Below are 57671 nucleotides of genomic sequence, written 5' to 3' on the forward strand. Positions count from 1 at the left end.
AGCTAATGGCCGGCCAGAGGAACTAGCCAACGCAACAGCATCAGCCTTGAACTCATCAGAATAGGTGGGTCGAGAAGACATGAGAACAATCCTTTCAAAGACTGTCTCAGATCAGTAGTACACCTCAGTGCTCACCCCTTCGCCTTCGGACCAACTGCTGATCGGTGTCGTCGAGATAGAAGAACCGCTCCAGATGGTTCTGCGAAGGTTCTCCCACGAACCGCCCGAACGCGGCGGCCTGCGCATCACTCAAGAATGCAACTGGCACAACCTACAGACTACCGACAGCCACGTAGCAGAGGGCTAAACACGCAATCCTGTTCCACTACTACTCAGACCCAGTGTTGGAATCTAGTGCGGCTCAGCGTCAAAGCTGCGGAACATTGTCCTCTGGGGCCCGCTGGCACCGCCAAGGTATTGACCGTGGTCACCATAGCCAGCTTTGCGGTAGGCACGGAGCCCCGGTACGTTACGTTCGTTGACGGAAAGTACGACGCCGGACTGCTTGCTTTGGTGCCTAACGTTTAGGCGCCTGGCGGCCAGCACAGCAGCTTCCGCGGCCTTGGTGCCAAGACCTTGTCCTTGGAATCGTTTGTCGATCAGAAGCCCACGCAAAAGCCACACAGATTCATCATCAGGCCACCCAGCTAGGGTGGCTGCTCCGTATTGAAGCGTCAGTACGCCTACTACTTCACCATTGGCTTCAATCGCGAAGGGGAAGCGAGAAATGACCTCGAGCCCGATCAAAGACATTTTGAGAGCGTCTCTCACAAAGTCATTTTGATCGGGCTCAACGGCCAGTTCAGCAATGTCGCCAAGTTTGATAGCAAGCGCGTCCGCACTCAAATCCTTGAGGGGAACAAGCCACACTATTGCCTCAGCGTTTTGCACTCTTTAGAGCACTTTAGACAGGAAGTCTTTAGTGCGCTGTTCTTGAGGGTTACCAAAGAGTTGTTCGGGAGTCCCTGACTCACACACGTAACCATCAGCCATAAACAACACACGGTCTGCGACTTCGCGCGCGAAACCCATTTCGTGAGTTACTAGCACCATGGTCATGCCCTCTTTTGCGAGGTCCTTAATAACTTGCAGAACCTCCCCCACCATTTCGGGGTCCAAAGCCGAGGTGGCTTCGTCAAAGAGCATAATGTCCGGGCTCATCGCCAGAGCTCGTGCAATAGCCACACGCTGCTTCTGACCGCCGGAAAGCGAAGCTGGGCGGGCATGTGCCTTCTCGGAGAGTCCCACGCGATCCAGGAGCCTCGTAGCGTTCGCCTGGGCCTCTTGCCGGGTCTGCTTTTTTAGCTCTACCGGCGCCAGCATGATGTTTTCAATCACGCTCATGTGAGGGAAGAGGTTAAAGTGCTGGAACACCATCCCAATATGCCGGCGGACCTCGTTGATGTCACACTTTGGATCTGTCAGGTCAAAGCCATCAACATTCACCTGGCCAGCAGTAATTTCTTCTAGCTTGTTCAAGCAGCGCAAAAAGGTGGACTTGCCTGAGCCTGAGGGGCCAATAACGCATACCACCTCGCCTTCAGCAACGCTCGCGTCGATTCCCTTGAGAACCTCGTTGGTGCCAAAGGACTTCCGTAGACCCTTAACTGTGATTTTCATCGACTCTTTCGCGGCAGTCTCCTGCTCAACGGTGGTGCTCATTTGTTGAACCTCTTATCAACGAAGTTAGCGAGTTTGGTGAGCAGCATAATGACCACAAAGTACATTGCGGCAACAATTAGCAGCGTCTCGGTAATACGGAAGTTGCCTGCGTAGATCTGCTGACCTTGGTAGAGCAGTTCCGCGAAGCCAATGGCCAAAAGCAATGACGAGTCCTTGAGCATAATGATCAACTGGTTGATCAATGAAGGAGTCATGATCTTAAAGGCCTGTGGCACAACAACCTTTTGCATGGACTTGCCGTAGCCCATACCTAGGCTTCGGCTGGCCTCGAGCTGGCCCGGGTCAACTGTCTGAATAGCACCACGGACAATCTCAGTGATGTAAGCACCCGAGTTCAAGCTCAAGGTCAGTACGGCGGCTACCCAGATGTCTATCGGCTTTCCGGTGAGCTGCGGGATACCAAAGTAGAAGAAGAATGCCCAAACCAGCAATGGTGTGCCACGGAAGATGTTAACGAAGGTGGTGGCAATGCCGCGCAGCACGATGTTGCGGGAAATCTTCATAAAGCCCATCACCAGACCAATTATCATGGCCACGATAAAGGAATAGATGGTTACCAGTACCGTATTGCCAAGACCCTTAAGCAGACTGGGGAAGCTCTTGACCACCAAGTCCCAGAAGGTGCTGGGGGCTGCGGCCGCAGGATCCTTGAGGTATTTGTCTAGGGTCTTGTTGTACTCGCCGTTAGCTTTCATCTCCGCAAGGCCCGTGTTAAAGGCGGCGAGCAGCTCGGGGTTTTGGCCCTTGTTGACCGCGAAGCCGTAAGAGCCGCCCTTTTCCTTGTCCGTGACGGACTTCAGGCCGTTGTTCTGGCTAATGCCATAAGCCAGAACTGGGTAGTCATCAAAGACTGCAACAGCGTTGCCGGACTTCACCAATTCATACATTGTGGCGGACTGGTCGAGTGCTTTAACAGTGAATCCGTATTTCGCCTTGATGGAGTTAGCAAAGGTCTCGCCTTCGCTACCAGTCTTAGCGGTTACGGTTTTCCCACGCAGGTCTTCGTAGCTCTTGATGTCGTTGTTCGACTTGGCCACAGCCATCTGAACGCCGGACTCAAAGTAAGGATCGGAGAAATCGTAAACTTTCTTGCGCTCGTCGGTAATCGACATACCGGCAATAACACCGTCCACCTGATTCGAGGACAACGCTTGGAGGGCCGCGCTAAAGCCCAAGGACTTGACTTCTACTTCGAAGCCTTGGCTCTTGGCAATGGACCGGATGAGGTCCATGTCAATACCTGTCAGTTCGCCGCTGTCGTCGCGAAACTCAAATGGCGCAAACGTGGTGTCGGTGCCAATAACGAACTTTTTACCCGATACCGCGACTGGCTGGTTACCATGATCGGCCGCCAAAGCAGCTGGCGCCGCGACACCAACAACCATCGCTGCCGCTGCCAGAGCCGCACCGATCAGCACGAAGGTTCGGCGGATGATTCCACCGGACCGCTGAACTGTTTGCAAAATAAACAACCCCTCAATAGGTCTTGGCATCGCAAAGTAATACGACGCAATATCCAAAGAGACTACCGGCAATCAGTCCTGGATCGGGATTAGTGACCGTAGAACAATCTCTCAAATGCCGCGCGTGACCGTCGGGTCAGGCGCAAGTAGTCCTCTTCAAAATCTGCTGCATGGCCAGCCGTGTAGCCGCACCATCGCGAGACTGCTTCTAGATCACGGCGAGCAGTGGGCAGGACGTCCGAGGCTTTTCCTGACCAGATGACGTTTGCCGAACGCACCTGGCTGGCCAGTTCCCACGCAGCGCGCAAAAGCTCGGCGTCTTCGCGTTGGACAAGCCCGGCGGCGGCGGCCGCTTCGAGAGCGTCCAACGTTGAAGTGGTCTGAAGTTCCGTGATGGTGTGCGCATGTTGGAGCTGCAGCAATTGCACCAGCCACTCAACATCACTGAGCCCGCCCCTGCCTAATTTCACGTGCCGTGCTGGGTCTGCGCCACGGGGCAGACGCTCTGCCTCAACGCGTGCTTTAACGCGGCGGATTTCACGAATTTCTTGATCTTGCAGCGTTGCTGGATAGCGGATAGGCCTGATGAGTTCAAGAAACTCCTCAGCAAGCTCGTCATTGCCTGCCATGGGGCGTGCCCGTAGCAGCGCTTGGGCTTCCCAAATCAGTGACCACCGCTGGTAGTACGCGCGGTAAGAATCAATGCTGCGGACCATTGGCCCGTTTTTACCCTCGGGACGCAAGTCCGCATCCATGAGCAAGGCGCGTTCGGCTCGGATGGCGGGCTTGAGCGGTTGAGTCAGATAGGCGTTGACATTAGAGACAATCGCCTTCGCTTGGCTTTGAGCCTCATCGTCACTAAAGCCTGGCCGAGCGCGGTGAACAAACAATACGTCAGCATCAGATCCGTAGCCGATCTCGCGGCCGCCTTGGCGCCCCATAGCCACCACTAATACATCCGTCATCAAAGGCTGTGACTCGGTGGCTGTGCGTTCAGCAACGTGGAGGGCACCAAGCACAGCGGCCCGGTCGGCGTCTGAGAGCGCTTTGGCTACCGTGCTGTGATCGATCAATTCTGCGGCATTGGCAATAGCGATTCGGAGAGTTTCCCGGCGCCGGATCATCCGGACTTGGCGCATGGCGCTTTCAGCATCGGTATGCCGCGACATTTTGGATTGAATCTCTTGCCATTGGGCTTCAAAGCTCAACGGAACCAGTTCTTTATCTGAACCCAGCCAGGCCACCGACTCGGGCGAGACTTCCAGTAAGTCGGCGATCAGCCGAGAATTGGAAAGCACGTGGCACAAACGTTCCGCTGCAGCTTTAGAGTCCCGAAGCAAGCCGAGATACCAATGTGTGGTGCCTAGTTCTTCGCTAATCCTGCGAAAGGCGAGCAATCCGGCGTCGGGATCAATGCCCTCGGCGAGCCAATTCAGCAAAACTGGCAACAATTGCCGCTGCAACGCGGCACGCCGGCTCACACCGGTGGTGAGAGCAGTGATGTGTTGCATAGCCCCCAGCGGATTGTTGTAACCCAGCGCGGCCAGACGTGCCTGTGCAGCTTCCGGACTCAACCGTGCTTCGTCGGAACTCAAGGACGCTGCCGTGTTCAAGAGCGGACGGTAGAAAATCCGCTCGTGCATTTCGCGGACAGCACGTTTGGTTTTAACCCATTTAGCGTTGAGTGCTTCCGGTGTAGCGCGTTCGGTGTGAATAGCGCCCTGCACGGATCGCGCCAAAGCGCGAAGCGCGGGTTCGCTCGTGGGCATCAAGTGAGTGCGCCGCAGCCCAAAAAGCTGTATGCGGTGTTCCAAAAGCCTCAAAAAACGGTACGCAGCGTCAAACTCAGCAGCATCTGCGCGGCCAATATAGCCGCCGGCAGAGAGGGCTGCGATGGCCGAAGTGGTGTCCCTGCAGCGCAGAGTTTCATCGACTTTTCCGTGCACTAATTGCAAAAGTTGAACAGTGAATTCAACATCGCGTAGTCCCCCGGCACCCAGTTTGATTTGGCGTTCTTCCTCGTGCGCCGGGATGTTGTCAGTGACCCGCCGTCGCATCGCTTGGGCAGATTCAACAAAGCCGTCTCGAGTTGCCGCGTTCCACACAAAGGGAGCCATAGCCTCTTCGTAACGCTGGCCTAGTGCCTGGCTTCCCGCAATACACCGAGCCTTAAGTAGAGCTTGGAATTCCCAACTCTCAGCCCAGCGTTTGTAATACTCCACGTGAGATTCAAGGGTGCGAACCAGTGGACCGTCTTTGCCCTCAGGCCGCAGATTCGGGTCCACTTCCCACAGCCCAGGCTCGCGAGCGTTACCTGAAATGGCCCGTGATATTCCTGAAGCAAGAGCCGTGCCCACGCTGTTGGCGCTTGCTGAATCAACACCGGGGGCATCAACGACATAAATAACGTCGACGTCGGAAACATAGTTCAGTTCCCGCGCGCCACATTTGCCCATACCGATCACTGAAAATTCGACGGCGGCGACCTGATCGGCGTCGAACTTTTGTTGCGCCTCGGCGCGAGAAACGGCCAAGGCCGCATCTATTGCGGCGCCAGCGAGGTCAGCCAGCTCAGCGGCAACTACCGGAAGGTAGTCCGCCGGCGAGGCGGCGCAGAGATCCCTGATTGCCAGTTCGGTCAAAAGCCGCCGGTAACGGATCCTCAGCGCAGTGTAGGCCTCTTGCCCCGTCAACGCCGCGACGGGTGCAAGGTCCTTGGGGTTTGCCTTGACGGAACGCAAAAGCTCACTTCGGGCAACCCCCGGGCTGATTGCCTGAGGCTCCGGGCTGGTCCGAACGTCCAAAACATCCAGATGTTCCGGATGCCGGATCAAAAACTCTCCTAGGGCTTCCGAAGCACCTAGAAGACGGAACATCGCCTCAAAATCTTTGCCCTCTTGGGATAATTTCTTGGCAAGGGCCGGATGACGTTCGATCAAACGCACCAGCGATTGCAAAGCCGTATCCGGGTTCGCTGATTGCGCCAAGGCCTCAAATAGCCAGTCTTGGCTAATTCCGTCAAGTTCCGGTGCGCCCAGAAATCTTGTGCCCTTGTCTAGATCACTGAATCCGGCTGTGATCAACTGGCGGGCAACGCTCATGGCCAAAACTTAGAGGATTCCCAAATTGCGGCTCAGCTCGTAAGGAGTGACTTGAAGCCGGTAGTCCTGCCATTCCGCGCGCTTGTTCCGCAGGAAGTTCTCGAACACCTGCTCCCCCAGGATCTCAGCCATAAACTCTGATTCCTCCATCTGGCGGAAGGCGTCATGCAGGCTCGAGGGCAAGGGGTCGTGTCCTAGTGCGCGGCGCTCAGCAGTGGACAAGGACCACACGTCGTCTTCAGCTGCAGCCGGGAGTTCCATCTCGTTTTCAATGCCTTTGAGCCCTGCGCCCAACAGCACTGCATACGCAAGGTACGGGTTAGCAGCGGAATCGATTCCACGGTATTCAATCCGGGCAGACTGCCCCTTACCCGGTTTGTACAACGGAACACGCACCAACGCAGAGCGGTTGTTGTGACCCCAGCTCAGGTAGCTCGGGGCCTCCCCGCCGCCCCACAATCGCTTGTACGAGTTTACGAATTGGTTGGTTACAGCTGTGAACTCTGGCGCATAGCGTAGGACACCAGCTATAAAGTGGCGCGCCGTTTTGGAGAGCTGGAATTCGGATCCGGCTTCATAGAACGCGTTGGTATCACCCTCAAACAAGGAGAAGTGGGTGTGCATACCGGAGCCGGGGTGATTAGTAAACGGCTTTGGCATAAACGTGGCATAGCTACCCTGTTGAAGCGCTACTTCCTTGATGACCGTGCGGAACGTCATAATGTTGTCCGCAGTCTGGAGCGCATCGGCGTAGCGCAGGTCGATTTCGTTCTGGCCCGGGCCAGCCTCGTGGTGGCTGAACTCCACCGAGATGCCCACGGATTCGAGCATGGTCACTGCCGTACGGCGGAAGTCTTGTGCCACGCCTCCGGGGACGTGATCAAAATAGCCGCCCTCATCCACCGGCACTGGTGCACCGTCCGGGCCAGGCTCTTGAGACTTCAAAAGGTAGAACTCAATCTCCGGGTGGGTGTAACAGGTGAATCCCATGTCCGCGGCTTTGGCCAAGGTTCGCTTGAGAACAGTGCGCGGATCAGCGTTGGAGGGTTCGCCGTCGGGCGTCAGAATGTCGCAGAACATACGGGAGGTCTGCTCGGTGTCGCCGCGCCACGGCAAAATCTGGAATGTGGCCGGATCTGGCTGTGCCAGCAAGTCCGACTCGTAAATTCGAGCCAATCCCTCAATTGAGGAACCGTCAAAACCTAGGCCTTCTTCAAAAGCGCCTTCAACTTCGGCAGGTGCAAGGGCCACTGATTTCAGTGAACCCACAACGTCCGTAAACCACAGACGCACAAAACGCACGTCGCGCTCTTCAATAGTGCGAAGAACGAATTCCTGCTGACGGTCCATGTGCGGCCTCATCTCCCACTCGGTTTCGGTGCCGGTCTCCCGTGATGGGATGGCAGCAACTTCTGACTCACTCTACTAATCATTGGGCCCCTACGTGCAGCCCAAGTCATTGTTTGAGACGCGCCGGATACTTGCGCCGCGTCACAGACTCAGTGGCAAGTACGGCAACTATCGCAATAAGCTCTACCTATGGTCCCCAGCGAAAGCCCCCTTGCCCCAGCGCCCACTGAAGTAAACGCCCCGTACGGCACAGGCCCTGCAGCGTCCGCGGTGGCGCCTGCTGTCACTTCATCGATCGCACCTACACAACGCCCCCGAGTGCGAATCCATCACTTGCAGCAGGCTAAAGACCAGGGCACACGGTTTTCCATGCTGACCGCATATGAGCAATATTCTGCTGAGATCTTTGACGAAGCCGGGATCGATATTTTGCTGATTGGCGATTCGGCGTCCAACAACGTCTACGGTAACCAATCGAGCCTACCGGTCACCGTTGATGAGCTTTTGCCGCTCAGCCGTGCCGTTGCTCGCTCCGCTAAAAGCGCATTGATCCTCGCTGATTTGCCCTTCGGTAGCTATGAAGCTTCTCCTGCCCAAGCCATCGGCACCGGAGTTCGCTTTATGAAGGAAGGTCTTGCCCACGCTGTAAAGATGGAGGGTGGCGCCTACTACGCCGACACCGTGCGCGCCATGGTGCAAGCTGGCATTCCCGTGATGGCTCACATCGGCTTCACTCCCCAAAGCGAGCACGCCTTGGGCGGATACCGGGTTCAGGGCCGCGGGGACGACGCACAACGGCTCATTGACGACGCCCTTGCCCTACAAGATGCCGGTGCTTTTGCCGTACTGATGGAAATGGTGCCGGCGGATACTGCCGCGAAGGTAGATCAAGCCCTCCGCGTTCCAACCGTGGGAATTGGTGCCGGTTCTTCCACCACCGGACAAGTTCTAGTCTGGCAGGATGCCATGGGACTTCGCTCAGGCAAAATGGCGAAGTTTGTGAAGCAGTACGCACATCTCCGCGATACAATGCTCGAGGCCGCGCGAAGCTTTAACACCGAAGTTCGTGACGGCAGCTTCCCTGGCCCCGAGCATTCTTTCTAGGGAACTACTCTTCGTCGCCCTTGTCCCACGCTTCATTGCGGGCCTTCACTTTTTCAAGGGCGTGCTCGGCTTCTGCCCGAGTACCGTAGGGCCCAATCAACTGGGACCAATCGGATTGTGCGTCTTCTTCCACTTCGTGGGTGTTCACGTTGTACCAAAACTCGGCCATGACTACTCCAATCGATCGGTTACTGCGGTTCTGCCCGCTAGACTCAATCTATGCCTTCTCTGACTTCCTTTGCACCTATCGGCACGCTCAGCAAAGGGCAAGTTGCGCCCATACTGCCCGTCCCTGGGTCCATTGCGCGCCCGGAATATGTTGGCAAATCTAGTCCTGCGCCGTTCACCGGTTCTGAGATTAAATCCGCAGAGACCATCGAAAAAATTCGAATTGCGTCCAAGATCGCGGCCCAGGCAATTGTTGCCGTGGGGGAAGCGATCAAGCCCGGCGTCACCACCGATTCACTGGACCGCGTGGGCCACGAGTTCCTACTCGATCACCAGGCCTACCCCTCCACTCTGGGCTACCGCGGGTTCCCGAAATCTGTGTGCACTTCTGTCAACGAGGTGATCTGCCACGGCATCCCTGACACCACGGTGCTCCAGGATGGCGACATCATCAATATCGACATCACAGCTTTCATTGGCGGCGTGCACGGCGACACCAATTACACCTTCTTGGTAGGCGACGTTGATGAAGAATCCAGATTGCTTGTGGAACGGACTCAAGAGTCCCTCAACCGTGCCATCAAAGCGGTGGCTCCTGGCCGGGAGATCAACGTGATCGGCCGGGCGATCGAATCTTATGCAAAGCGTTTTGGTTACGGAGTGGTCCGCGATTTCACCGGCCATGGTGTGGGCGAAGCGTTCCACAGCGGCCTGATCATTCCTCATTATGACGCAGCGCCCGCCTACAACACTGTGATGGAACCGGGAATGACGTTTACTATTGAGCCGATGCTGACCCTGGGTACCATCCAGTGGGACATGTGGTCCGATGATTGGACAGTCCTTACCAAGGATCGCAAACGTACCGCACAGTTTGAGCACACCCTTGTTGTTACCCAGGATGGCGCGGAAGTTCTTACGCTCCCCTAATCCGCACCATCGCACACCGTTTGCCCATGGCGAAGTCCGCCTGCAGAGAAGGAACTGACGTGTCTAAGAAGGACGAGAAGAGCAAGAACCACGCCCAGGTGATCGGTATCGACATCGGAGGTACCGGAATCAAGGGTGGCATCGTCAACCTGAAGGACGGCGAGTTGGTGGGCGAACGTTTCCGCATCCCCACTCCTCAGCCTGCCACCCCTGAAGCTGTTGCTGAGGTTGTTGCTCAGATTGTTGAAGAGTTGTCTTCTCGCAAAGGTGCGCCGGCCAAAGACACCCCAGTGGGCGTGACATTCCCGGGTATCATTCAGCACGGTGTGTGCTGGTCTGCTGCCAACGTGGATAAGTCCTGGATTGGCACCGACATTGATGCCCTCTTCACCGAACATTTGGGACGTCCAGTCGAGGTAGTGAACGACGCCGATGCGGCCGGAATCGCGGAGGCTCGCTATGGCGCGGGCAAAGGCGTAGATGGCACGGTTTTGGTGATCACTTTGGGCACCGGTATTGGTTCGGCCTTTATTTTCAACGGTCGCTTAGTTCCGAACGCTGAGTTGGGACACTTGGAAATCGACGGGCACGACGCCGAGTCCAAGGCTTCCGCTGTGGCTCGCGAACGCGACGGGCTGAGCTGGGAAGAATACAGTGTTCTGTTGCAGCGCTACTTCTCCCACGTTGAGTTCTTGTTCTCCCCTGAACTCTTTATTGTGGGTGGCGGCATTTCCAAGCGCGCTGACGAGTACTTGCCGCACATGAAGTTGCGCACCAAGATTGTCCCTGCCGAGCTGAAGAATGAGGCAGGCATTGTGGGCGCAGCACTTCAGATTGCTTTGCAGCACAAACTAACCAAGTAGATTTTGGTGCCGGTGGTGGCGGCGGCTTCCCCTCCGCGGCCACCACCGGAGTCTAGAGTTACTCGATTTTCTGAGCAGCAGCGCTGGAAGTTGCTGATGATGGCACAGCTTCCCGCCGCAATTTTGCGATGGCTTTTTCGAAGTCCTCGAGCGAATCAAAAGCTTGATACACACTCGCGAAGCGCAAGTAGGCCACTTCGTCGAGTTTCTGCAGCGGCCCAAGGATCTCCAGGCCTACCTCATGCGCTTCGATCTCAGCAGCACCACTAGCACGAATGTTTTCTTCAACTTCCTGCGCCAGCATAGCCAGATCATCTTCAGTCACCGGCCGGCCTTGGCAAGCCTTGCGGACACCGTTGATGACCTTGATGCGACTAAAGGGTTCGCCCACGCCTGAGCGTTTGATCACTGACAGGCTGGTGGTTTCCACCGTGCTGAAGCGCCGTCCACATTCAGGGCATTGCCGGCGCCTGCGGATCGCTGAGCCGTCATCGGCAATACGGCTGTCCACCACTCGAGAATCGGGGTTACGGCAGTAAGGACAATACATCCGGGGCTCCCCTCATCATGCGATTCCTCGTGGGTTCGACTGCAGGAAAACTAGCAGCTAGATCGTGATTCCGACCCAGTCTACGACTACATGTGGTCAAATTACAAGGATGTTATTACTACATGTAGTGGTTACGAAGGCTGCAGGTCAGTGAAGCGAATGGCCACCGCATCGCCATGGGCTGGCAGGTTCTCAGCGCGCGACAAATTCACAATGTGCTCGCTAACGGTCTGAAGCGAGGAGCGTTCGTAATTAATCAATTGAACCGAACGCATAAACGTTGTGACATTCAATCCCGAGGAAAACGCCGCCGTGCCGCTAGTTGGCAAAACGTGGTTGGAACCGGCGCAGTAATCACCCAGGCTGACAGGGCTGTACTCCCCCACAAAGATGGCCCCAGCGTTGACAATTCGAGTGGCAACGTGTGGTGCGTCCGCTGTCATAATCTCCAAGTGCTCTGCGGCGTAAGCGTTGCACACAGCAATGCCTTGCTCGATGGAATCCACTAAGACCACTCCGGATTGAACCCCGTTCAGGGCAATAACTACACGTTCCCGGTGAGTGGTGGCAGCCACTTGAGCGCGAAGTTCCTCAGAGACTGCTTGCGCCAACAAAGGCGAGTCAGTAATCAGAACAGCCGCTGCTTTGGGATCGTGTTCTGCCTGACTGACCAAATCTGCCGCAACAAACGCTGGGGTTGCGGTTGAATCAGCCAAGATCGCAATCTCAGTGGGCCCGGCCTCAGAATCAATCCCCACGGCCCCCTTCACCAGCCGTTTGGCAGTGGCAACAAAAATGTTTCCCGGGCCGGTAATAACGTTCACCGGTTCAATCCCATCCCCAGAATCATCGCCGGGCACACCGTACGCAAAAGTGGCGATAGCCTGCGCGCCGCCAATCGCATACACCTCGGTAATACCCAAGAGTTGCGCAGCCGCCAAAATGGTTGGGTGCGGAAGACCATTGTGATCTTTCTGAGGTGGCGATGCCAAAGCGATCGACTCTACCCCGGCGGCAAGCGCCGGGACCACGTTCATAATGACTGACGACGGGTAAACAGCCAGGCCACCTGGCACATACAGACCCACACGGCGAACAGGAATCCAGCGATTAGACACCACAGCGCCATTGTCCAGCCGGACGCTGCTGTCTTCTGGCCGCTGCTCGTCCGACACCAGAGTTGCCCGGCGAATGGACTCTTCCAAGGCTGACCGGACAGCGGGGTCAAGATTTTCCAGTGCACGGTTGAGTTCCTCAACCGGAATGCGCGGGTGACATTGTTCAACTCCATCAAAGGTTTGGGCGTATCCTCGCAGAGCGCCGAGACCATCACGCTGAACTGAAGCGATAACGTCCCGGACAATCTCTTCCGCCGAGGAAGAATCGTTGCCGTGGGTCCGCGGTAGGGCTGCCTTGAGCTCAGCAGTGGAGAGAGTCTTCCCCCTCAGATCCAGCATTCGTAGCACCACGTTAGATTCCGGGGTGCCCTGTGCAGGGTTGGCATCGGTCGCTTTGAAGGGCTGTGTAGTCACCGCACCATTTTAGCTGGATTCTTCTAGCTCACCGGCGCTCGGCGTACTAGGCTCACCAAGGACATACCACAGAGCATCACCGCTAGTGCACCCGGCCACGCGGTCAACAACGCCCACGAGCGCAGTGTGAAGTTCACCCCTGAGCCGGCAGGTGCACTCGTCAGCGGAACCCAAAAATAACCCAGCAACTGGCCTAGCTGCCACGCGATCAGCGAAGCCAAACAAGCGCCAACAATCAACGCCAAGAAAAGCGGCGAAGAGGCCCGTCCTGGGGTCCTGAAAAACACAACTAGAGCCACAATAATGCCCGCACCTACACCCACCGCCCCAAAAACAAGGTCTCTCGGGAACCACTGCATGGGATCCGCCGCGTCGCCCAGTATGCGGCCGCCCGGGGCCAAAAGCCACCACAACACGGCAGCCGGCAAGCCCAAAACCGAGGTGAGGGCCACGCTCTTGGCAAGTACCGTCGTCGAACGTTGCTCCCCTATAGGTGAGTTGCCAGCCAGCTTGCGCGCCGCCCATCGGGAAGTAGTCTGCGTGTTCTCGGGGCTCCATCCGGGCTGTTGACTCATGAAGTAAACATTAACAACAACTTCACCCTAGGCAACAAAAACTCTTGCTTTCTTGCCCTCGGCATTACTGTGAAAGCGTTCAGTGAAAGCAGACCGTATGGCTGCACGAACCTAGGAGTAGGACCACCATGACTGCCGAAGAACCAGCCTTCGAAGAAACGTTTAAGGAAATGTTTCGCCGCCATGCCGCTGGGGTGGCCATCATCACGGCAATGCATCAGGATCTCCCTTACGGGTTCACTGCAACATCGGTAGCATCGCTCTCCGCAAAACCACCACGCTTCACCTTCAACATGGCTCGGACCTCAAGCTCGTGGCCGGCCGTGGCCAACTCTGACTACATCGGATTGCACATGCTGGGCCTGGACAATCAAGCATTGGCTGACAGGTTTGCACGCACCAAGGATCGCTTCGGCGGTGATCATTGGGAGCTTGGGCCACACAATGTGCCGGTGCTCAAAGACGTCTCCGGGTGGCTGATCGGAAAAATCCAAACCCGCTTGTCCTTTGAGAACAACGCAGTGATTGTTGTCGAGGTTGTTGGTGGAACAGTGGGGCAGGCCGGGACTCCGCTGTTGTATCACGGCGGAAAATACTCTCAACCCACCCCTTTGGACTACGAGATCTAGGCGTCCAAGCAGGCTGGCCCCAAAAGAACTTTGAGATCCCCAAAAAGAGATGGGGAAGGTTCAACACGCAAATGTGCACCAAGCTTCATCACCTCCACCATCCGGGTACCACTGAGCCGAAGCTGAACCTCGCTGGTACCGGGGTGGTTTCGAAGAACGTCGCCCAGCTCCGTAACAACAGCCTCGGTGGCCTTGTGCGTGGGCATAGAAATCACCACCGGACCATTCAATCCCTCGCTCAGATCCGGGACGGAAAGCTCCATACAGTTCAGCGTGATTGCACCGTCATCCCGGCGCTGCAGGCGGCCCTTAATCACCACAATGAGGTCCTCAGCCAGTACCGATGCAATTGGCCCGTAGACCTGGCCAAAGAACATCACCTCAATGGAGGCGCCCAAGTCCTCAACCTCAGCGCGGGCATAGGCGTTACCGCTAGCCTTAGCGATTCTGCGGCTGAGTGAGGTGATCATCCCGGCAATGGTGACAATGGCGCCGTCGTGCGGTCCATCCTCGCTCAAAAGCGAGGCAACGCTGTGCTCTGAATGCTGGGTAAGAATTCCTTCAAGGCCCTGCAAGGGGTGATCCGAGACGTAAAGCCCCAGCATGTCCCGTTCAAACGCGAGCTTGTCTTTTTTCTCCCACTCGGGCAAGTCCGGGATTTCGGTGGTCAATGAGGACTCAGATTCTTGGTCCTCGATCCCGGCAAAGAGATCAAACTGCCCAATAGCTTCGTTGCGTTTGAGCGTAATGACTGCATCAATCGCTTCTTCGTGAATCATGGCCAGCGGGCGGCGTTTGTGACCCAATGAATCAAAGGCTCCAGCCTTGATCAGGGATTCAATGGTGCGCTTGTTACACACCACAGCCGGGACCTTCATCAAAAAGTCCTTGAAGTTTTGGTACGGCTCTTTCTCTTCGCGAGTGGAGACAATGGCATCCACCGCGTTGGCGCCCACGTTACGAATTGCACCCATCCCAAAACGGATATCTTCGCCTACAGGGGTGAAGTTCAAGGACGAATCGTTGACGTCCGGCGGCAACACAGTGATGCCCATACGCCGGCACTCGTTCAAGTACATGGCTGACTTATCTTTGTCATCGCCCACAGAGGTGAGCAGCGCTGCCATGTATTCCGGCGCAAAGTGTGCCTTGAGGTAAGCCGTCCAGTAAGACACCAGCCCGTAGGCGGCAGAGTGAGCTTTGTTAAAGGCGTAGTCGGAGAACGGGAGCAGGATGTCCCACAGCGACTTGATAGCGGCCTCAGAGAAGCCGTTAGCGATCATGCCTCCGTGGAAGCCCTCGTACTGTTTGTCCAGCTCTGACTTCTTCTTTTTACCCATGGCGCGGCGCAAAATATCTGCTTGCCCAAGGGTGAAGCCTGCAACCTTTTGAGCAATGGCCATAACCTGCTCTTGGTAGACAATCAGGCCATATGTGGTGCCCAAAATCTCCGCCAGTGGCTCTTCAAGCTGCGGGTGGATCGGAGTGACCTCTTGGAGCCCGTTTTTGCGCAAGGCGTAGTTGTTGTGCGAGTTGGCACCCATGGGCCCAGGACGGTACAACGCAATAACAGCAGAAATATCTTCGAAGTTGTCGGGGCGCATCAGCTTCAATAGCGAACGCATTGGCCCGCCATCGAGCTGGAACACGCCCAATGTGTCACCACGGGCCAATAGCTTGTACGCCTCGGCATCATCAATGTTGAGCCGTTCCAGGTCCAGCTCAATGCCGCGGTTGGCTTTGATGTTCTCTAGGGCATCGGAAATGATCGTCAGGTTCCGAAGACCCAAGAAGTCCATCTTGATCAGGCCGAGGCCCTCACTGGTGGGGTAATCAAACTGGGTGATGACCTGGCCGTCTTGGAAACGGCGCATGATCGGCACTACGTCGATGATGGGGTCCGAGGACATAATCACACCGGCGGCGTGCACACCCCACTGGCGTTTCAGGCCCTCAATGCCTAGAGCCGTTTCAAAGACCTTGGCAGCTTCCGGATCATTGGCTACGAGTTCGCGGAACTCTCCCGCCTCGCCATAACGCTTGGACTCTGGATTCTGGATGTCGCCCAGCGGGATGTCCTTGGCCATCACTGCAGGCGGCAAGGCTTTGGTGAGCTGCTCACCCATGCTGAAGGGGTAACCCAGAACACGTGAGGAGTCCTTGAGTGCCTGTTTGGTCTTGATGGTTCCGTACGTAACGATCATTGCGACACGCTCATCACCATATTTTTTGGTGACGTAGTCAATTACTTCTGAACGACGACGATCATCGAAGTCCACGTCAAAGTCAGGCATGGACACGCGCTCCGGGTTCAAAAAGCGCTCAAAGATTAGGCCATGACGCAGCGGGTCTAGATCGGTAATACGCAGGGCGTAAGCCACCATGGAACCGGCACCTGAACCACGGCCCGGACCTACACGAATACCGTTTTCCTTAGACCAGTTAATGAAGTCGGCCACCACCAGGAAGTAACCCGGAAAGCCCATTTTGGTAATAACGTCTAGCTCGTAGTCGGCCTGCTTTCGCACCGCCTCGGAGACACCGTCTGGGTACCGATAGGCGAGCCCCTTGTCCACCTCTTTGACCAGCCATGAGGTTTCGTCCTCACCTGGCGGGCACGGGAACTTGGGCATGTAGTTGGCGTTGGTGTTAAACGAGACTTCACACCGCTCGGCAATAAGCAAGGTGTTGTCGCACGCGTCCGGGTGGTCCCGGAACAGCTCCCGCATTTCGCGTGGAGACTTCAAGTAATAGCCGCTGCCACTGAAAGCGAAGCGGGATCCACCATTGTCATACGTAGGTTCAAGCAGAGTGGAACCAGATTGGATCGCCAGCAAAGCCTCGTGGGCCTTAGCATCATGCTCGTGTGTGTAGTGGAGGTCATTGGTGGCCACCAAAGGTATGTCTAGTTCCTTAGCGAGTTTGAGCAGATCTCCCGTCACACGGCGTTCAATGTCCAGACCGTGGTCCATCAGCTCACAGAAATAGTTCTCTTTGCCAAAGATGTCTTGAAACTCTGCAGCGGCCTCTAGAGCTTCCCGGTATTGCCCCAAGCGCAACCGTGTTTGGACCTCGCCTGAAGGGCATCCAGTGGTGGCGATGAGGCCTTCGGAGTAGGTGCTGAGCAATTCGCGGTCCAGCCGTGGCCACTTACCGAAAACAGAATCCAGCGACGCAATGGAAGATGCCCGGAACAGGTTGCGCATACCGGTGTTGTTGTAGCTGAGCAACGTCATGTGGGTGTACGCACCACCACCAGAGACGTCGTCGCGGCGCTGGTTCTCTTCACCCCAGCGCACGCGCCCCTTGTCAGTGCGCGCTGTGCCGGGGGTTACGTACGCTTCAACACCAATGATGGGCCGGATGCCTTTGTCCGTAGCCCGCTTCCAAAAGTCGTAGGCTCCAAAGAGATACCCGTGATCGGTGGTTGCCAGGGCCGGCATTCCAAGGCGCTCGGTCTCGTCGAACAACTCCGACAATCGCGCGGCACCGTCCAACATGGAGTACTCGGTGTGGTTGTGGAGATGAACAAACGAGTCATTGCTGGAAGTCACCCAGCTATTCTAGGCGCTGCCTTCAGCGAGCAGATCCAAGGCGTGCTGCAAGTCCTGCGGATAGTTGCTTGATACGGTGAATCGCTCCCCCGTGCGCGGGTGATCGAAACTCAATTCCCGGGCGTGCAACCACTGGCGTGTGAGCCCCAGCCGAGCGGCGAGTTTCGGGTCGGCGCCGTAGGTGAGGTCCCCTGCGCAGGGATGACGCAAAGCGGAAAAGTGCACACGGATTTGGTGGGTACGCCCGGTCTCGAGGTGAACTTCCACTAGGCTCGCTTTGCCGAAGGCCTCCAGTACCTCGTAATGGGTCACTGAGGGGCGGCCATCCTCGATCACGGCGAACCGCCAGTCATGGCCAGGATGACGGCCAATGGGGGCGTCAATGGTTCCCTTAAGCGGGTCCGGAAGGCCTTGAACTACTGCGTGATAGACCTTGTCAACAGTGCGTTCCTTAAAGGCACGCTTGAGAGCCGTGTAGGCCATCTCAGTTTTGGCCACCACCATCAAACCGGAGGTGCCGACATCAAGGCGGTGGACAATGCCGGCTCGTTCGGGGGCACCAGAGGTAGAGATGCGGTAGCCCGCGCCAGCTAGGCCTCCCACCACCGTGGGACCAACCCAGCCCGGCGAGGGGTGAGCTGCCACGCCCACTGGTTTGTCGATGACCACAAAGTCCTCGTCATCGGCAAGAATCTTTAGGCCTTCCACTTTCTCCTCCACAACTGCAAGCGGATCGCGCCGCTCCGGGGTGATGACGCTGATATTGTCCCCAGCACGGAACTTTGCCGATTTGCTGAGCGTCGCTGCCCCACCGGTGACGTTGCCTTCTGAGAGCAAAGTAGCTGCAGCAGAACGAGAGATGCCCATTAACGCTGCCAGTCCGGCGTCGGCCCTAACGCCGTTTAGTTCCTCGGGAACCGTAAATATTTGAGCCACCGTTACGCCTCAGATTCTGGTTCTGAAGGGGAAGCTGCCGCCGGCGTTTTGCCATCGATACTGATACCACGCAGCGTCAGCAAACAAATGATGACCACAGAGGACACCACTGCGGAGTCTGCAATGTTGAAGATGGCAAAGTTGGGCAACTGAATGAAGTCCACCACGTGACCCATTCCAAAGCTAGGGTCCCGGAACAGCCGGTCAGTGAGATTCCCTAGGGCTCCGCCTAAAAGAAGGCCTAGGGCCACCGCCCACCATCGCGACCCAATACGGCGCACCTGAGTAAGGATGGCAATGCAAACCACTGCCATCACGATCGTAAAAATCCAGGTTACGTTCTCGCCGATTGAAAAAGCCGCACCGGAATTTCGAATGTAATACCAATGCAGCAGAGGCGGCAGCACCGGAGTCCGTTCACCTTCAACCATGGTGGAAGTCACCCACAACTTCGTGAGCTGGTCGAAGGCGTAAGCAAAAATCGCCATCCCGGCAAAAAGTGACATAAGCAGCGCTCGGCGAGGTCGCTTGGCAGCTGGGCTGGCGTGGACGTTATCCATATGTGGCTCGGTGCTCATGTTTCTTTTCTGCGCAATGTGCGTTGATACTGGCGTTCGTTAGATCGTAGGCACGCTGGTCCGGATCCGCTGATTGTTAATGGAAAAAGCCGGTGACCGAGGAGTCCTCAGCCACCGGCTTTTAAGAATACTTCTTAGGCGTCAGCGTTGCTGTCCGAAGTGTCCGGGGAAGCAACCGAACCGCGGGATTCGAGATCGCGCAACTGGCCTTCGATGTAGGACTTCAGACGGCTACGGTAGTCACGCTCAAAGCCGCGCAACTGCTCGACCTTGCGCTCCAGCACGGAGCGCTGCTGCTCAAGAGCACCGAGAGTCTTGCGTGACTTCTCCTGTGCGTCGTTGACCAGGCTGCTGGCTTCGATCTGAGCCTCTGCGATGATCTTGTCACGCTGTGAGGCGCCGTCTGCAACGTGCTTGTCGTGCATCTGCTGTGCCATGGCCAAAAGGCCTGCTGCGGACTCTGCTGAAACAGAGTTGGGAGCAGCAGCAGCCGCCGGTGCTGCGACCGGGGCAGCAGCCTGAACGGGCTTGTCAGCCTCAGGAGCGGCAACAGGTGCAGCTTCCTTAGCGTCTGCAGGCGCCTTGGTCTCTTCCTTAGCGGCTTCAACCTTGGCGGCCGGAACTGCAGGCTTTGCCTCGGGAATCTTCTCAACCACCGGAGCGGCAGTCGTTGCCGCGGCGGGGGCGGAGCCGGAGGTCTCGGAGAGCTTCTTGCGAAGGTCTTCGTTTTCCTGCGTCAAGCGGCGGAGTTCGACGACGATCTCGTCCAGGAAGTCATCAACTTCATCCTGGTCATAGCCCTCGCGGAACTTGGTCGGCTGAAAGCGCTTGTTGACAACGTCTTCTGGCGTCAAAGCCATCTGGTCACCTCGTTGGTCTAGTTAGTCAGTAGGCCTTCCGGCCGATGAAACTACGGTACCTAATTATGGACTCGTAACTGTAATCCCGTGCCCATGCACGGGAAAATAGTTCCACAGGGAACACTAGACGAGAATTCGACTTCGTGCGCCGCATTCTCGTTTACTTCAGTAATTTTATGCGAGGCCGCTGAAAACACCCATCAGTACGCTCGTCGCAATAAAAAGAACAATGATGCTGAGATCAAGGGAAATTCCGCCCAATCGCAACGGTGGAATCCAACGACGCAAGAGCTTTACCACCGGATCAGTGACGGTATAGACCGCACTCGCTGTGATCAACGCCACCCCGCGCGGACGCCATTGACGCGCGAACATTTGCGTCCATTCGATGACGAGCCGGATGATCAAAGCTACAAAAAACAGCAGCAATGCCACGTAAATCAGGGCAAAAATGATCCCCACGGATGAATCTCGTTCCTCGATGGCTGCGACGGTTTACTACCGCGAACGCTAGCTCTGGTTGAAAAAGCTTGCCTGGTTTTCGCTGGACTTCTTGTCATCGCCAAGAACTTCAACGTAGGAGGGCGAGAGCAAAAATACCTTGCTCGTCACGCGCTCAATGCTACCGTGCAGACCAAAGACCAAACCGGCGGAGAAATCAACCAGACGCTTGGCATCGGCTTCACCCATGTCGGTGACATTCATAATGACCGGAATGCCGTCCCGGAAGCTTTCACCGATGACTTTGGCATCGTTGTATGAACGGGGGTGAATTGTGGTGATCTGACGCAATCCAGTGCTTTCTTCGCGGGCAGCAGCTGCTCGTTTAATAGGGGTTACCGGGGCCCGGTATTCGGTGTCAACAGCAACGGGGGCTGATTCACGCACGGGTGCACTCGAGCGCACTTCTTCACGGTCATAGTCCACGGAGTGGTCCTCGGTCTTCGGTGCGATCTGGTGGGTCTCAGCCTCGTAGTGTTCGTCGCCATCAGCGAGCCCAAGATAGATCATTGTCTTGCGCAGCGCGCCAGCCATGGTCGACTCCAATCGTGTCTGTTCTGGGCCGCCCTAGAAGTTTCTTCGAGGTTGGATTCCGGCCCACTGATCCCAACAATCATGACGCTACCGTATGGGCGGACGCGGTCCCAGAACATCCGAACCTATCCTTAGGTGTGTCGCGCCGTAACGAATGGCATGTTCTAGATCTCCGCTCATTCCCGCCGAAATGTAGCGTGCATGAGGGAATTGTTGCCTAAGTTCACGTGAATGTTCCGCGAGCTGCGCAAAGGCTGCGTCCGGATCGCTTCCCAGTGGCGCCACCGCCATCACACCATAGAGTTCAAGTCCGACGGCGGCATCTACTGCCGCACCCAACTCTAAGAGCTGCTCGGGGCTGGCTCCTCCCCTGCCGGCTTCGGCGGACGGGTCCAGATTGAGCTGGATAAAGCACTGAAGATCCGGACGGTTATTTTGTTCTTGTTCGGCCACGACGCCTTTAGAGAGCGCTGTCACCAAAGAGAGACGGTCTACCGAGTGCACAGCATGGGCGTAGCGCGCCACGGACTTTGCCTTGTTGGTTTGGATTTGGCCCACGAAGTGCCACTTCAACGCCAATTCGCCGAGTTCCTGGCTCTTCGGCGCGGCCTCTTGGTCCCGGCTTTCACCCACGTCCTGGACACCCATTGCAGCGAGTCTGCGAATGTCTTGAGTCGTGTGAAACTTGGTCACAACAACAAGTTCGCAAGCGCCGTCTTCGCGCCCGGCAGCTGCCGCCGCTGCACTGATGCGCTTCTGGACCGCCGTGAGGTTGCCGCGAAGCTCCACACTTCGTTGGTCTGGCTCGTGAGTGTTATCCAGTGAATCAATCGACTGTGAGTCATTCATGCGTACTCCAAATGAGTCCGGCGAACCGGCCTGATCGTTGATCTCGCCGGTGCGAGTACAACCCCTGATTTTCGAGGGTGCATTCGCCGCGGTATTTGATTTCTACACCCGCGCGTTCCAATTGTGCGGCTGCGGCTGCGGGGAGATCTAGGGCCGGGGTCCCCCAGCTGGTTTCTTGCCATGCGGCTGGTTCGAGCGCGCTCACGTCTTCACGCATTGAGGTGGGAACCTCGTAGCACTCGCCACAGACGGATGGTCCCATCCAAGCGCTGATGGCCGTGGCGCCAGCTGCTCGCAATTCGTCAACGGTTTTACCGATCACGTTGGCTACCACGCCCGGCCTGCCGGCATGAGCCACTGCAAAAATGGGTGCCGCATTGCTGTCCCGCGCGAAGAACACCACGGGAACACAATCCGCCACCATCACAGCCAGCGGAGTTCCTCGCGAAATCATGGCATCAGCTGTTGGCGCTTGCCCCGCGCGCTCAATCATCGCAACATCGTTGCCGTGGACTTGGCTCATGTACTGAAAAGCAGGAATCCCGGCCGCGGTCGCCAAGGTAGCTCGCCGTTGATGTACTGCGTCTGGATCGTCATTGACGTGTAGAGCTAGGTTCCCGGCATCAGTGCTTGTAAAAGCCACGTGTATTCCGGGTTCTACTTCGCCTCGCCACCAAAACATGGAAGCTACCACCTTTGCCGTTACAGAAAACAGCCCGGCAGCCGTGTGGCCGCCGGGCTGTTCGCCACAAAATCTCTAGAACCAACTGTTCTAGAAAAACTGTTGAGTTTGAAGACAGACCGTTACTTCAAGAAGTCCGGAACATCTAGGTCATCCGAGTGGCTACCGGAAAGATCCGGTTCCACAACGGCGGGCAGGTCAGCGTCGAATCCGCTGTCGGAAGGAACCGCTGCGGGACGCTGCTGACCCCAAGCACCCAATCCAGCCGAGGCAACGGGAGCTGCCTGCTGAGGTGCCGAAGACTGCTGGTATCCACCGGACTGGTAGGAGCCCTGCTGCGGTGCTGAATGCTGCGGAGCTGAAGCAGGGGCCTGCGGGGCTGCGGGGCGCTGCTGAGCGGCGGGCGGCTGTTCCATGGACGGCGAGGTGGCCTTTACGTCGTCGAACCCAGCAGCAATCACCGTAACGCGCGCTTCGTCGCCCAGCGCGTCATCAATAACCGCACCGAAGATGATGTTGGCTTCCGGGTGGGCCACTTCCTGAACCAGGCGAGCAGCCTCGTTGATCTCAAAGAGACCCAAGTCTGAGCCACCCTGGATCGAGAGCAGCACACCGTGTGCACCGTCGATGGAAGCTTCGAGCAACGGCGAGGCGATTGCCAGTTCAGCCGCCTTGACTGCGCGGTCTTCACCTCGTGCCGAACCAATACCCATCAAAGCCGATCCTGCACCCTGCATCACAGACTTAACATCTGCGAAGTCAAGGTTGATCAGACCCGGAGTGGTGATGAGGTCGGTGATGCCCTGAACACCGGAAAGGAGTACCTGGTCCGCAGAGCGGAAGGCGTCCAGAACGGAAACGTTGCGGTCGCTGATCGAGAGCAAGCGGTCGTTCGGGATGACAATGAGTGTGTCCACCTCGTCACGCAAAGCGTCGATGCCGTTCTCAGCCGAGGTGGCGCGTCGGCGTCCTTCGAAGGTGAACGGGCGAGTCACAACACCAATGGTCAGTGCACCGAGCGAGCGAGCAATACGGGCGACGACGGGAGCACCACCGGTACCGGTTCCGCCACCTTCACCGGCAGTCACGAAGACCATGTCCGCACCGCGCAGAACTTCCTCGATCTCATCCTGGTGGTCCTCGGCTGCCTGACGTCCAACATCTGGGTTGGCGCCCGCGCCCAGGCCTCGGGTGAGTTCGCGTCCAACGTCGAGTTTGACGTCAGCATCGGACATCAACAGCGCCTGAGCGTCCGTGTTGATGGCAATGAACTCCACCCCGCGAAGACCAACGTCGATCATGCGGTTGACTGCGTTCACGCCACCGCCGCCGATGCCGACGACCTTGATGACGGCCAAGTAATTCTGCGGTGCTGCCACGTTACGTGTCCCTTGTTCGTGTCTAACTGAGAAAAATCTTATGCAAAGCTTGAAGCTATAAACCTTAACCCTCTAGTTGAGGCTTATAGTTATGTCAAGTAACTCTTGTCTGTGACGCTATTTCCAATGCCACGCACATGCAATGACCGGCTCCGCGTGTCGTGCGAATCAACAGCAAATTCAACAAAAGTTAGCGTGTCACTGGGTGCCGAGGGGTGCTGACGTCATAAACGTTTACTGGAACCTTAGGGTCTTCGGGCTTCTTCAACAGCGCTTCCAAAACCTTAGCCTTCAGTTCACGGTCCTCCGCGTTCCCCCAGACAACTGACTTGCCGTTGGCAAGGTTTAACTTCACCGAGTCGGCGCTTGAAGCCGAAGCTGATGCCAGTTGTTGACGAACCGAATCCGGCAAGGCACCCAGAACAGCCGTCACCGCCTTAAAAAGGTCAGTGCGCAAGCCCTTGGCACCGCCGTCGATATTTGGCAGCTTAACCTTGGCTGGATCCGAGACCGGGCCCAAGCTCACTCCGTCAGCGTCAACCAAGGAGTACTTGCCCGCTACTTGCAGGACAGCGACCGGTACCCGCTCTTGGATTTGCACCACCAGAGTGGACGGCGGCCGGGACTGCATGGTGCTTGACTTGATCTGAACAAAGCCTTTGAGCAAACCGTCCACGTCACTTTGTGAAATCCGCGGCAGCGTTTTACCTTCTAAGGGCTGCAAGGCTTTTTGCACCGTGGCGGTGGGCACCAGTTTGTTGCCCTGTACAGCCACTGTGCGCACGGCCAGCAGCGGAGAGTACATAGTGGCCAAGGCAACCAGCACTATCAACACCACGACGGCGGCCAGGGCAGTCAGCGCGTACCGTTTCCGGCGTCGTGCCTTCGGCTCTGGAAACGCTAAAACCCCCGGGTTCCGAGCAGCGCGGTCTGATGAATTAGGCACGCAGTGCCTCCACGATGGCTGGACCGTAGGCCGTAACATCGCCAGCACCAACGGTGAGAATAATGTCTCCGTCTTGGGCGTTCGCAGCCAAAAGGCGCACAGCCTCAGAAGGATTGGCAACCGGGTGGGCAGCAGTTCGCAACTTGGCGGTAATCAGTTCGCTAGTAACCCCTTCGATGGGGTCTTCGCGTGCCGGGTAGATGTCCAATACATAAACGCTATCGGCAAGATCTAGGCTCGAGGCGAATTCCGCCGCGAACTCACGAGTCCGGGAAAACAAATGCGGCTGGAACAACACGTGGACTCGGTGCTCCCCCGCCACTGAGCGCGCCGCGCGAAGAGCTGCTGCCACCTCAGTGGGATGGTGGGCGTAATCGTCATATACTCGGACACCCCGCTTCAATCCCTTGAGTTCAAATCGGCGCGAGGTACCAGTGAACGCCTCTAGGCCAGCAATTGCGGCACTTGGATCCACGCCAAGCTCTAGCGCCACGGCAAACGCGGCTGCCGCGTTCAGAGCATTGTGCACACCAGGTACGTGCAAGTGCGCCGTATAGTGGCGGTCCCCAATCTCCAAGGCAAGCGCTCCGGCACTGGTATCCAAAACCTTAATCTGTGCCTCAGGATGTGTACCGTACAAAATTACTCGGGTGTTTCCGCGTTCTTGTGTGCGGTGAGCCAGCGCGAGAGCTCCCGCATCATCCGCGCAAGCGATCAGTACACCCTCGGCCGGAAGCAACGCAGTAAATGCATCGAAAGATGCGTCCACTGCCTCGGCTGTGCCGTAATGGTCCAAGTGATCAGCTTCAACATTTGTTACTACCGAGATCAGTGGGCGGTAGTTCAAAAAGGATCCGTCGGATTCATCGGCTTCGGCCACAAACACATCCGATTCACCACTAGCAGCATTGACCCCCAGCGCCGGTACGTTGGCGCCGATAGCGAAAGAGGGATCTAGACCGGCGGATCGCAGCAACACGGTAATCATTGACGTTGTAGTGGATTTTCCGTGTGTGCCGGCAACAGCAACGGTGCGATCGCTGCCCATTACATTCGCCAGCGCCTCAGAGCGGTGCAATACCGGAAGCCCGGCGGCCTTGGCTGCTAGCAGTTCTGGATTATCTGCTCGAATTGCCGAGCCGGCCACAACCACCGTGGCATCTCCAAGATTTTCTCGCGCGTATCCCACTGCGATCCGCGCCCCCGCCGCGCTCAGTTCCTGCATGACCGGTAAGTCTTTAGCATCCGAGCCGCTCACAGCCTGATTCCTCGCCACCATAATCCGGGCAACCGCGGACATTCCAACCCCACCAACACCAATAAAGTGCGTCCGGGTTCCATGGTTCTGGGTGGCTGCGCCGTTTTGCTCAATCATTTAGCTGCTGCTTTCAGTACAAGATCAGCCATTCGCTGATCCGCGTCTCGGATGCCGTGCCGCACCGAGGCTTGGTGCATCGTTTTTAGTGCCACTGGGTCCAACAAAAGTTTCACAATCGTGGAAGCAATAAAATCCGCGCTCAAATCTTTGTCCGCTATCAGGAGCGCTCCCCCGGCCTCCACTAACTCTTCAGCGTTGCGCGCTTGTTCGCCATTACCAATTGGCAAGGGGACAAAAACGGCCGGCAGCCCTACAGCAGCAACCTCGCAGACAGTGCCAGCACCAGCGCGAGCCAGGAGCAAATCCGCTGCCGCATAAACAGTCTCCATGGCATCAACATATTCAAGCTGTGTATAGCCTGCTGCTGCGAGTGCAACGTCACCGTCCATAACTTGTTTCCCGCGGCCCGTGATGTGGACTGTCTGAATACCTGCAGCAGCAAGATCCGGCAACGCTGCTTTGAGAGCCGTGTTGATGCTCAATGCTCCCGAGGATCCGCCGGTTACTACCAGGACCGGGCGAGCCGGGTTGAGCCCCAGCTTTTCGAGTGCTGCGGCTCGGGCAGTTTCGCGGTCAAGCCTAGAGATACCCTTTCGCATTGGCATTCCCACGTGGACGGACTTGCCGAGTCTAGTGCGAGCAAATGCTGTGGCAACGCTGGCTCCCAGAGCCACACCTACCCGGTTGGCTAATCCCGGACGGACGTTGGCCTCGTGAATCACCGTGGGGATTTTCCGGAATTTAGCGGCTAGATACATCGGCGTGCAGACGTAACCGCCGACGCCGACCAGAACATCCGCATGGGACTCGTCCAAGATTCGCCCCGCGCTACGTACGGCGGCCACCATACGAAAAGGCAATTTGAGCAAATCCGGAGACGGTTTGCGCGGCAACGGAACCCTAGCAATAGTGGCTAATTCGTAGCCAGCTTGCGGCACAATACGTGTCTCCATTCCTTCGGCCGTCCCAACCGTTAGGAACGTGGCATCGGGGACACGGGCACGCAGGGCATCGGCAATGGCAAGCATGGGGCTGATGTGGCCTGCAGTCCCGCCGCCTGCTAAAACAACGGACAAGGATGGTGAGCTCATAGAGTTCTAACTGCGCTTTCGTGGCGAGGGACGGGAAACCATATTGGGCTTGTTCGAGCCAATGCCCACCCTCTTGGTGGTGCCTGGTCGAGCATTCTTTGAACCGGTCTGAGCTGATTTGAGGAACTTTGGACTTTTGAGCTTATTGCTCGCACCCATTTGTTCCCGGGCCAAGGAAAGTACCACCCCAATGGCTGCCAGGGACATCAACAAGGCTGAACCGCCATAGGAAATGAAAGGAAGCGGAACACCGATGACGGGAATCAACGAGGTCACAACTGCCATGTTGATGGTCCCTTGGCCCAAGATCCAAACCATGATGGTTCCGGCCAAAACCCGGTGAAATAAGTCTTCCTGACGAATGACCACTCGGTAGATGGAGATGCCCAAGATCGCGAACAAGGCCACCACTACTAGAGCCCCGATCAGGCCAAGCTCTTCACCAATAATGGCGAAGATGAAGTCATTGTGGGCTTCCGGAATCCAGCTATATTTTTGCCGGCTTTGGCCCAGACCCACGCCAAACCATCCGCCAGATGCCAAACCACCTAGGCCGTTCGTGGACTGATAGTTGGTGTCAGATCCATCCCCGCACGCAGCGCCTGTCCACCACGAGGTGATGCGGCACATACGGTTGGAGCTGGTGAGTGCCATGGCCAAGGTGCCGATGATCAGGACAACGCCAGCTAAGGCGAACATTCGCATAGGTACTCCAGCAAAGAACAACGCTGCGGCCATGATCATCATAATGATCATGCCGGTACCTAGGTCATTGCCAATGAGGACTAAGCCAATGATGCCGCCTGCTACGGGAATTACCGGGATCACCACGTGCATCCAACGGTCCAAAAGCTTTGCCTTTGTTGCCAACACGGTGGCCATCCACAATGCCAAGGCCAGCTTTGCAGCCTCCGAGGGTTGCAGTGAGAACCCAGCGATGTCGATCCAGTTGCGGTTACCGTTGACCGAGTTTCCGATCACCAACACCAGAGCCAAAAGGACATAGCTGCCAATGATGCCGGGCCATGCCAAGCGCTTGAGCCACATAACGTTGACACGCGAGAGGATAAACATCACCGCAAAACCAGCGATGGCAATAACACCTTGCTTCATCGCAGCAGCAAAAGGTGATTGCCCCTGCGCAATAGCTTCAACACTTGAGGCGGACAGCACCATCATGATGCCGATTGCGGTCAAGGCAATGGTCGAACCCAAAATCAGGTAGTACGTGGAGCCATTTTTCGCTGCATCGTGACCTTCTACTCCCTCCCAAAAAGAGGAAAACCATGTGCGTACGCGTCCCAAAGGTGTTAGGGGGTGTGCTGTTGGTTTTGAAGGCGTCCGTTTGGTGGGCCGTGTGGGCGTGCTGACCATTGCCTACTCCTCGCTGGTCTGAGCCTGCCCTTCCACGAGCTCCCGAACGGCCTGGATAAAGGCTTCGCCACGGTGAGCATAGGAAGAGAACTGATCCATGGAAGCAGAGGCCGGTGCCATCAAGACCGTGTCACCGTCAACGGCCACTTGTGCGGCCGCATTGACGGCCATAGACATTACGCGCTCACCCGACTTGCTGGTGATGTGCGTTTCAGAGACTGGCCGTTCACTCTGCGCATCTTCAGTTTCCCCGGTTCCGGGCTCAATCACCGGGACGTTGGGAGCGTGTCGTTCAAGGGCCGAGCGCAAAGTGCTGCTGTCTTCACCGATCAGAACAACTGCTTTGAGCCGGCTCACATGATCAATAACCAGCTGATCGTAACTGACACCCTTTGGCAAACCGCCAGCGATCCACACTACTGAGCTAAAAGCGGCTAGGGAGGCAGCTGCTGCATGCGGGTTGGTGGCTTTGGAGTCGTTGACCCACAAAATACCCTTGGACTTTGCTACCGCCTGAATTCGGTGGTCCCCTGGCACATAGTTTTTGATGCCCTCACGAACGGCTGTTGCATCAACGCCATAGGCGCGAACCAGCGCTGCGGCCGCGAGAGCGTTTGCCACCATGTGGCGCGGGGCAATGGCACCCAAATCGGCAATGGCGGCTAGTTCCTTTGCGGAGTCTTTGCGCTCAGCAATAAAGGCTCGGTCTACCAGTAGGTCCTCAACCACGCCCACCATACTGATGGCGGGAGTGTTGGTGGTGAACGCTACAGCACGGCAACCTTCCTGAACGTCAGCTTCCATCACCATGTGTTCAGTCTCAGGCGACTCTGCGTTGTAGATGCAGGCAACCTTGGTATTGGCATAGACACTGGCTTTATCCTGCAGATACGCTTCATAGCTTCCGTGCCAATCCACGTGGTCTTCAGCTACGTTCAGGCACACACTGGCCAACGGGGCCAAAGAATGACTCCAGTGGAGTTGGAAGCTCGAAAGCTCCACAGCGAACGCGTCGTACTCCACCGGATCGCGTAGCGCGTCGAGAATGGGGGTTCCCACGTTCCCCACGGCGATGGCCTTCAACCCGGCTGCTTGAAGCATTGACTCTGTGAGGCCAACCGTTGTGGTTTTGCCGTTGGTACCAGTGATCGTGAGCCATTCGGCCGTTTTGCGCCCCTCGCGAATACGCAAACGCCAGGCCAACTCAACATCGCCCCAAACAGCAATGTGACGCCTGGCAGCTTCTGCAAGGAGCGCTTGATCAGGGTGCCAGCCTGGTGAGGTGACCACAAGGTCCGGTGCTTGGGAATCCACCTCTGGCAAGGAAGCCACGGCTTCTTCGCCAAGCAGAACGTCTTGCGCGCCCACAATGCGGAGAGTGTCAGCGTGAGCCATTGCCTTTTCTGTGGTGGCAGAGTCCACCACAACAACATGGGCACCAAGCTCAATCAGGGTGTCCGCTGCGGCAAACCCGGAAATACCGATGCCCGTTACAACTACTCGTAGCCCTGCCCAATCAGCGTCCCAAGACGTCAATGAGGCTAGGCGCGTATCGAGCGCTTCTTGGGCTTCCAAATCTCTCTGTGTCACAGTCCAACAACCCATTCGGCGTAGAAGATTCCCAAACCAACGGCAACAAAGAGCCCACACAGGATCCAGAATCGGACCACAACCGTAACCTCAGCCCAGCCTTTGAGCTCAAAGTGGTGCTGTAGTGGCGCCATCTTGAACACTCGCTTGCCGCCGGAGATCTTGAACCAACCGACTTGGATGATGACCGAGAGAGTGATGAGAACAAAAAGGCCACCGATAACAAACAACAAGATTTCGGTACGGCTCAGGATGGCGAAACCAGCCACAGCGGCCCCAATTGCGAGCGATCCCGTATCCCCCATAAAGATTTTCGCGGGAGAGGTGTTCCACCAAAGGAAACCCACCAGAGCTGCACTCATAATTGCTGCGAGCAAGGCCAGATCCAAGGGGTCACGAACTGCGTAGCATGCGCCGCCCGCTTGCCGGGGGGATCCACATGCTTGGTTGTTCTGCCAGATTCCCATGATCGTGTAGGCGGCAAAAACCATGATGGCAGCACCGGCAGCCAAGCCGTCCAAACCGTCAGTGAGGTTCACTCCATTAGAGGCCGCTGTAATGATCAAGTTGGACCAGATCACAAAGAGCACTGCTCCAAGCACGGATCCGCCGAAGGCCAAATCCAGCCAAGGGATGTCGCGCACTAATGAAACGTGTGTTGAAGCCGGTGTGATTCCACGGTCGTCCGGGAATCCCAAGGCTAAGAGGGCAAAAATGATTCCGACTGCTGCCTGCAAAATAAGCTTGGCTTTGGCGTTGAGCCCAAGTGAGCGCTGCTTGGAAATCTTGATGAAGTCATCGAGGAAACCAACCAGCCCCATCCCCACCATCAGGAACAACAAGAGCCCTGCAGAGGCCGTGGGACCTTCAAGCCGGGGGTTAATGAGCCACATAATCAAGTGGGTCAGGAAGTATGCCGCCACCACCGAGAGTACCCATACGGCCCCACCCATGGTGGGAGTTCCGCGTTTGGTGTGGTGTGACGTCGGTCCGTCATCACGAATGAACTGCCCATAGCCCTTGCGGACCAGAAGCTTGATAAAAAGTGGTGTCCCCACCAACCCAAATAGCAGTGCCAGCGCTGCGCCGGTCAAGAGTGCAATCACAGTTGATCATTCCCTTCGTTGGCGGGTGCTTCAACACCGGGTTGCTGGTCGATGCTCTGTCCTGACAGAGCCTGTTTTGGTAATGCTATCTGATCACCTAGGAACCGCACCCCAACACCGTTGGAGGACTTAAAAAGAACCAAATCTCCGCTTTCGAGTTGTTCGTCGAGGATTTCTTTAGCCTCTTCAACCGTGGCGGCGAAAAGCGCTTCGCTGCCCCACGATCCTTCTTGAATAGCGGAAATGTACAGGGGTCTTGCCGCCTGCCCGACCACCAAAAGTTTTGAGATGTTGAGCCTGACAACCTGGGTACCCACTGCGGCGTGTTCGCGGATTGACTCTTCGCCCAGTTCCAGCATGGCGCCCAGAACAGCCCAAGTGCGCCGTCCTCTACCTAGATCAGCCAAAGTCCGTAGCGCCGCCCGCATAGACTCAGGGTTGGCGTTGTACGCGTCGTTGATGATCGTCACGCCGTCGCCACGTTCAGTTCTCTCCATCCGCCAGCGGCTCGCAGCGCTTTGAGTGTTCAACGCAGCCACAATAACGCTGTGCTCCACCCCAGCTGCACTTGCGGCACTAGCAGCGGCCAACAAGTTGGTGACGTGATGGGCACCAATAAGTCTGGCGGAAACCGGGAATCGTTCTCCCATGGCGAACTGCAGCTCAAACTCGGGATAACCCTCAGCATTCGTCGCCGGATCAATGGCCCGCACGGTGTCTGCAGTAGCTTCCGGACTCCCAAGTGCAGTAAACCCAAGCACGCGCCCAACAGCACGTGATCGCATGGCCGCTACCCGCGCGTCGTCCAGGTTCAGGACCACAGTTCCTTCTGGAGCAATCGCTTCTGCGAGCTCGCCTTTAGCTTTGGCAATGTTTTCCACGCCGCCAAATTCTCCAGCGTGAGCTGTGCCAACGCCCAGCACAACACCAATATCGGGCTTGACCATGGCGGCTAGATAAGAAATATGACCAATGGAGGTGGCGCCCATCTCGATGACCAAGAATCGTGTGGATTCATCAGCCATAAAAACTGTGAGGGGTACACCCACCTCGCCGTTGTATGAGCCCTGCGGTGCCACCGTCTTGGCTACTGAACCAAAAATGCCAGCTAGTAAATCCTTCGTGGTGGTCTTACCGGCTGATCCGGTAATTCCCACCACCGTAAAATCATGCCCCTGAGCAGAACGAGCGGTGCGGATCCGTTGGACCGATGCACTGGCGAGGGCGCCCATCGCCAACACAGCATCCGGAACAATAACAGTCGGATACGGAGCACCTGAGGGATCGAGAACTTGGCGTTCGCCCAGGACCAGAGTGGCACCGTTGGTCATCGCTGCGCCAATAAAGTCGTGTCCGTCAGCGTGTTCGCCCGGCTTAGCAACGTAGAGGCTGCCATTGGTAGCTTCGCGTGAGTCTGTGACCACGTTTTGGGGCGTGAGGAGCTCGATACCCTCAACAGGGCTGAGCGTTCCACCGGTAATGTGGGCGATTTCTTGCGCTGTAAATTGAATCATCTCGGTTTAGGAGCCTAACGTCTCGGCGGAGGAAGCGTTGAATCCAAATGCTGTCAAGGCATTACGAAGTTCGGCGCGGTCATCAAGGGGAAGGTTCACACCTTTGACCTCTTGCCACACCTCATGGCCACGTCCGGCAACCAAAATGGTGTCCTTGGCGGTGGCAAGTTCAACGGCACGGCGGATGGCATCCTTACGTGGTGAAACTTCCTCCACAACGCGGGGCACAGTCAGCTTTTCATTCGCCGCAATGGCGCCGGCCATCACATCTGCACGGATACTGGCCTCGTCTTCCTCGTGCGGGTCATCATCGGTGATGATGACCACGTCTGCGAGTTCGACGGCGATTGCACCCATTGTGGGTCGCTTACCTTGATCGCGTTGTCCTGTTGCCCCAAATACGACGATGACCCTTGAGCCTTCTTCGCCGGATCGAACAGCGCCAAGAGCGCGTGCCAAGGCGTCCGGGTTGTGAGCAAAATCAACAATGGCCGCGGGCGAAGTACCCACCATTTGCATCCGGCCAGGAACCTCCACAGTCAGTGGATCGTGAGTGTCCAAAGCTGTTTGGAGAGCCTGAAGGGGTACACCCGATTCGAGAACCATCTGGACAGCCAGTGCCGCATTGGCCACGTTGAAATTGCCGGGCAGGCCACTGTGGACCGCAAGGCTTTGACCGTCACGTTTTGTCAGAACAAAGTCTGTACCCAAGCCAGCGGCTTGTTGGCTGCTCAACTTCCAGTCGGCGTCGTAAGTGTTTTCTGACGCTACCGAAACGGTAGTGACCGGAACACTAGCCTGCGTTGCAAGGCGCTGTCCCCATTCGTCGTCGACAAGAATCACTGCCCTGCCGGTATGTTCCGGGGTAAATAGCTCGGCCTTGGTGGCGAAGTACTCATCCATGGTGCCGTGGAGATCCAAATGGTCTTGGGTCAGATTGGTGAAACCCGCAACATCGAAGTGCACTCCATCCACACGGTGGTAGGACAAAGCGTGCGAGGAAACCTCCATGGAGGCCCCGTCAATACCGCGCTCTCGCATCAACGCCAGCAAGGCATGGACATCAGTGGACTCTGGAGTGGTCAACTTGCTGGGAATCGGTTCGCCCCCGGCAACGATCTCAATGGTGCCGATCAAACCGGTGGTTTTGCCCAGTGAACGCAAAAGAGAGTTCACAAAATAGCTAGTGGTGGTTTTACCGTTGGTACCTGTCACAGCAAAAAGATCTGGACGGAGGACGCCTTCTGGCTGGCTGCCGTAGATAAGACCGGCCAACGGTCCGACGACGGCACGTACGTCCTCGGTCACAAGAACCGGCAGGGCAAAATCAGTATCAAGAGCCAGCGCACGAGCACCTGCTTGGTCGGTGAGCACAGCCGCTGCCCCCCGCTCGGCCGCCTGAGCAGCGAAGTCTGCACCGTGCCGGTTGGCGCCCGGCAGCGCAACGTACAAGTCACCCGGTTCAACACCACGCGAATCGCTCGTGATCCCCGTAACTTCGGCCGCACCCGGTGCAGGGACACTGAGCTGCTGGGCGATCTGTTCAAGAGAAACTTCGGTCCTGTTGGAAGGACGGAACGGTGAGCGTCCGCTCTGGCCGGACTCCCCGGACGATTGATCAGACAAATGACACTCCGTAGTACTAGTTTCTAGGCCGCTGGCAATACCAACGGTGTTCTGCCGCCGCAGGTTTGACGGCCAACCCCAATGCTTTCAGATTACTTTGCGTACTGCGGCAAGTGCGCTGCCTTGCCGGTGGAAGGTGCAACGTTGTAGGTGCGGAGGACTTGGCTCATAACTGAACGGAACGTTGGGCCGTTGCTGATGCCATAAATGTCGCCCTTGGGACGCTGAACCACGATTTCTACAATAAACCTCGGGTCGTCCATTGGAGCCATACCCACCATCGAAGCGGTGTATCCACAGAAGCCTGGCTGCCCGTTGTCGCACGGCGATTCCGAGGTTCCGGTTTTTGCACCGATCCGGTAGCCGTCGATTGCGGCTTCCTTGATCTCGCCCTCGGTCACGTTACTTTCCAAAATCGAGCGAACCTGCTTGGCCGTGGAATCGGAGACGATGGTTTGCGGGTCAGCCGCTGGAACCTTCTCTTCGGTGCCATCTGGGTTGATGTATGAATCAATGAGGCGGGGCTGAAGCATCACACCGTTGTTTGCGATGCTTTGGTACGCACGGACGGTCTGCAAGGTTGTCTGTGAAACACCCTGGCCAAACAGCACTGTGTACTGCTGGCGGTCATCCCATTTGTCTGGCTTGGACAAGATGCCTTGACCAACACCCGGCAAGGGAATGTCTGGTGTTTTACCGATGCCAAACTTGCTGAGCCAGTCGTAACGCTGTTGACGGCTCAGCGCTTGGCCAGCCATGACGGTTCCGGTGTTCATGGAGAACCCTAAGATGCCGGCCAATGTCCGCTTTTCAGTACCGTGCTCGAAGGCATCGCTGAAGGTCTGGCCATCCACGGTGTACGTGGGAGGAATAGTGTAGGTGGACAGCGGGGTAGCTTTGCCTTCTTCGATCAACGCGGAAGCGGTGAGAACTTTCTCCACCGAGCCGGGCTCATAGGCTGCCGTCACGGAACGCACACCGCGGTCTTCAGCCGCCACTTTGCCAGGATCGTTAGGGTCCGGTGAGTTGGTATCAGCAAGGGCTATCAAATTGCCGGTTTTGCTGTCCATAATCACGATGCTGCCCCATTCAGCGTTCAGCTTGTCTACCTGAGTCTGAATAGCTTGTTGAGCAAAGTATTGAATGTCGCTGTTGAGCGTAAGCTTCACCGTCTTGCCATTTTCGGCTGGGGTCAACTTGTCCGGGGCTACCGGGATGACCAAACCGTCTGCGCCGATCTCATAGCTCCGCTCACCGGCTTTGCCTTTGAGCACCGAGTCCTGAGTCTGCTCAATGCCTGCTTGACCCGTGGTGCCATCCTGCAGGAATCCAACCACGCCGCCAGCAACAGCACCGTTCGGGTAAACACGCTGGCTCACGCCGCTGGCTACAACACCTGGCACGTGGAGTGCCATGATGGCATCTGCCACATCCGGCTTGACATTGCGGGCCATAAGTTTGTAAGCGGATTCGCCAGTAGCTAGCTCTTTCACTTGGGCTGTTTCCATACCCAGCAATTTGGCCAAATCGCTCAAGCCTTGATCACGGCTAACCTCAAGCACCTCACCAGATTTGTCATCCTTGTGCGGGAACTCGGTGGTTTTGGTGTTGAGCGCCTGATCGATGGAGATGTCATAACGGATCACTGATGTGGCCAGAACAGTGCCCTTTTCGTCAACAATCTGTCCACGAGCGGCCGGAAGAATCATGCTTCGCGCCCGGTTGTTCTGCGCCGCTTCGGCTAATCCGCCAACGTCAAGGCCTTGAACCAAAAAAAGCTTGCCAGCTACGACCAGCAAGAGGGTGAGCATAATTGCCAAGCCCACCCGGAGGCGGCGAGTGGCGCCTGTGTTCCTCTGAGCTTTTGCCTTTTTGCTGCTCTGCGCCACGTACTTACCTCATTGATCGTTGACCGGTTTACCCGGGCAGTTCACTTACTCACTGACCTGGCGTTTTCTGCGCCGGAGCCGGAATGGTGCCGCCGTTCAGCACCACGGGTGCTTTAGCTTCCGGAGCCTTAGCTGCTGGCGTTGCCACAGCTTCAGGAGTTGCGGCCGTCTGCTCAGCGGCAGCGGCCCGGTTCTCGATGGCCTCCTGAGCCGGAGCCGGGGGAACCACAGCAAGTTGGCCAGCCACTGCCGGAGCAGCGATGATGGCGCCCTTGTTGTTGTCATCCTTGACCGCCGGAGCTGCCTTACCGCTTACAGCCAAGGTTTTAAGATCAATCTGACCCTGGACTGTCGAAGCAACCATTCCCAATTGTGAAGCCTTGGCCGCCAAATTCTGGGGAGCTTCGAAGTTTTGGACTTGCTGTGTCAGCTCTTGGTTCTGTTTGTTGAGCGAGGACTGCTCGGCCTTCAGCTCAACGAGTTGGTACTGACCTTTGGAAACCTGAATGTTGAGAACCAGTACTCCTAGAAGAGCCACAGCGAGCACTGCGAAGCAGAAGACCACAAACGGGGCGCGTTTGCGGCGCGGTGTGCTCTGCACCAGGGACAGCGGAGTGCGCTGACGCCGGGAAGGCGCTTGCGCAGCGCCAACCAATGATCGTGCGGTGTTACCCACAACAGACTGGAAGCTGTAGTTTGCTCCGGCGCTCATTTGGCCCTCCTGGCTTTGATACGTTCTACGGCGCGCAGACGAGCTGACGCGGCACGGGGATTCTCAGCAATTTCTGCCGCGGTGGGCACCTCGGTGCCTTTAGTGATGGTCTTGAGTTGTGCTTTGTGCTCTTCGAGTTCCACTGGAAACCCAAGGGGCGCCGAGGACTTGGACCCTGCCGCGAAGACGCTCTTGACGATCTTGTCTTCGAGCGAGTGATAGGACATCACCACCACGCGTGCACCCAAGGCGATCGAGGCAACTGCAGCCGGGACAGCACGCTCAAGAACGTCGAGCTCTTCGTTGACTTCGATACGCAAGGCTTGGAATGTTCGCTTGGCAGGGTGGCCCCCGGTGCGTGCGGCCGATGCGGGAACAACCGCCCGAATCACGTCAACGAGTTCGCCTGTGCCTTGGAACGGTTTGATCTCCCGAGCGGCAACAATGCGGTTGGCGATCCGGCCAGCGAACTTCTCTTCGCCCCACTTACGAATAATCCGAACGAGCTCTTCTTCGCTGTAGTTATTGACCACGTCAGCCGCTGTTTGCCCGCGACTGGTGTCCATTCGCATGTCCAGCGGGGCATCGTAGGAATAGGCAAATCCTCGGGTACGCTCATCCAGCTGCAGGGAGGAAACACCTAAGTCCATCAGGACTCCGTGCACTTGGTGAAGTCCGAGATCTTCGATCACGTCTCCAATTTCGTCATACACCGCGTGAACCAAGTCAATGCGGTCTTGAAACGGAGCAAGACGTTCGCCGGCCAAAGCAAGCGCTTCTTCATCCCTATCAATACCAATGAGCTGCAGATCAGGGTGCCGCTGCAAAAGTGCTTCGGAGTGACCACCCATGCCCAGAGTGGCATCAATAACAACAGGGACTTCACCACGCTGGCGGGCAGCTTCGAAACCTGGTTCAAGAAGTTTGATGCAACGGTCTTTGAGTACGGGAACGTGACGCTCGGAGGTGGGCTTAGTGCCATCGCCTTCGACCATGAAGTTTCCCCTTCCCGTACTTGTTCGTTACTGGCGTGGTGTTGATGATCCCTGCTGATGTTTCCTAGATCAGGTCCCCATCCGCGCCTAGAGTGCGTCCCGCCTGGCTCCGGGGAAGTGAAGCCAGGTTGGTGCAGTCTGGGCGGCTGGAGATCTCATCCAGGAACCTTGGTTCCTGAACCGGTTTCCACTGTGTTGTGGCCCGGCCACAACTTAGAAGATTCCGGGAATCCCGTTGTCGTCCGTTTCGGAGAAGACGCTTTCCTTCTCCTCGAGGTAGTCAGTCCAAGCCTGCATATCCCAAATCTCGGCCCTGGATCCGGCTCCAATGACAGCCAGTTCCCTGCCCAGCCCGGCGTATGCACGCAATGCCGGCGGAATGGTGATGCGCCCTTGCTTGTCAGGTACCTCGTCAGAGGCTCCAGAGAGAAAAACTCGAATATAGTCACGGGCTTGCTTGGAGGAGATCGGAGCCTCCCGCATTTGCTCGTGAACTTTTTCAAATTCCCGCTGACTGAAGACGTAGATACAACGCTCCTGGCCTCTAGTGAGAACCAAACCGTTGGACAGTTCCTCGCGAAACTTGGCTGGCAGGATGATGCGTCCCTTTTCATCCAGACGTGGAGAATGCGTGCCAAGAAACACGTACCCACCGCCGATCTGTTCAAAAGGGGGCTACACGTACCCCGCGCTGCCACTACCCTCTTACATGCTCCACTTTACTCCACTTCGCACCACGGTCAAGACAAAAAAGCACTTCCGCAGGATGTGTTGGGAATAAATTCCGCGTCACTGCAAGGAAATAGCAAGTGGTGGAATGTGGAGGGATTTAAACGTCAAAGGCCCGCCGAAGCGAGCCTATGAAGGGTTTTTGGAGCTTATTGTGACGTTGCAGCGCTCAAGTGGTGCAAAGTGGAGGAGCTACAGGGTGCTTGAAGAACCGAAATTACGGCTCTTCACGGCGCCGGGCATCCCAACGTTCTTCGAGGTTGTTCATAAAAGAACTACGGGGCTTGGTCCCTGTACTGGACGGATTATTCACCTTCCCCGCGCCGCGGGGGCGCAAGGTTGCAAAGTAAACGCCAGCGCCCATCACCAGAAAGCCGAGCACACCCACAATGATCAGCTGAGTTGAGACTCCAACCAACAGGACCAGGATGCCTACTATCGCTGCCAGCACTCCCAAAATGAGATGGCGCGTAGACCAGCGACGTGCGGCGCCAGTCTCCATCGAGCTAGCAAAACGGGGATCGTCCTCATGCAGTTGTTTCTCTAACTGCTCGAGTAGCCTCTGTTCGTGCTCCGAAAGCGGCATCACGACCTCCTAGGTGTCACTGCGTTGTGCCGTTGGCATCAATCAATTCACAATTACTGTGTCTATCTAGAATAGGTTGTTGCGGGGCTAACTGAAAGACGTGCAGATCACAGCTGGCCCTTGTTGTTGCGTTTAGGCATCAACTTCGCTGGCGTGACGGCTGCGGAACCAAAACGAGCCGCAGCTTGGTCCAAAGCGGCTTCAGCTGCGCGCCAATTATTTTCCCGCCGATCAAGGCTCAACTGCAGAGCTCCGTTGCCGGCCGATTCCAGAGATTCAACGCGAACCCCAATCAAACGCACGGACTGCGGCAACGGCGTCAAAGCATCCAAGAGTCCACACACAGTCTGGTAAATCTGCGTTGCATTGTCCGCTGGTACCGTGAGTGACCGGCTCCGGCTCACCAAACTGAAATCCTCGTAGCGGAGCTTCAGCGCCACGGTTCGTCCAGCGACTCCACCGGAGCGCAGCCGCTCGCCTACTCGATGCGAGAGCCGAAGGAGTTCTTGTTTGAGCCGGCCAACATCATGAACATCGATCGAGAACGTCTCTTCGGCCCCAATGCTTTTCTCCGTGCGTTCAGGGGTGACCTTTCGACCATCGCGTCCCCAAGCGAGCTCGTAGACATGCTCACCACTAGCGCCAAGCAGCTTCTTTAAGGACGACGGCGGTGTGGCGGCTACGTCTGCCACGGTTCGGATTCCAATCCGCGCCAGGGTTTCGACGGATTTTGCCCCAACACCCCAGAGCGCGCTGACGGGCAGCGAATGCAAATAAGTAATGGTCTGATCCGGCTCAATCTTCAGCAGAGCATCGGGCTTGCATCGTGTGGAGGCGATCTTTGCCACGAACTTGCTCGCGGCGATTCCCACAGAAGCCGTAATTCCCAACTCTGTTGCCACCCGGCGTCGGATCATCTGTCCGATCTCTTCCGGTGTTCCCAAACGACGGATGGCACCTGCCACGTCCAAAAATGCTTCGTCAACACTTAGCTGCTCCACTTGATCGGTAACCGAGTGAAAGATCTCCATGATCTGTTTTGATACCTCGTAGTACAAGGAATGCCGTGGCTCAATAACCACCGCCGTAGGAGCCATTCGCATGGCAACCGCCATGGGCATGGCAGACTTCACACCGAGTTTGCGAGCTGAATAAGAAGCTGAGAGCACCACGGAGCGGCCCGTGGGAAAACCCACAATCACGGGTTTGCCCACGAGTTCTGGACGTTCACGCAGCTCTACCGAGACAAAGAACGCATCCATGTCCACGTGCAGGATGCTGCATTTTCGCAATTCGCGCAGCTGTTCCTGGTTCACGGCTTCAATCTTAGGCGCCAGCACTGACTAAACTGAGTGGGGGTCTATGAGCGATGAGCCGTAGAAGTATCAACCAAGGAGCCAAGTAGTGAGTTCGGACGCAGCAAGTGCCCAAGAACAAGAGCAGTTTGTCGCCGCTGTTGCCGATCATCTCCAAAAATTCTTGGCTTCTCGCCAGAAACTGGTTGATGACATCTCCCCCGATGTTCAGCCGCTCCTGGATTCAATCTCCGCGCTAGTCACTGGCGGGAAGCGCTTGCGGGCTACTCTCTGCTATTGGGGATGGCGCGGTGCAGGTGGTGCAGCCCTAGCGCCAGAAATTGTGATCGCCGGTGCAGCCTTGGAGTTGTTCCAAGCCGCTGCGTTGATTCACGACGACATCATTGACCGTTCTGATACTCGCCGCGGCGGCCCCAGCGTCCACCGCCGTTTTTCCCTCCTCCACCGTGCTGAAGGTTGGGCCTTGGACGAAGAGCGCTTCGGCCATGCAGCCGCCATTCTGACTGGGGATCTTTGTTTGTCTTTGAGCGAGGAAGTGTTCTCCGCGATTGGTCCACTCTCGGCTCATGGCACGGGGGCTCGAGAGATTTTCAACCAGATGCGCGCCGAAGTAATGGCCGGACAATATTTAGACATCCTCGAGGAAGTGGCTGGTCCGCTGCGCGATCCCGCCACAGCCGTCAAGCGTGCCCGGTCCATCATTCGTTTTAAATCCGCAAAGTACACCACAGAGCATCCCTTTGCTTTGGGCGGTGCACTCGCTGGAGCGCCGACATCACTCACCGCCGGATACTCGCGTTTTTCGCTTCCACTGGGAGAAGCATTTCAACTGCGCGACGACGTACTAGGAGTTTTCGGCGACCCGGCAGTCACTGGCAAACCCGCTGGTGACGACATTAGAGAAGGTAAGCGCACCGTCTTGATGGCGCTTGCCTTGGAACACGCCTCTACCGAGGAAGCTGCCCTGATCGAAGAGCACTTGGGCAAGCCCGAACTCAGCGACGGACACTTGGCTCGCATTCGCGAAGTCATCACCAATAGTGGAGCACTCACTGCTACAGAAGCCCTGATCGAAGAGCTCAGCGGGGACGCCTTGGCCGCGCTGGATTCTTTGGGCCTCGCGGTGGAGGTCAGAGAGGCCCTGGACCGTTTGGCGCACGGCGCAGTTCGTCGCGCAGCGTAGTCTGAAAACCAGCTTGCCTACCAGGCAGTTCTGACTACTACGCGGGCGACTACCTACCAGGCGAGCGACAACTCACCAGGCGAGCGATTGGGCCCGACGACGAATTTCCGTTTTACGACCTTCAATAAGGGCATCGATCGGACGTCCAGGCAGTGACTCATCCTCGGTAAACAACCACACGAGCATGTCCTCGTCGTTGTAGCCTGCATCGCGCAAGACAGCGACGGTGCCTTTTAGACTGTCCAAAATCACGCCGTCGTTCAAGAACGCGGCCGGAATCTTGCGGATTCCGCGGTCGCCTACACGCAGGGCTACAAGAGCACCTTCGTCAACAAGTCCGTGCACCTTGGTAACTGTTACATCCAACATTTGGGCTACGTCCGGGAACGGTAGCCACTCACCCACAAGGGTCTCTGCATTACTCACGCTTAAAGGTTGCCACGGCACAAGGCTTGGAGCCTAAAGGCGGAGCCATTTTGAGGCCGCTGGTAGTGAATTTGTGATGAAGAAATGTCGACACTCCGGGAATTTGTCTTGTCGGCTGTAGTTCAAATCTTGTGCTAGATCGAAATTCGTGAGAGATTCACATGGGTCACATTTGTAACATGACCATACTTGAATAACATCAGTCACACTGGCAACAGACCGTCCGATCGGATGGCGCCTACACCCAGAATGAGGATCTTCTTTATGACGACCCCCCCATCGCCGAAGTTCCGTCCGCTGCAGTCAAGGGCTAAAGTGGCCGTTACAACGGCGGCACTGCCCGTCGTCGTACTGTCCTCGCTGGCACTCGCGCAGCCGGCAGAAGCCCAAGCGCCCTCTCAGCCCTACCAAAAAATTCCGGCTACGCTCAAGGCGGCTATGGAAGCCCAAGCAGCCGCGGCCAAGGTCCAAATCCCTTCCGCCAAAGTTGCCAGCACCGTCCCTTCGGCATTGCGCCCCATGGCTTCCGTTCCCGGCACTTACACCATCAAGTCCGGCGATACGATCAGCGGAATCGCAGCTCGTTATGGTCTGAAGACCTCTGAAGTCCTGCGCATCAATAACCTCCGTGCAACCCAGATCATTTACCCTGGTCAAAAGATCAAGCTCAGTGGCACCGCCACGGCAGCAGCACCGGTCAAGACCACCGCACCTAAGCCGACGGCAATTGCCAGCACGTCCGGTACCTACACAGTCAAGTCCGGCGACACCCTCGGCGGTATTGCTGGACGGCACGGCGTTTCGCTCTCCTCCCTGTTCAGCGCCAACGGACTCTCAATGAGCTCGATCATCTACCCGGGCCAGAAAATCCGGCTTAGCGGCTCGGCAGCCAGCACACCGGCGGCCGTCAAGCCTGCCGCTAGCAAGCCAGCGGCCAGCAAACCCGCAACCACCACCGGTACCTACACAGTCAAGTCCGGCGACACCCTCGGCGGTATTGCAGGACGGCACGGCGTTTCGCTGTCCTCGCTGCTCAGCGCCAACGGACTCTCAATGAGCTCGATCATCTACCCGGGCCAGAAAATCCGGCTTAGCGGCTCAGTAGCCAGCACACCCACTGCTGTTCAGCCCGCCGGCGGAACTACTACGCCGTTGGTTCCCAGCAGCTTCTTGGGCTACCACTACCCCGCAGCTGTGGTCAGCTCAGCTAACGCTAACAAGGCCCTGCTCAACGCGGCTCCTGTTCCGAGCCAGGCACAGATGAAAGAGATTGTTCGCAGCACGGCAGTTCGTATGGGAGTGGATCCCAAGTTGGCTATGGCTTTTGCCTACCAAGAGTCGGGCTTCAATCAGCGTGCAGTCTCCCCCGCCAATGCCATTGGCACCATGCAGGTTATTCCGAGCTCGGGTGAGTGGGCTTCCTCGATGGTGGGCCGCAAGCTCAATCTCTTGGACCCCTATGACAACGTCACCGCCGGCGTGGCGCTCATCCGTTCTTTGCTTAGAACCAGCAAAAACACTGACTACGCTATTGCCGGTTACTATCAGGGGCAGTATTCGGTAGAGCTTTACGGCATGTATTCCGATACCAAGGCGTACGTAGCCGCGATCAAAGCACACCGCGCTACCTTCTAAACGCACGCAAGGTGGTTCGGTAGAGCTCAAAAGCACTACATAACGAAAAGGGGTCCCGAGCATGTCGCTTCGGGACCCCTTTTCGCAAGCATTTAGGATCGAAGGGTGCAGGAACACGTGAGCGATGCCTTGATTGGCACCCTAGTAGATATGCGGTACCGCGTCAGCGCCAAGCTGGCACGCGGAGGTATGTCCACTGTGTATTTGGCAATTGACCAGCGTTTGGACCGGGAAGTTGCCCTGAAAGTTTTGCACCCACACCTCTCTGGCGACCCGCAATTCCTCGACCGTTTGGGCAGCGAAGCCAAAGCGGCTGCCAGGCTCTCACACCCGCACGTAGTGGCCGTTCTGGATCAGGGGCAAGATCAGCACACTGCGTACCTGGTGATGGAGTACATCAAGGGCCACACGCTCAGGGACGTGATGAAAGATAAGGGTGCGCTGACACCGCGCCTCGCCTTGGCGTATTTGGATGCGATCGTAGAGGGTCTAGCCGCTGCACATCGTGCGGGGCTGATCCACCGTGACGTCAAACCTGAGAATGTGTTGCTCTCAGATACCGGTCACATCAAAATTGGCGATTTTGGTCTCTCCCGAGCAGTCACCACCACTACAAGCACTGGCGCCCTTATTGGCACAGTTGCTTACCTTTCTCCCGAACTAGTGTTGGGACGTGCTGCCGACGCAAGGAGTGATATTTATTCGGTGGGCATTATGCTCTTCGAAATGCTCACCGGGCAACAACCATTTACGGGCGAGATTCCCCTTCAGGTGGCCTACCAGCACGCCAACTCCACCGTCCCAGCACCTTCCACCCTCGTCCCGGGCCTAGCTCAGGACCTTGATGAGTTAGTGCTGTGGTGCACTGCCAAGGACCCTGAAAATCGTCCAGTGGATGCCGATGCGCTACTGGGTGAACTGCGTCATGTGCGTGCGACTCTCAGTAACTCCGAGCTGGACTTGGGAAGCCAAGGTACGTCCAACACAGAGGTGTTGAGGCCCAACAACCATCGAACCGAAGTACTCGAAACACGGACCCAAGTATTGGGCAACGGTGGTGGTTTGGGCCCCGGCTACAACAGCGAGGCAACGCAGGTCATTTCTGGGGGCCAGTCCCCCACTACCGTGCTGGGCCAAGGCGTCCGGTGGCAGCAACCTTATTCACCCATGGTGCCCGAGGTTCACGATCGTCCCGGTAATGGCAGTGGAGAACCTCGGCCGAGTAAACGCGAGTTGAAAAAGGCTGCCAAAGCCCAAGAGCGTGACCGGGTCAAAGCTGCAGCCACCCCGGTCGCCTCTCTCCGCCACGGGAACTCCCGCCGTCGGGGTGCTATTTGGATTGTGGTAATTGTGCTCTTGGCACTTCTTGCCTCAAGTGCCGGGTGGTTTTTTGGTTTGGGTCCGGGCGCTGAGGGCACCATTCCGGACGTTCGGAACAAAACGGTCTCCACGGCGCAGCAACAAATCAGCGCAGCGGGAATGCACAACACCACCCAAGAAGTATTTGATGACAACGTTTTAGCAGGCATGGTGGTGGCGAGTGACCCTCCCACGGGGACCCGCATCCGCAAGTTTCAAAACATTTCGCTGTTGGTCTCCAAAGGCCCGCAGCTTTTTGCTCTGCCCACTTTGACGTCCAAGCAGTTAGACGTCGCCAAGGATGAATTGAACAAGGCAGAGATGGCCTTGGGCACCATCAGCGAGGTGTACGACGACGTTGCTGCCGCCGGCTTTGTGCTTAAACAATCCCCTGCTGCGGGCAAAGCAGTTCGCCACGGCACTCCCGTGGCTCTCACGGTTTCTAAGGGCCCTCAGCCCATCAACGTCCCGGATGTAACGGGTCAAGAGCAAGAGGCAGCTGTTGGAGCCATCACTGATGCTGGTTTGAAGGCAGTGGTTGCGCCGGAGCGGGAATTCAGCAAAACCGTGCCAGAGGGCCATGTGATTTCTCAGGAACCGGCAAACGGCACACTCGTCAAGGGCGAGAGCGTTACCTTGACGATTTCCAAGGGGCCCAAAATGATCAAGGTCCCCAACGTCATTGGCAAACAAATTGACGATGCACGCCAGATCCTTGAGGACCTGGGATTCAAGGTCACGGTCGAAGAACTACTCGGAGGCTTCTTCGGATCCGTGCGATTCCAAGAGCCGGGGAATGGTGAAGCCCCGGAGGGCTCCACCATTCACCTGAGCTACGTCTAGCGCTTAGCCAGGGCTCCAGCCACCAAAAAGGCCATCTCGAGGGATTGCATGTGGTTCAGTCGCGGATCACATACTGACTCGTAGCGGTCAAGGAACGCTTCCTGATCAATTGGGTCAGCACCGCCCAAGCACTCGGCAACGTCATCGCCGGTCATCTCTACATGCAAACCGCCGGGGAAGGTGCCGAGGGCTTCGTGCACTTCAAAGAATCCACGAACTTCGTCAATGACATCGTCAAAGTTGCGAGTTTTGTAACCGTTCGGTGAGGTCACGGTGTTGCCGTGCATGGGGTCAGTAACCCAAAGAACCTGGGCACCGCTGGCCGTAACCCGCTCCACCAGAGAAGGCAGCTTCTCGCGAATATTCTTGGCGCCCATCCGGGTAATAAAAGTGAGACGGCCGGGTTCGCGGTTGGGGTCCAGCTTGTCGATCAATGCCAGCGCATCATCTCCGCTGGTACCGGGGCCCAGTTTCACACCGATGGGGTTCCGGACACGGGACAAGAAGTCCACGTGAGCGTCCTCGAGGCCGCGTGTCCGCTCACCGATCCACAAGAAGTGGCCGGAGGTGTCATACGGCAAACCGGTCCGTGAATCGATGCGAGTTAGCGCGCGCTCGTAGTCCAAGAGCAGTGCTTCGTGGCTGGCAAAGAATTCCACCCGCTTGAGTGCTTCAAAATCTGCACCGCAAGAACCCATGAACTTAATGGCCCGGTCAATGTCGCGGGCCAAAGACTCATAGCGTGCGTGTGCCGGGTTGGAGGTGAAGCCCTTGTTCCACTGATGAACCAAACGCAGATCGGCAAACCCACCCTGGGTGAAAGCCCGGATCAGGTTAAGCGTAGAAGCGCTCGTGTGGTACGCCTTGAGCATCCGAGACGCATCGTGTTTGCGGCTCTCTGGCGTAAATTCGTAACCATTCACAATGTCGCCGCGGAAGGCGGGGAGAGTGACGCCGTCGCGCGTTTCATCGTTTGAGGAACGGGGCTTGGCGAACTGGCCAGCCATTCGGCCCATTTTGATCACGGGCATTGATGCACCGTAGGTCAAAACCACTGACATTTGAAGGATAGTGCGCACACGCGCGCTGATCTTATCTGCCGTTGCACCGTCAAACGTTTCAGCGCAGTCACCACCCTGCAGCAAAAACGCTTTGCCTTTCGCGGCCTCGGCCAAGCGGGCCCGAAGAACGTCGACTTCCCCGGCAAATACTAGGGGCGGGACGATGGAAAGCTCTTTAACGGACGCATCAAATACATCGCGATCAGACCACGTGGGTTGCTGCGAAATCGGCAGCTGCCGCCAGTCGTCGAGGCCCGGATAGCTAGCCGCACCGCTCTGGGCGGTGCTGGACAGCTGATCAGACGAGCCTAGGTATGCCGGCGTGGACGGGGAAGATGCTGGGGTAATGGAAGTCTCAGTCACCACTCCAGATTAGAGCCCTTGGGGAGGAATTGCTCACAAGGACGTAACCATGGGCGTTGTACCGTCATACGTTTTGCGGTGGATCCGTGGTGGTGGCTTCTGTTGCGGCCAATTGCTGCTTGACGGTGGCTGCGTAGACATCAACGTATTCCTGGCCGGAAAGTCGCATCAATTCAGCCATGATCTCATCCACCACTATCCGTTGAACGTTTCGGTCATCAGCTTGGTCGGCGTAGCGGCTGAAGTCCATTGGTTCGCCAAAGATCACGCCAATCCGGCGGATGTTGGGCATTCGTTTGCCAATGGGCTGAACCTTATCCGTGCCAATCATGGCCACGGGAATCACTGGAACACCGGATTCGAGGGCAAGCTTGGCCACACCAACTTTGCCGCGGTACAAACGACCATCGGGGCTGCGCGTTCCTTCGGGATAGATGCCTAAGAGCTCCCCGCGGTTCAGAACATCCCCGCCAGCATTCAAAGACAATGCGGAGGCCGCGCCACCGGAGCGGTCCATCGGCAGCTGGTTGGTCAGGCGGAAGAAGGCAGCGGTCAAACGGCCCTTTATCCCTTTACCAGTGAAGTACTCCGATTTGGCCAAAAAGACCACAGGCCGTGGCACCATCAGAGGCATAAAAATGGAGTCAGAAAAAGACAAGTGGTTGGAAGCCAAGATGGCAGAACCCTCGCGCGGAATGTTGTCCAAGCCCTTAACCCATGGCCGGAACAGCAATCTCACAATCGGGCCCAAAAAAATGACCTTCATCACCCAATAGAACACGTTCAGACCTCTTTCGGCAGGCTTGCACCGGCGACTATTTCCCCACCTCAGGCGTACCGGTGCAAGCCTACTCTAGTGAGAAATCCAGTGAACAGTGACACGATGGAACTATGGATTCACTCGAAAAACCCGTGGTTCCGCTTGCTACATCTGGGCTGCTGAAAGCTGATAGTGCTGGCGGATATCAGTACCCGGGTCACGGCCAGAACGCCGAAATTGGGGTAGCTGTGAGCCATGGGTTTACCGGCAGCACACAAGACGTCCTACCGTGGGCACAAGCTTTGGCAGCACAAGGCTACGCAGTACGTGTTCCCTTGCTGCCAGGGCACGGCACTTCATGGCGGGATTTGCAGATATCCCGCTGGCGGCAGTGGGCCACCTGCTATGAAGCTGCCTACCTAGAACTTCGAGGACAAACTCGTCTCACCTTCACCGCTGGCCTCTCAATGGGCGGCACTCTTGCCCTTCGCACGGCATCGACGCACGGAGCTTGTGGAGTATTAGCCGTTAATCCTGCGCTGTCTTTTTACGATCGCCGCGTCAAAGCTGTGGCGTTGCTGAAGTACCTGATGCCTACCACGTCGCCAATCGAAGAGGGCGAGACAACAACTTCCACCCAGGGGCTCCCGGACACTGGCGGCGACTACTCCGTGACACCTTTGGCCGCTGTCCATCAGCTAAAGCGTCTTTTTAGCAATACACGGCGCAAAATTCGGGGACTCGATGTACCCGTGCTGGTCTTTAAGTCAGAGCAGGACTCGGTGGTTCCGGCGAACTCACTGGAATTTATTCGAACATCGGTAGCGGCACAAAGACTTGAAGTGGTGACCCTGGTTCGTAGTTCGCACGTGGCTACTTTGGATGTTGAAGCCGGTCTCATTGCCCAACACAGTGTGGACTTCATTTCCCGCATGACTCGCTGATTCGCCGCGCACATCACGCTGGGCCTTGGGCATCAGGCAGCTGTAGGGGAAGATAATTTATATGACGTCATTGCCAGCCGTTTCAGATCCCGCCCATAACCCGTTTAGTCACACAGGTTCGGGCGAGCTATGCCGGATTGGTGTTGCAGTGTGCCACGGATTCACCGGTAGCCCCGCCTCAATGCGTGAATGGGCCCAGCACCTTGCTGACGCGGGCTTCAGTGTGGAGCTCCCCTTGTTGCCCGGTCACGGCACCTCATGGCAAGACCTAGCAACGCGTCGCTGGCAAGAGTGGTACCAGGCTTTTGACGCGGCCTACCAAGATCTCGCTTCCCGTTGCGACTACGTTTTTGTGGTGGGTCTTTCCATGGGCGGCTGCCTGGCTCTACGTGCCGCGGCTCTCCGGCCGGTCTCTGGTGTGGTTCTGGTCAACCCAGGGTTGGTGATTGATGATTGGCGCGCGCCGCTCACTGGCTTCCTCAAACACATTGTGAAATCCACACCTCCGATCTCTAATGACATCGTCAAGTCGGGAGTGGACGAGCGCGCTTATTCACGCACCCCGGTAGCCGCCGCCCACGAACTTGGAAAACTTTTCGCCAACACCCGCGATTTGCTGCCGCAGATTACGGCGCCGGTACAGGTTTACCGGTCGACCACAGACCATGTGGTTTCCGAGAGCAGCATGGTCGCTTTGCGCAGCGGTCTGACTGGTGCACCGCTAGAAGTCATTCCGCTGCTCAACAGCTATCACGTGGCCACCATGGACAACGACGCGCCGGTCATTTTTAACGGCTCAGTGGAGTTCATCAGACGAGTTTCTCGGTCCACCATGGGCTCCTCCACTACTGCGGAGAGCGCTGATGACAAGGTCTGAGGCGGAGGGTTCCGGCACCGGAGCCAACCAGAATGATCAAGCCACGTGGCTGGATCTTGTGGCGCGCCTAGAGTCCATGCCAACTGCGCTTCCCGAGTCTAAGCAGGAGCCTGAAACTCAGTCACGGCAGGAGCCCTTGCCGGAAGCCAAACCAGAGCGGAGCGTCAAAGACTTAGTCACCCCTGCTTACGGTCCGCGTGACTACATCGCAGAGGAGGAACCGGAGGAATTCGTTCCCGAAGAACCGCCGTCGTTAGCTGGGGCCGCGCCACAATCGGTGCTCGCTTGGCTGGGCGCAGTGGGAGCCCCGCTTGCTTTGGTCTTGTGTGTGATCTTCTTCCGAAACGTTCCCGCGGTGGGCGTGTGGGCCCTCATCGCCATTTTTGTTGCCTCGGTGGTTTTTTTGATGTGGCGACTTCCGCAAGAAAAAGATGACCACGACGACGGAGCAAGGCTTTAGCAGCCAACGCGCCTTTAGCGGCCCGCCGTCCGCCCACTAACCCGCGAAAGATCTGCCGCGCCGATCAGTCCGGCATGCTCACCCAGTGCGGCGAGGGTGATTGTTGCGGGCGGGCGGAAGCCACGGCCGGTCAAGTGCCGTTTAAAGGATCTTTCAGCGGGTTCCAATAACAGTGCACCGGCTGTGGAAAGCCCCCCGCCGATCACAAAGGTTCCGGGGTCCAATGCCGCGGCGAGATTGGCAAGGCCTAGGCCCAGCCATTCCCCCACGTCTTGGATGAGTTCCATCGAGGCAGCGTCGCCAGCTTGGGCTGCTTCGGTGACTGTCACTCCCGTGATCTTTGAACTGACACCACCCACGGCTCGTAGAAGTTCTTGGGCCACTGGCGAATTAGCCTCAGCGAGCCCCCGCGCTTCCCTGCCCAAGGCGTTCCCTGAGGCGTATTGCTCCCAACAGCCACGGTTGCCGCATTCACAGCGGTGCCCGCCCGGGACCATAATCTGATGCCCAAACTCCCCTGCCACACCGAACCGGCCACGTTCGAGTTTGCCGTCGTAAACCATACTGCCGCCGATTCCGGTTCCCAAAGTGATGCACACCAAGCGGTCTTCGCCCCGCCCCGCTCCGAAGCGCCACTCGCCCCAGCCGGCGGCATCGGCGTCGTTCACTAAAAGGACTTTGCGCTGCAAAAGCCGTTCCAGATTTTCCCGAACGGGCTCATTGCGCCAAGCGAGGTGCGGGCTAAAGAGGACTGTGGCACCGGCCAGATCCATCCAGCCAGCTGCACCGATGCCAACGCTTGATACGCGGTGCCCCTCACTAAGTTCCTTAACAAGTTCAACGATCACGCTTTCGACGGCGCGAGGATCACTTCCCGGGGTCTCGCGCCGGGCGCTGGCTAGAATGTTCCCGTCAGCGTCCACAACGCCGGCCGCAACTTTGGTCCCACCGATGTCTATACCAATGGCGTGCCCTCGTCGGCGCAGCCGCAGACTGGCTGCTCTAGGGCGCGGTACTGAACGAAACGCTTGTCGGCGCGAGCTGCGGGGGCCTTGATGATGCGCGGAAAAGGGTGCCATAAGCAACCATCCTACGGCGGAATGCCCAATGTTACTGGCGAGTAGGTATAATCTAAATCACAGCAATCCCCGGGCGACTAGAGTTAGATCAAGCCCCCTTGGGGAACGGATATCGAAGGAGCTATCGTGCGCGAACTCAGCGTCCCTCCCCTGGTCAATGTGGCCCCGGAGATCAACATCACCGATCTAGTACTGCGGCAAAGCAATTCTGCCGCGAATCCTGCACTATTTTCGGTCCGTGACGCTGCAGGAACATGGAATGATATTTCGGCCAAAGACTTCCACGCCGATGTGGTGCGCATTGCAAAAGGCTTGATGGCAAGCGGTGTGGCCGCCGGTGACCGTGTGGGAATTATGGCCCGCACTCGTTACGAATGGGCCCTTGTGGACTTCGCTATTTGGTTCTCCGGCGCCGTTTCTGTACCAATCTACGAAACCTCCTCCCCCTCGCAAGTCGCATGGAACCTGGGCGATTCGGGTGCCGTCGCCGCTTTTGCCGAATCTAGTAACCACGAGAACATCATCCGTGCAGCAGCCGCCTCAGAGAACCTGGCAGCGCTAAAAAACGTTTGGCAGTTGGAGGGCCGTGGACTCGATGCGCTTCGTAAGGCGGGCGTTAATGTCAGCGATGAAGAACTGGAAACCCGCCGTTCCACCGCAAACCTTGCTGACGTTGCCACGATTATCTACACCTCCGGAACCACCGGACGCCCCAAAGGCTGCGAACTGACACATGGCAACTTTGTGGAGCTTTCGGACAATGCTCTTGCGAGCTTGGGCGAAATCGTGAATCAGAACGCCAAGACCATTATGTTTTTGCCCTTGGCCCACGTCTTCGCTCGATTCATCTCAGTGCTCAGTGTTGCAGCGGGAGCCACGGTTGCCCATACGCCAGATATCAAGAACCTTTTGGCGGATCTGCAGAGCTACCAGCCAACCTTCATTTTGGCCGTTCCCCGCGTTTTCGAGAAGGTTTACAACTCAGCACTGACCAAGGCCGAGGACGGCGGCAAGGGCGCCATCTTCCACAAGGCCGCCGAGACCGCTATCGCCTACGCCCGCGCGCAGCAGAACGGCAAAGCCGGCTTGGGTCTTAAGATCAAGCACGCCGTGTTCGACAAGCTCGTCTACGCCAAACTGCGCACGGCCATGGGTGGCCACGTTGCGCATGCTGTCTCTGGTGGTGGCCCGCTGGGTGAACGCCTAGGCTACTTCTTCCAAGGGATTGGAATGCAGATCCTCGAAGGCTACGGGCTCACTGAAACCACTGCGCCCATCACAGTTAACACTCCGGCCCGCATCAAGATTGGGACAGTAGGCCGCCCACTTCCAGGTAACGCAGTCAAGATTGCAGACGACGGCGAAATTCTCGCCAAGGGTTTCTGTGTCATGCGCGGTTACTACAAGCGCGCCGAACTCACCGAGCAGGCCTTTACCGATGGCTGGTTCCACACCGGAGACATTGGCGAGCTCGATACCGACGGCTTTTTGAAGATTACTGGCCGCAAAAAGGAAATCATCGTTACCGCCAGTGGAAAGAACGTTGTTCCGGCCCTCCTTGAGGACCAGATTCGCGCCGATGCTTTGGTGTCCCAGGTCCTTGTGGTTGGTGACAACCGCCCCTTTATCGGAGCCCTGGTTACCCTCGATGAGGAAGCACTTCCGGGCTGGCTGGAACGTCACAACCTTTCCGGCAAAATGAGCATCGATGACGCCGTCAAGGATCCTCAGATTCATGCTCAGGTCCAGAAGCTGATTGACCGCGCCAACCAGTCGGTCAGCCACGCGGAGGCCATCAAATCATTCCGGATCGTCACCAGTGATTTCACTGAAGCATCGGGTCACCTGACTCCCTCTTTGAAGGTCAAACGAGCTCAGGTCATCAAGGACTATGACGCCGTTATTGAAGAAATGTATTCAGCTAAAAAGCCGTCTTAGCTCTTTTACTAGCAGCTAAGCCAGAAGGGGCGGACCAAGCATTTGCTTGGTCCGCCCCTTCTACGTATGAGCTCCTATCAGACGGACTTTCTAGTCGTCGACGAGTTCGTCAACCACAAGAGCCGCAAGCTCAACAGCTGCGCTTCGGGTAGCTGGCGCAAGCTTAGCCAACTCAATACGCGAGCCTTCCGCCAAATGTTTGTCGTAGGGAATGCGCACTACGTTCTTCACACGGGAGCGGAAGTGATCCTCAATCTCGTTGACATTCACCCGGGTGCCAACGCCTGCGGACATGTTGATCACCACTGTCGCCTTGCGGACCAGGTCTTCCCTGCCGTGTGCTTCTAGCCACGACAGCGTCTCCGAGGCGAGCCGTGCTTCGTCAACGCTGCCACCGGAAACCAACACAACGGCGTCGGCCTTTTCTAGCGTGCCTTTCATCACCGAGTGAACCATTCCGGTACCAGAATCGGTGAGAACAATAGAGTAGTAGCGGCCCAAGATGTCAGTAACGGCACGGTAGTCGGCGTCGTCGAAGGCGTGTGCCACGGTGGGATCCGTGTCAGAGGCGAGCACGTCCAAACGTGAGCCTTCGCGCGCGGTGTAGTTGGAGAGCTGAGTAAAAGAATTTACGTTGAAGCGCTCTTTTACCAAGTGACGAGCCGTGAAGTCCGCACGGCCTGGTGAGCGGTCTGATAGAGTACCGCGGTCCGGGTTAGCGTCCATGGCGATCACACGGTCTTCACGTAGATCTGCCAGCACCATACCCAAGAGTGTGGTTACGGTTGTTTTACCAACACCACCCTTGCGTGAGAGCACAGGAACATATCGAGTTTGCTCGCCTAACCGCACTGCGATGCGGTGCTCAAGAACACGCTGGATTCGAACCCTGTCCGAGTCTCCCAAATTTACGAAGCCAAAGGTCGCTTGGTAGAGCCACCGGCGCCAACCAGATACTGGTGCAGCAGCTGTTTTCTCCAATAGCCGGTCTGCCGTTAGCGACGAGGCAGCTTCAGGACCAGCGGCCTTGGTGCGACGCTCGCTGACGCCCGGGGCCCCAATGTCCACGGCGTTGCGCTCATTGCTGAGCTCCTCTTCGACCTCGACCTTTTCACGCGCTGGTTCCGTGCTCAGTGGCGCACCGTTGGGCTTCCACTGAGTCTGGGCGCCAACTATGCCGACACCGGCAGTCACCATCCCCGCAGGAGGAACAGCGGGGATACCCGGGATAGTGGCCGGGTCAACAACCGTAGCGGCACTGATTTCCGCTGTAGCTTCTGGCTCGGCCTCTTCAACGCCGTTTTCTGCTGCGAAGGAGTCCTCGGCTTCTGCCGCTTCAGAGCCGTCGAATTCAGCGACGAGCTCTCCAGAACCATCCTCTGCCGATACATCCTGCGCCGAAGGATCGTTGCCCTGGGTGGGCGTGCTTTTCTGAGTCATGTCTCCAACCTGGTGTTGACTGCTGCAAATGGCATGGCGTATCCACAGCTTTCATTCAGATTCAGCTTATCGCCCCAATGCCCCATAGCGGCCGAACCAGCCCTACTCCACAACGAGAAGTAGGTCACCGCCTTGAACTTGTTCCACTGGCCCCACTGCAAGACGGCTCACGGTACCGGCAATCGGCGTGGTGATGGATGCTTCCATCTTCATGGCTTCAATAGTGGCAACCGTATCGCCGGCCTTGAGCTCATCGCCTACCTTGACGGCCAGAGTGACAGCACCAGCAAACGGCGCTGCCAAATGACCTGCAATGGAGGTATCGGCTTTCTCGGCCGTCTTGACGTTGCTGACCACTGATTTATCCCTCACTACAACTGGGCGCGATTGACCATTGAGCGTGGTCATGACGGTGCGCATTCCCTTCTCATCCGGCTCGGAGACGGCCTCTAGGGAGGCGATCAGCCGAACGCCTTTCTCGAGCTCGATCACGTGCTCTTCGCCGTGCTGCAACCCGTACAAGTAATCACGAGTGTCCAGCACTGACAAGTTGCCGTACTGTTCGCGGCTCTTGTTGTAGTCCTGAGTGGGTCCAGCGAAGAGCAACCGGTTCAGCGTACTGCGTCGAGTTGCCGAATCTTTGCTCAACGATTCGCTGTCCTCGGTACTGAGCTCAACGTCCCGTACCTTGATACTTCTGCCCTGCAGAGCCTTGGTGCGGAATGGTTCCGGCCAGCCGCCTGGCGGATCGCCCAATTCGCCAGAGAGAAAGCCAATGACCGAGTCAGGAATATCAAATTTCTGCGGGTTCTCTTCAAAGTCAGCCGGGTCAGCGTTGAGACCGACCAAGTGCAGGGCCAGGTCTCCCACTACTTTCGAGGACGGTGTGACCTTCACAAGACGGCCCAGAATACGGTCTGCAGCCGTGTACATGTCCTCGATTGCTTCGAAGCGTTCACCCAGTCCTAAGGCAATTGCTTGCTGGCGAAGGTTAGAGAGCTGGCCGCCAGGAATTTCATGCTGGTACACCCGCCCAGTTGGTGCCGCCAGCCCGGATTCAAACGGAGCATAAACCTTGCGAACCGCTTCCCAATAGGGTTCAAGTGCGCCAACGTTGCTTAAGCTCAAGCCGGTATCGCGCTCAGTGTGCGCCAAGGCGGCCACGAGTGCAGACATGGCCGGCTGGCTCGTTGTCCCGGCCAACGCGGCCGAGGCAACGTCAACCGCATCTACGCCAGCGTTAATGGCTGCCATCAACGTAGCTAGCTGACCGCCAGCGGTATCGTGCGTGTGCAAATGAACCGGGAGGTCAAAACGCTCACGTAGAGCCGTGACCAGCTTGGCTGCCGCCGCCGGACGGAGGAGCCCCGCCATGTCCTTGATCGCCAAGATGTGAGCACCAGCATCAACAATCCGCTGCGCCAAATCAAGATAGTAATCCAAGGTGTAGAGGTCCTCGGCCGGGTCCAGAAGGTCGCCTGTGTAGCACAACGCCACTTCGGCGACTGCTGTGCCCGTTGCGCGAACAGCGCTGATAGCGGGGGCCATCTGATTCACGTCATTGAGCGCATCGAAAATACGGAAAACGTCAATGCCGGTAGCTGCGGCTTCCGCCACAAAGGCTTCAGTAACTTCAGTGGGATAGGGAGTGTAGCCGACGGTGTTACGTCCACGCAGGAGCATTTGAAGACAAATGTTGGGCATGGCCTTCCGCAGCGCGGCCAACCGATCCCAGGGGTCTTCACCCAAGAACCTCAGGGCGACGTCGTAAGTGGCACCACCCCACGCTTCAACTGAAAATAGTTCAGGAAGCAATTGGGAAACTGCCGGCCCTGCAGCAACCAGGTCCTTGGTACGTACCCGAGTAGCGAGAAGTGACTGGTGGGCATCCCGGAACGTTGTGTCGGTGACGGCCACGGCCTGTTGCTCGCGTAGCGCCTTGGCGAATCCTTCCGGCCCTAGCTCGGCGAGACGCTGGCGTGAACCTGAGGGAAGTTCCCCGCTGGTGTTTCCACGCTCAGGTAACTTGCGGGCTGGACCGTGAGTCACAGTCGGTTCGCCATTGGGTTTATTAACAGTAACTTCGGCGAGCCAGGTTAATAGTTTGGTGCCTCGATCTGCTGAGCCACGGGCTTTGAGCAGTTCAGGACGCTCGTCAATAAAGGAAGTGGCCACGTTGCCGGCAATAAACTCTGGATCTTCGAGCACCGCCTGGAGGAAAGCGATGTTTGTGGAGACCCCACGAATACGGAACTCAGCCAAGGCTCGCCGGGCGCGAGCCACGGCTGCGGGGTAATCACGGCCACGGCACGTTAGTTTGACCAACATTGAATCAAAGTGCGGACTGATCTCGGCACCAGAGTAGACAGTTCCGCCGTCGAGCCTTACACCAGCGCCACCTGCTGAACGGTAGCCGGTAATCTTTCCCACGTCAGGACGGAATCCATTAGCCGGATCCTCAGTGGTGATACGGCACTGAAGCGCTGCTCCCTTGAGCTGGACCGTGTCTTGAGACAAACCAAGATCAGCCAAGGTCTGTCCCGAGGCGATGCGCATCTGAGCCTGTACCAGGTCCACGTCCGTCACTTCCTCAGTGACGGTGTGCTCTACCTGGATTCGAGGGTTCATTT

Annotated in this window: 50 protein-coding genes (1 of these 50 running past the window's edge); 11 read left to right on the forward strand and 39 right to left on the reverse strand. The window is 57.0% G+C overall.

Annotation, left to right across the window (positions count from 1 at the left end; all coding sequences use genetic code 11):
- Positions 1-124: 124 nt before the first annotated feature.
- The 6 genes from ACQR35_RS12345 to glnA all read right to left on the reverse strand — a co-directional run bounded on the left by ACQR35_RS12345 (position 125) and on the right by glnA (position 7597).
- Positions 125-268, reverse strand: a complete 144-nt coding sequence (locus ACQR35_RS12345; protein ID WP_430270216.1) for a DUF4158 domain-containing protein — start codon at positions 266-268, stop codon at positions 125-127.
- Between the two features lie 83 nt (positions 269-351).
- Positions 352-891, reverse strand: coding sequence for a GNAT family N-acetyltransferase (locus ACQR35_RS12350; RefSeq protein WP_430270217.1), 540 nt, complete (start codon positions 889-891; stop codon positions 352-354).
- Positions 892-894: 3 nt separating this feature from the next.
- Complete coding sequence (locus ACQR35_RS12355; protein WP_430268566.1) at positions 895-1662, reverse strand: amino acid ABC transporter ATP-binding protein; 768 nt, start codon at positions 1660-1662, stop codon at positions 895-897.
- Positions 1659-3176, reverse strand: coding sequence for an amino acid ABC transporter substrate-binding protein/permease (locus ACQR35_RS12360; RefSeq protein WP_430270218.1), 1518 nt, complete (start codon positions 3174-3176; stop codon positions 1659-1661). Before ACQR35_RS12360 ends, ACQR35_RS12355 begins: the two co-directional genes overlap by 4 nt.
- A gap of 59 nt (positions 3177-3235) precedes the next feature.
- Positions 3236-6247 carry a bifunctional [glutamine synthetase] adenylyltransferase/[glutamine synthetase]-adenylyl-L-tyrosine phosphorylase gene (locus tag ACQR35_RS12365; RefSeq protein ID WP_430268564.1) on the reverse strand — a complete coding sequence of 1004 codons (3012 nt, stop codon included), beginning with the start codon at positions 6245-6247 and terminating at the stop codon, positions 3236-3238.
- Between the two features lie 9 nt (positions 6248-6256).
- Entirely contained in the window at positions 6257-7597 is a 1341-nt protein-coding gene (glnA, locus tag ACQR35_RS12370; protein WP_430268563.1) for a type I glutamate--ammonia ligase, read from the reverse strand.
- Between the two features lie 189 nt (positions 7598-7786).
- Here glnA and panB point away from each other — a divergent pair, with 189 nt between their 5' ends.
- Entirely contained in the window at positions 7787-8701 is a 915-nt protein-coding gene (gene panB / locus ACQR35_RS12375; RefSeq protein ID WP_430268562.1) for a 3-methyl-2-oxobutanoate hydroxymethyltransferase, read from the forward strand.
- Between the two features lie 4 nt (positions 8702-8705).
- Here panB and ACQR35_RS12380 read toward each other — a convergent pair whose 3' ends face one another.
- Positions 8706-8870: an SPOR domain-containing protein gene (locus ACQR35_RS12380; RefSeq protein WP_430268561.1), complete on the reverse strand. Its 165-nt coding sequence runs from the start codon at positions 8868-8870 to the stop codon at positions 8706-8708.
- A gap of 50 nt (positions 8871-8920) precedes the next feature.
- On the opposite strand from ACQR35_RS12380, the gene map reads away from it, so the two are divergent.
- On the forward strand, positions 8921-9799 hold the full coding sequence (gene map, locus ACQR35_RS12385; protein WP_430268560.1) for a type I methionyl aminopeptidase: 879 nt from the start codon (positions 8921-8923) through the stop codon (positions 9797-9799).
- Positions 9800-9858: 59 nt separating this feature from the next.
- Positions 9859-10662 carry a polyphosphate--glucose phosphotransferase gene (gene ppgK / locus ACQR35_RS12390; RefSeq protein WP_430270219.1) on the forward strand — a complete coding sequence of 268 codons (804 nt, stop codon included), beginning with the start codon at positions 9859-9861 and terminating at the stop codon, positions 10660-10662.
- Positions 10663-10720: 58 nt separating this feature from the next.
- Here the strand turns inward: ppgK and nrdR are convergent, their stop codons facing one another.
- From nrdR to ACQR35_RS12405, 3 genes are all read right to left on the reverse strand, one after another.
- Positions 10721-11212: a transcriptional regulator NrdR gene (gene nrdR, locus ACQR35_RS12395; protein WP_430270220.1), complete on the reverse strand. Its 492-nt coding sequence runs from the start codon at positions 11210-11212 to the stop codon at positions 10721-10723.
- Positions 11213-11343: 131 nt separating this feature from the next.
- Positions 11344-12669, reverse strand: a complete 1326-nt coding sequence (hisD, locus tag ACQR35_RS12400; RefSeq protein ID WP_430270251.1) for a histidinol dehydrogenase — start codon at positions 12667-12669, stop codon at positions 11344-11346.
- A gap of 98 nt (positions 12670-12767) precedes the next feature.
- Positions 12768-13319 (reverse strand): hypothetical protein, encoded by a 552-nt coding sequence (locus ACQR35_RS12405; RefSeq protein WP_430270221.1) that lies wholly within the window; start codon positions 13317-13319, stop codon positions 12768-12770.
- Between the two features lie 128 nt (positions 13320-13447).
- Between ACQR35_RS12405 and ACQR35_RS12410 the strand changes: the two genes are divergently transcribed.
- Positions 13448-13948 (forward strand): flavin reductase family protein, encoded by a 501-nt coding sequence (locus tag ACQR35_RS12410; RefSeq protein ID WP_430268556.1) that lies wholly within the window; start codon positions 13448-13450, stop codon positions 13946-13948.
- Here ACQR35_RS12410 and dnaE read toward each other — a convergent pair.
- From dnaE to dinB, 23 genes are all read right to left on the reverse strand, one after another.
- Positions 13945-17502 (reverse strand): DNA polymerase III subunit alpha, encoded by a 3558-nt coding sequence (dnaE, locus tag ACQR35_RS12415; RefSeq protein WP_430268555.1) that lies wholly within the window; start codon positions 17500-17502, stop codon positions 13945-13947. The two genes, ACQR35_RS12410 and dnaE, sit on opposite strands and share 4 nt — an antisense overlap.
- Before the next feature lie 9 nt (positions 17503-17511).
- Positions 17512-18438 (reverse strand): RluA family pseudouridine synthase, encoded by a 927-nt coding sequence (locus ACQR35_RS12420; RefSeq protein ID WP_430268554.1) that lies wholly within the window; start codon positions 18436-18438, stop codon positions 17512-17514.
- A gap of 2 nt (positions 18439-18440) precedes the next feature.
- On the reverse strand, positions 18441-19016 hold the full coding sequence (lspA, locus tag ACQR35_RS12425) for a signal peptidase II (RefSeq protein ID WP_430268553.1): 576 nt from the start codon (positions 19014-19016) through the stop codon (positions 18441-18443).
- 134 nt (positions 19017-19150) lie between these two features.
- Positions 19151-19876 carry a DivIVA domain-containing protein gene (locus tag ACQR35_RS12430; RefSeq protein ID WP_430268552.1) on the reverse strand — a complete coding sequence of 242 codons (726 nt, stop codon included), beginning with the start codon at positions 19874-19876 and terminating at the stop codon, positions 19151-19153.
- A 174-nt stretch (positions 19877-20050) separates the two neighbouring features.
- Positions 20051-20338: a YggT family protein gene (locus tag ACQR35_RS12435; RefSeq protein WP_430270222.1), complete on the reverse strand. Its 288-nt coding sequence runs from the start codon at positions 20336-20338 to the stop codon at positions 20051-20053.
- Positions 20339-20386: 48 nt separating this feature from the next.
- Positions 20387-20911: a cell division protein SepF gene (locus tag ACQR35_RS12440; RefSeq protein WP_430268550.1), complete on the reverse strand. Its 525-nt coding sequence runs from the start codon at positions 20909-20911 to the stop codon at positions 20387-20389.
- 87 nt (positions 20912-20998) lie between these two features.
- Positions 20999-21760, reverse strand: coding sequence for a YggS family pyridoxal phosphate-dependent enzyme (locus ACQR35_RS12445; protein ID WP_430268549.1), 762 nt, complete (start codon positions 21758-21760; stop codon positions 20999-21001).
- Entirely contained in the window at positions 21753-22442 is a 690-nt protein-coding gene (locus ACQR35_RS12450) for a polyphenol oxidase family protein (protein WP_430268548.1), read from the reverse strand. Before ACQR35_RS12450 ends, ACQR35_RS12445 begins: the two co-directional genes overlap by 8 nt.
- Before the next feature lie 122 nt (positions 22443-22564).
- The gene (ftsZ, locus tag ACQR35_RS12455; protein WP_430268547.1) at positions 22565-23821 is read right to left on the reverse strand and encodes a cell division protein FtsZ; all 1257 of its coding nucleotides are present in this window, start codon (positions 23819-23821) and stop codon (positions 22565-22567) included.
- 190 nt (positions 23822-24011) lie between these two features.
- Positions 24012-24767, reverse strand: coding sequence for a cell division protein FtsQ/DivIB (locus tag ACQR35_RS12460; protein WP_430268546.1), 756 nt, complete (start codon positions 24765-24767; stop codon positions 24012-24014).
- Entirely contained in the window at positions 24760-26142 is a 1383-nt protein-coding gene (gene murC, locus ACQR35_RS12465; protein ID WP_430270223.1) for a UDP-N-acetylmuramate--L-alanine ligase, read from the reverse strand. The genes ACQR35_RS12460 and murC overlap by 8 nt, the downstream gene beginning before the upstream one ends.
- Positions 26139-27236, reverse strand: coding sequence for an undecaprenyldiphospho-muramoylpentapeptide beta-N-acetylglucosaminyltransferase (gene murG / locus ACQR35_RS12470; RefSeq protein WP_430268544.1), 1098 nt, complete (start codon positions 27234-27236; stop codon positions 26139-26141). Before murG ends, murC begins: the two co-directional genes overlap by 4 nt.
- 6 nt (positions 27237-27242) lie before the next feature.
- On the reverse strand, positions 27243-28610 hold the full coding sequence (ftsW, locus tag ACQR35_RS12475; protein WP_430268543.1) for a putative lipid II flippase FtsW: 1368 nt from the start codon (positions 28608-28610) through the stop codon (positions 27243-27245).
- A gap of 3 nt (positions 28611-28613) precedes the next feature.
- Positions 28614-30215, reverse strand: coding sequence for a UDP-N-acetylmuramoyl-L-alanine--D-glutamate ligase (murD, locus tag ACQR35_RS12480; RefSeq protein ID WP_430270224.1), 1602 nt, complete (start codon positions 30213-30215; stop codon positions 28614-28616).
- Positions 30197-31306, reverse strand: a complete 1110-nt coding sequence (mraY, locus tag ACQR35_RS12485; RefSeq protein WP_430268541.1) for a phospho-N-acetylmuramoyl-pentapeptide-transferase — start codon at positions 31304-31306, stop codon at positions 30197-30199. The genes murD and mraY overlap by 19 nt, the downstream gene beginning before the upstream one ends.
- On the reverse strand, positions 31303-32820 hold the full coding sequence (locus tag ACQR35_RS12490) for a UDP-N-acetylmuramoyl-tripeptide--D-alanyl-D-alanine ligase (RefSeq protein WP_430270225.1): 1518 nt from the start codon (positions 32818-32820) through the stop codon (positions 31303-31305). The genes mraY and ACQR35_RS12490 overlap by 4 nt, the downstream gene beginning before the upstream one ends.
- 6 nt (positions 32821-32826) lie before the next feature.
- Positions 32827-34446, reverse strand: a complete 1620-nt coding sequence (locus ACQR35_RS12495) for a UDP-N-acetylmuramoyl-L-alanyl-D-glutamate--2,6-diaminopimelate ligase (protein ID WP_430270226.1) — start codon at positions 34444-34446, stop codon at positions 32827-32829.
- Between the two features lie 92 nt (positions 34447-34538).
- Positions 34539-36335 carry a peptidoglycan D,D-transpeptidase FtsI family protein gene (locus ACQR35_RS12500; RefSeq protein ID WP_430268538.1) on the reverse strand — a complete coding sequence of 599 codons (1797 nt, stop codon included), beginning with the start codon at positions 36333-36335 and terminating at the stop codon, positions 34539-34541.
- Between the two features lie 49 nt (positions 36336-36384).
- The gene (locus ACQR35_RS12505) at positions 36385-37047 is read right to left on the reverse strand and encodes a hypothetical protein (protein ID WP_430268537.1); all 663 of its coding nucleotides are present in this window, start codon (positions 37045-37047) and stop codon (positions 36385-36387) included.
- A complete protein-coding gene (gene rsmH, locus ACQR35_RS12510; protein ID WP_430268536.1) occupies positions 37044-38042 on the reverse strand; it encodes a 16S rRNA (cytosine(1402)-N(4))-methyltransferase RsmH in 999 nt (332 codons plus the stop codon). The genes ACQR35_RS12505 and rsmH overlap by 4 nt, the downstream gene beginning before the upstream one ends.
- Before the next feature lie 213 nt (positions 38043-38255).
- Positions 38256-38687: a division/cell wall cluster transcriptional repressor MraZ gene (gene mraZ, locus ACQR35_RS12515; protein WP_430268535.1), complete on the reverse strand. Its 432-nt coding sequence runs from the start codon at positions 38685-38687 to the stop codon at positions 38256-38258.
- 301 nt (positions 38688-38988) lie between these two features.
- Positions 38989-39357: a DUF3040 domain-containing protein gene (locus tag ACQR35_RS12520; RefSeq protein WP_430268534.1), complete on the reverse strand. Its 369-nt coding sequence runs from the start codon at positions 39355-39357 to the stop codon at positions 38989-38991.
- Between the two features lie 107 nt (positions 39358-39464).
- The gene (dinB, locus tag ACQR35_RS12525) at positions 39465-40619 is read right to left on the reverse strand and encodes a DNA polymerase IV (protein ID WP_430268569.1); all 1155 of its coding nucleotides are present in this window, start codon (positions 40617-40619) and stop codon (positions 39465-39467) included.
- A 142-nt stretch (positions 40620-40761) separates the two neighbouring features.
- Between dinB and ACQR35_RS12530 the strand changes: the two genes are divergently transcribed.
- Positions 40762-41856, forward strand: a complete 1095-nt coding sequence (locus tag ACQR35_RS12530) for a polyprenyl synthetase family protein (protein WP_430268533.1) — start codon at positions 40762-40764, stop codon at positions 41854-41856.
- A gap of 72 nt (positions 41857-41928) precedes the next feature.
- Here ACQR35_RS12530 and ACQR35_RS12535 read toward each other — a convergent pair whose 3' ends face one another.
- On the reverse strand, positions 41929-42282 hold the full coding sequence (locus tag ACQR35_RS12535; RefSeq protein ID WP_430268532.1) for an Rv2175c family DNA-binding protein: 354 nt from the start codon (positions 42280-42282) through the stop codon (positions 41929-41931).
- Between the two features lie 264 nt (positions 42283-42546).
- Here ACQR35_RS12535 and ACQR35_RS12540 point away from each other — a divergent pair, with 264 nt between their 5' ends.
- Both ACQR35_RS12540 and pknB read left to right on the forward strand, forming a co-directional pair.
- A complete protein-coding gene (locus tag ACQR35_RS12540; protein WP_430268531.1) occupies positions 42547-43917 on the forward strand; it encodes a LysM peptidoglycan-binding domain-containing protein in 1371 nt (456 codons plus the stop codon).
- A 105-nt stretch (positions 43918-44022) separates the two neighbouring features.
- Positions 44023-46119 (forward strand): Stk1 family PASTA domain-containing Ser/Thr kinase, encoded by a 2097-nt coding sequence (gene pknB / locus ACQR35_RS12545; RefSeq protein WP_430268530.1) that lies wholly within the window; start codon positions 44023-44025, stop codon positions 46117-46119.
- On the opposite strand, the gene ACQR35_RS12550 is transcribed toward pknB, so the two are convergent.
- Both ACQR35_RS12550 and ACQR35_RS12555 read right to left on the reverse strand, forming a co-directional pair.
- On the reverse strand, positions 46116-47546 hold the full coding sequence (locus tag ACQR35_RS12550) for a class II 3-deoxy-7-phosphoheptulonate synthase (RefSeq protein ID WP_430268529.1): 1431 nt from the start codon (positions 47544-47546) through the stop codon (positions 46116-46118). The genes pknB and ACQR35_RS12550 overlap by 4 nt on opposite strands.
- Before the next feature lie 61 nt (positions 47547-47607).
- Complete coding sequence (locus tag ACQR35_RS12555; protein WP_430268528.1) at positions 47608-48324, reverse strand: lysophospholipid acyltransferase family protein; 717 nt, start codon at positions 48322-48324, stop codon at positions 47608-47610.
- A 110-nt stretch (positions 48325-48434) separates the two neighbouring features.
- On the opposite strand from ACQR35_RS12555, the gene ACQR35_RS12560 reads away from it, so the two are divergent.
- The 3 genes from ACQR35_RS12560 to ACQR35_RS12570 all read left to right on the forward strand — a co-directional run bounded on the left by ACQR35_RS12560 (position 48435) and on the right by ACQR35_RS12570 (position 50584).
- Complete coding sequence (locus tag ACQR35_RS12560; RefSeq protein ID WP_430268527.1) at positions 48435-49247, forward strand: alpha/beta hydrolase; 813 nt, start codon at positions 48435-48437, stop codon at positions 49245-49247.
- 61 nt (positions 49248-49308) lie between these two features.
- Positions 49309-50124, forward strand: a complete 816-nt coding sequence (locus ACQR35_RS12565; RefSeq protein ID WP_430268526.1) for an alpha/beta hydrolase — start codon at positions 49309-49311, stop codon at positions 50122-50124.
- On the forward strand, positions 50111-50584 hold the full coding sequence (locus ACQR35_RS12570; RefSeq protein WP_430268525.1) for a hypothetical protein: 474 nt from the start codon (positions 50111-50113) through the stop codon (positions 50582-50584). Before ACQR35_RS12565 ends, ACQR35_RS12570 begins: the two co-directional genes overlap by 14 nt.
- 14 nt (positions 50585-50598) lie before the next feature.
- Here the strand turns inward: ACQR35_RS12570 and ACQR35_RS12575 are convergent, their stop codons facing one another.
- Positions 50599-51663, reverse strand: a complete 1065-nt coding sequence (locus ACQR35_RS12575) for an ROK family glucokinase (RefSeq protein WP_430268524.1) — start codon at positions 51661-51663, stop codon at positions 50599-50601.
- A gap of 126 nt (positions 51664-51789) precedes the next feature.
- Between ACQR35_RS12575 and ACQR35_RS12580 the strand changes: the two genes are divergently transcribed.
- A complete protein-coding gene (locus ACQR35_RS12580) occupies positions 51790-53601 on the forward strand; it encodes an AMP-dependent synthetase/ligase (RefSeq protein WP_430270227.1) in 1812 nt (603 codons plus the stop codon).
- Between the two features lie 90 nt (positions 53602-53691).
- On the opposite strand, the gene ACQR35_RS12585 is transcribed toward ACQR35_RS12580, so the two are convergent.
- Positions 53692-55041: a MinD/ParA family ATP-binding protein gene (locus tag ACQR35_RS12585; protein WP_430270228.1), complete on the reverse strand. Its 1350-nt coding sequence runs from the start codon at positions 55039-55041 to the stop codon at positions 53692-53694.
- 102 nt (positions 55042-55143) lie between these two features.
- On the reverse strand, positions 55144-57671 hold the 3' portion of the coding sequence (locus tag ACQR35_RS12590) for a pyruvate carboxylase (protein WP_430270229.1). The gene runs 874 nt beyond the window's last position; the window shows 2528 of its 3402 coding nt (coding positions 875-3402); its start codon lies beyond the right edge, outside the window; the stop codon is at positions 55144-55146.

It is taken from the genome of Pseudarthrobacter sp. J1738, assembly GCF_050490315.1.
Lineage (GTDB): Bacteria > Actinomycetota > Actinomycetes > Actinomycetales > Micrococcaceae > JBNPEO01.

What these genes read in the sequence shown, in the direction of transcription:
- ACQR35_RS12355 (WP_430268566.1), bottom strand. Translation starts at nt 1,662, where the DNA reads ATGAGCACCACCGTTGAGCAGGAGACTGCCGCGAAAGAGTCGATGAAA.
- ACQR35_RS12360 (WP_430270218.1), bottom strand. Translation starts at nt 3,176, where the DNA reads ATGCCAAGACCTATTGAGGGGTTGTTTATTTTGCAAACAGTTCAGCGG.
- ACQR35_RS12365 (WP_430268564.1), bottom strand. Translation starts at nt 6,247, where the DNA reads ATGAGCGTTGCCCGCCAGTTGATCACAGCCGGATTCAGTGATCTAGAC.
- glnA (WP_430268563.1), bottom strand. Translation starts at nt 7,597, where the DNA reads ATGGACCGTCAGCAGGAATTCGTTCTTCGCACTATTGAAGAGCGCGAC.
- panB (WP_430268562.1), top strand. Translation starts at nt 7,787, where the DNA reads ATGGTCCCCAGCGAAAGCCCCCTTGCCCCAGCGCCCACTGAAGTAAAC.
- ACQR35_RS12380 (WP_430268561.1), bottom strand. Translation starts at nt 8,870, where the DNA reads ATGGCCGAGTTTTGGTACAACGTGAACACCCACGAAGTGGAAGAAGAC.
- map (WP_430268560.1), top strand. Translation starts at nt 8,921, where the DNA reads ATGCCTTCTCTGACTTCCTTTGCACCTATCGGCACGCTCAGCAAAGGG.
- nrdR (WP_430270220.1), bottom strand. Translation starts at nt 11,212, where the DNA reads ATGTATTGTCCTTACTGCCGTAACCCCGATTCTCGAGTGGTGGACAGC.
- hisD (WP_430270251.1), bottom strand. Translation starts at nt 12,669, where the DNA reads ATGCTGGATCTGAGGGGGAAGACTCTCTCCACTGCTGAGCTCAAGGCA.
- ACQR35_RS12405 (WP_430270221.1), bottom strand. Translation starts at nt 13,319, where the DNA reads ATGAGTCAACAGCCCGGATGGAGCCCCGAGAACACGCAGACTACTTCC.
- ACQR35_RS12410 (WP_430268556.1), top strand. Translation starts at nt 13,448, where the DNA reads ATGACTGCCGAAGAACCAGCCTTCGAAGAAACGTTTAAGGAAATGTTT.
- lspA (WP_430268553.1), bottom strand. Translation starts at nt 19,016, where the DNA reads ATGAGCACCGAGCCACATATGGATAACGTCCACGCCAGCCCAGCTGCC.
- ACQR35_RS12430 (WP_430268552.1), bottom strand. Translation starts at nt 19,876, where the DNA reads ATGGCTTTGACGCCAGAAGACGTTGTCAACAAGCGCTTTCAGCCGACC.
- ACQR35_RS12440 (WP_430268550.1), bottom strand. Translation starts at nt 20,911, where the DNA reads ATGGCTGGCGCGCTGCGCAAGACAATGATCTATCTTGGGCTCGCTGAT.
- ACQR35_RS12445 (WP_430268549.1), bottom strand. Translation starts at nt 21,760, where the DNA reads ATGAATGACTCACAGTCGATTGATTCACTGGATAACACTCACGAGCCA.
- ACQR35_RS12450 (WP_430268548.1), bottom strand. Translation starts at nt 22,442, where the DNA reads ATGTTTTGGTGGCGAGGCGAAGTAGAACCCGGAATACACGTGGCTTTT.
- murC (WP_430270223.1), bottom strand. Translation starts at nt 26,142, where the DNA reads ATGATTGAGCAAAACGGCGCAGCCACCCAGAACCATGGAACCCGGACG.
- murG (WP_430268544.1), bottom strand. Translation starts at nt 27,236, where the DNA reads ATGAGCTCACCATCCTTGTCCGTTGTTTTAGCAGGCGGCGGGACTGCA.
- ftsW (WP_430268543.1), bottom strand. Translation starts at nt 28,610, where the DNA reads ATGGTCAGCACGCCCACACGGCCCACCAAACGGACGCCTTCAAAACCA.
- murD (WP_430270224.1), bottom strand. Translation starts at nt 30,215, where the DNA reads ATGGGTTGTTGGACTGTGACACAGAGAGATTTGGAAGCCCAAGAAGCG.
- ACQR35_RS12490 (WP_430270225.1), bottom strand. Translation starts at nt 32,820, where the DNA reads ATGATTCAATTTACAGCGCAAGAAATCGCCCACATTACCGGTGGAACG.
- ACQR35_RS12505 (WP_430268537.1), bottom strand. Translation starts at nt 37,047, where the DNA reads ATGAGCGCCGGAGCAAACTACAGCTTCCAGTCTGTTGTGGGTAACACC.
- rsmH (WP_430268536.1), bottom strand. Translation starts at nt 38,042, where the DNA reads ATGGTCGAAGGCGATGGCACTAAGCCCACCTCCGAGCGTCACGTTCCC.
- ACQR35_RS12520 (WP_430268534.1), bottom strand. Translation starts at nt 39,357, where the DNA reads ATGCCGCTTTCGGAGCACGAACAGAGGCTACTCGAGCAGTTAGAGAAA.
- dinB (WP_430268569.1), bottom strand. Translation starts at nt 40,619, where the DNA reads ATGGATGCGTTCTTTGTCTCGGTAGAGCTGCGTGAACGTCCAGAACTC.
- ACQR35_RS12540 (WP_430268531.1), top strand. Translation starts at nt 42,547, where the DNA reads ATGACGACCCCCCCATCGCCGAAGTTCCGTCCGCTGCAGTCAAGGGCT.
- ACQR35_RS12560 (WP_430268527.1), top strand. Translation starts at nt 48,435, where the DNA reads ATGGATTCACTCGAAAAACCCGTGGTTCCGCTTGCTACATCTGGGCTG.
- ACQR35_RS12565 (WP_430268526.1), top strand. Translation starts at nt 49,309, where the DNA reads ATGACGTCATTGCCAGCCGTTTCAGATCCCGCCCATAACCCGTTTAGT.
- ACQR35_RS12570 (WP_430268525.1), top strand. Translation starts at nt 50,111, where the DNA reads ATGACAAGGTCTGAGGCGGAGGGTTCCGGCACCGGAGCCAACCAGAAT.
- ACQR35_RS12575 (WP_430268524.1), bottom strand. Translation starts at nt 51,663, where the DNA reads ATGGCACCCTTTTCCGCGCATCATCAAGGCCCCCGCAGCTCGCGCCGA.
- ACQR35_RS12585 (WP_430270228.1), bottom strand. Translation starts at nt 55,041, where the DNA reads ATGACTCAGAAAAGCACGCCCACCCAGGGCAACGATCCTTCGGCGCAG.